The sequence below is a fragment of the Castellaniella sp. genome (assembly GCF_036379515.1).
In the GTDB taxonomy this organism is placed as follows: Bacteria; Pseudomonadota; Gammaproteobacteria; order Burkholderiales; family Burkholderiaceae_B; genus Castellaniella.
This window is the reverse complement of sequence record NZ_DASVGN010000038.1, coordinates 111,655-168,495: the sequence shown is the minus strand read 5'-3', so window position 1 is coordinate 168,495 and position 56,841 is coordinate 111,655. Positions and strand designations below refer to the sequence as shown.

Below are 56,841 nucleotides of genomic sequence, written 5' to 3'. Positions count from 1 at the left end.
ATGCACCAGTCGTTGACGCTCACCGCGACGTCGAATAGCCAGGTATCCCAGCCCGCGAAGTAAAAGTCGATGAAGCCGCCCATGTGGGGGGATTCGAAGGTTCCGTCGAACAGCACGTTGTCACGAAACAGGTCGCAGTGAGACGGTCCGATGGGTAGGTGCGCCAGCGCGCCGCTTTCTACCAGTGCCACTTGTTCGTCCAGGCTGGAGGCGAGCAATTTTTTCTGGTCGGTACTCAGGAAGGGTTGCAACGCTGGAGCGGTTTCACGCCACCATGAGAGCCCGCGCAGATTGGCCTGGGTGATCCCGAAGTCTTGCGCAGCGACATGCGCTTGCGCCAATGTGCGTCCGGTCAGCGCGCAGTGATCAGGTCCCGGCTCTGGCTCGTAGCCGCCCGACAGCCGCGTCACGATGGCAGTCGGCTTGCCACACAGGGTGGTCAGGCGCGTGCCGTCTTTCAACGTCTGGGGCTCTGGCACGGGGACTCCGTGCGTCGCGAGGTGGTGCATGAGCTCGATGTAGAACGGCAACTGTGCGGCTGTCAGCACCTCGAACAGCGTCAGCACGTATTGGCCACGTGTGGTGTCCAGAAAGTAATTGGTGTTCTCGATACCTGCCGTAATGCCGCGCAGGGTGATGAGTTCGCCCAGATCGTAGCGCTGGAGCAGGGCACGAGCGTCGTCATCCGAGACAGAGGTAAATACAGCCATGGAACACAGAAGACAGTGGGGTCAAGGCCGCATTTTAGACGAAACGACTCGCCTCCCTCGCCCGTGCAGTTCCGCCCCCCAGCCGGCCTCGTTAAAATGACCAATTGTCGTGGAACTTCTGTATGTCTGTGTTTTCTTCCTGGCGACTGTGCGTGGCTCCCATGATCGACGTCACGGACCGTCATTGCCGCTATTTTCATCGCCTTCTGGCGCCGTCTGCGCGTTTGTATACCGAGATGGTCACGACTGGTGCGCTGCTGCATGGCGATGCACCGCGCCACCTGGACTTTGATCCAGCAGAGCATCCTGTGGCCTTGCAACTGGGCGGGTGCGAGCCGGAAGCGCTGGCGCGTTGTGCACGCCTTGGCGAACAGTGGGGTTACGACGAGATCAATCTCAATTGCGGCTGTCCGTCTGAAAGAGTGCAGAAAGGGGCCTTTGGAGCCTGCCTGATGGCTGAACCGCGTCTGGTGGCTGACTGTATCAAGGCCATGCAAGACGTCGTTGATATTCCGGTCACGGTCAAGCATCGCCTCGGGCTCGATGCAGACACTTCTTACGGCTTTGTGCGGGATTTCGTGGGTACCTTGTACGAAGCCGGTTGTCGCGTGTTCATCGCGCACGCACGAAACGCGGTCCTGAAGGGGCTTTCGCCCAAAGACAATCGGCAGATTCCGCCGTTGCGCTACGACGACGTGCTTAAGCTCAAGCAGGATTTTCCTGATGCTGGCGTGATCCTGAACGGCGGCCTGACCGACGTGCAGGATTGCCAGCACTGGATGCGGGCGCTCGATGGCGTGATGCTGGGGCGTGCTGCATGGCACCACCCTGAAACTTTATCGGCGCTTGGGGCCCTGGTCGCTCCTGATGGTGCACGCAAGAGCCCCGATGAAGTCTTCGAAGCGTTTTTCAGCTACGTTCAGGCGCAGCATGGGAATGGAGTCCCGTTGAATATCCTGTTCAGGGGCATCCTGGGATGGCGCGCAGGTCAGCCCGGTGCGCGACAATGGCGCCGCCTGCTGTCAGACCCCAAGGCCTTGAAAGCCCAAGGCCCTCAGGTGCTCAGGCACGCCTGGGAGCAGGGGCTGGGTGCGCTGGCAACCTGAGTCAATTTCCCCTGCGTGGCAGGAACGGTCAGTTCTTGCGAGCCGGCTCTGAGGTATCGGCAGGCCAGTCGCGGATATAAGCCTTGAGCATGTCGTTTTCGAATTGCTGAGCTTCGACGATGGCGCGGGCCATATCGTAGAACGAGATCACGCCCATGAGCGTGGGGCCGTCCATGACCGGGATATAGCGCGCGTGCTTGTCGAGCATGAGGCGTTGGACTTCGTCGGCATCGGTATTGGGTGTGACGCTGACGGGGGCGTCATCCATGATGCTGCGCACTGTGAAGGTGCCGGACTCGCCGTTGTGCTCGTTGAGATGGTTGATGATCTCGCGAAACGTCAGCATCCCCACCAATTGCCCGTGTTCCATGATGACGAGCGACCCTATGTCAAGTTGGCTCATGGAGGTGATGGCATCGCGCACCAGCATGTCAGGGGTTCCTGTGTAGAGAGTGTGGCCCTTGACGCGCAGGATTTCGTTGACTTTCAGCATTGTGAGTACCTCGGACGCAACAATGCGCCTACGTTTTGCTATTGTGCATCATCCTCAAAAGGGGCGGAAGCTTCTTGCTGAAATAGGTCTTGCAAGGTGTCTGGTTTCAGGAGCAATGCGTTGGCCAACGCTTGCAGCAAAGTGGGGGTGAGCGCTGGCTGGCTGCGCTCGATCAGCAGGGAATCTACCAGAGGTCCTGCGGTAGTTTCCAATGGGTCGCAGGCCAGGATCCACCGGTCGCTGTCTGCGACCGGTGCGATGTAGCCCAAGGTGCCTAGCTGATCGAGCAATTCGCGTAACGAATCAGGGTGTGTCCTCAGATGTCGACCCATGTAACTTGCGCTGCGTCCTGGCGGGTGGTCGCTGCGTGAGCACCAGAGCAGGTTCAGAATGCGCAGGGCGTCAGTGGCTTGCTCCCCCGGGTGCCGCAGTCGCGTCCAGCGTCTGAGTCGTAGCGCGGGCATCAGTGAGGCGACCGTGGCCCCCATGAGCACCACGAGCCATGGCAGGTAGATCCAGAGCAGGAAAATCGGTAACGTCGCAAACGCGCCATAGATGACGGTATAAGACGGAAATCGTGTCAGGTACTCGGTGAAGGCGGTCTTCATGAGCGTGAGCACCAAGGCTGTGCCCAATCCCCCCAGCAGCGCATCACGCCAGAGCACGCGGCAGTTGGGGACGACAACGAACAGGGCCGTGAACCCCAGGACTGAAAGGGCAAACGGCATGATCGACAGCAACAGGCCTTGACCCACAGGGAGTATCGCAATGTAGCCAAGCGACTCGCGCGTCAGCACTGAGCTGGCCCAGAGGCTGGCGCCAGTCAGGATCGGTCCCAGCGAGATGATTGCCCAGTAGACCAGCAGGCGTTGTCGCAATGGCCTTTGACGGGTCACGCTCCAGATTTCGTTGAAGGCCTGGTCGATGGTCATGATGAGCAAGATGGAGGTCACGACCAGGAAGGCTCCACCCACGGCGGTCAGGCCGGAGGCCTGCGCGGCGAACTGGTTCAGGTAGCGCATGATCGTGTCGGACACCGAAGGCGGAAGCAGGCTCTCGGCCAGGAAGGCTTCCAGTGCCGTGCGAAATTCGGCGAAGAGCGGAAAGGCTGTGAACAGTGCCAATACGACGGCCAATAGCGGCACGATGGCGAGTACGGTCGTGAAGGTCACGCTGGAAGCCACTCGTGTCAGGCGCCGATGGCCGGCGAAATCCAGCGTAAAGCGCAAGATGTCGGCCGCGTGCGCACGACGAGTGCCGGTCGGGGGCTCGGGTACGGACGGATCGGAGGGCTGCATAGGCATGGGCCGTCGAGTTTTCAGGTCATAATATCAGTATGGAAGTCAAACTCAGTCGCGAGCTGCATGGGCTCGCCGTGGTCAGCTTGCTCGGCCTCATTGTTCTGTGCGTGGGGTGGGAATGGCGCTGGGCCCCTCTGCACCCCCATGGCAGCCTCATGGTGCTCAAAGCCGTCCCTCTGCTGTTTGCCGTGCGAGGCGTTCTCAAGGGCAGCCTCTACACCATGCAGTGGGTGTCCATGCTCAGTTTGCTCTACCTGATGGAAGGGGTGGTGCGCGCCTGGTCTGATCTTTCCCCTGTTTCAGCCGCTTTGGCCGGACTTGAAATCATTCTTTCGCTGGGCCTGTATCTGGGTGCGATCCTGTACGTGCGTCCGGCCAAGAAGGCCGCTCGCCATGGATGAACTGTTCAGCCAGGCGCGGCTGAGGTGTTCGTTTGCAACCTTGCCCGCGACCTTCTACAGCTGCGTCGAACCGAGACCGCTGACGGCGCCCCGCCTGCTGCATGTCGATGCCGAGCTTGCCTCCATGCTTGGCCTGACAGAGTCTGATTGTCACAGCGCCGCGTTTCTGGCGCTGTGCGCAGGTGGCCGCAGGCTGGCGGCGGATATTGCGCCGATTGCAACGGTCTATAGCGGCCATCAATTTGGCGTCTGGGCGGGCCAACTGGGCGATGGACGCGCGCACCTGCTGGGTGACATCACGCTGGGAGAAACCACCTGGGAGCTCCAGCTCAAGGGGTCTGGGCGGACTCCGTATTCGCGCATGGGCGATGGTTGGGCTGTCCTGCGTTCCAGTGTGCGCGAGTACCTGGCAAGCGAGGCCATGAACGGGCTGGGCATCCCTACAACGCGCGCGCTGGCACTCGTGGCTTCGGACGATCGCGTGGTGCGCGAATCCCTGGAGACCGCCGCCATCGTGGCGCGCCTTGCCCCTTCGTTCATTCGCTTTGGTCACTTCGAACACTGGGCATCCTCGCACCACGATCAGGCGGCGCTGCTGTGTTATGTAGTACAGCGTTTTTATCCCCACTGCTGGGTGGGAAGCGCCGAGTCTCCCGATGTTGCGCAAATGGCGCTGAACCTGCTCTCTGAAGTGGTTCAACGAACGGCGCGCTTGCTGGCCCGATGGCAGCTGGTCGGGTTTTGCCATGGGGTGATGAACACCGACAATATGTCCATCCTGGGCCTCACGCTGGACTACGGCCCTTACGGCTTCATGGATGGGTTTCAGATCGACCACGTGTGTAACCACAGCGATACTTCAGGTCGTTATGCCTGGAATGCGCAACCCGGTGTGGCGCGCTGGAATCTCTACCGCCTGGCCGAGAGCTTCCAGGTACTGGGGTGCGACGTGCCATCCCTGGACGCGTGCCTGCAGTCGTTCGAAAGCCTGTTCCTTCAAGCCTATCGTGAAGGGCTGGCGCGCAAGTGGGGGCTCTCTGCGTGGCGGTCGGAAGATCTTGCGTTGGAAAACGACTGGTGGGCCCTGCTGCATTCGCAGCACGCGGATTTCACACTGGCCTTTCGGCATCTCGCGCAAGTTTCGAGTGATGCGACACCCTGGCTGTCTTTGTTCGCCGATCCCGCGCCCGCGCAGGCGTGGCTGGATCGCTATGTCGCGCGTCTTGCACAGGAAGATCCTGGCACTTGGCCAGTACGCCGCACGCAGATGGACGCGAGCAATCCTTTGTATGTCTTGCGCAACCATTTGGCGCAGGAGGCCATCGTGGCAGTTCAACAAGGGGACGTTTCCAGGTTGGACCGACTGTTTACGGTCTTGCGCCGGCCGTATGAATTCCATCCGGGCTGCGAAGATCTGGCCCGCCCACCCCGAGATGATCTGCCCCAGGTCGCGGTGAGCTGCTCTTCCTGAGATGTCATAATGCGGTGAAATTCCGACCTCCTCTACGAATCGATCATGGCTGGCAACACTCTGGGTACCCTGTTTCGCGTGACCAATTTTGGCGAGTCCCATGGGCCGGCCATTGGGGCGGTAGTTGACGGTTGCCCTCCGGGCCTGCCGCTGTCCGAAGCCGACATTCAAGTACAGCTGGACCGGCGCCGCCCGGGCACCTCACGTCACGTGACGCAGCGGCGTGAACCGGATACAGTCGAAATCTTGTCCGGGGTCTTTGAAGGCCAGACCACCGGAACCCCCATCAGCCTCTTGATTCGCAATACCGATGCCCGCAGCCGCGATTACCAGAGCATTGCTGAAACCTTCCGTCCGGGGCATGCCGATTATGCGTACTGGAAGAAGTACGGTATTCGCGATCCGCGTGGGGGCGGGCGCTCATCGGCCCGATTGACGGCCCCGACCGTCGCCGCAGGGGCGATTGCACGCAAATGGCTCGAACAGGAACATGGCGTAGTCATTCGGGGCTACATGAGTCAGCTGGGCCCGATTCCCATTCCTTTCGATTCTTGGGATGCAGTCCCCGAAAATCCGTTCTATGCACCCAATGCGGCCATTGTGCCGCAGCTTGAATCCTTCATGGACCAGTTACGCCATGATGGTGACTCCATCGGTGCGCGTATCGAGGTCGTCGCCGAAGGGGTTCCTACGGGGTGGGGGGAGCCCATCTACGACCGCCTGGATGCCGACATCGCGCACGCCATGATGGGTTTGAACGCGGTCAAAGGCGTTTCCATTGGCTCGGGCTTTGACTGCATCACGATGCGGGGTTCCGAACAGGGGGATGAGCTGGGGCCAGACGGATTCTTCAGCAATCATGCAGGCGGGACGCTGGGCGGGATTTCTTCGGGGCAGCCCGTGACGGTGTCGCTGGCGGTCAAGCCTACATCCAGCATTCGGATCGAACGCCATTCGGTCAACAAGGCCAATGAGCCTGTCATGGTGCAGACGCTGGGACGCCATGACCCTTGCGTGGCGATTCGGGCTACGCCTATTGCCGAGGCCTTGCTGGCCATTGTGCTCATGGATCACGCGTTGCGTCAGCGGGCGCAGTGCGGCTAGGTCGTCGGGCAGGTCACTCAGGGTACCAGTTACCTGCAATACTAGGATAACGACTGGGCTTGTTGCGCAAGTCCAGGCTGTCATAATGGTTTTGACTCCAGGCAATCAGACGCCTGATTCGACCGTTTTCCATATTGCAGGACACAATCATGCCCCAAACTTTGTATGACAAGCTCTGGGATGCCCATGTGGTGCATCAGGGCCCGGACGGTACCTGTCTGCTGTACATAGACCGTCACCTCGTTCACGAGGTGACCAGCCCACAGGCATTCGAAGGCTTGCAGTTGGCAGGCCGCAAGCCGTGGCGTATTGCCGCGAACCTCGCGGTGTCCGATCACAACGTGCCGACGACCGATCGGGCTCAGGGCATCAAGGACCCGATTTCGCGGCTGCAGGTGGATACGCTGGACAAAAATTGCGATGCCTGGGGCATTACACAATTTCGCATGAACGACAGACGCCAGGGGATCGTGCACATCATCGGCCCCGAGCAGGGCGCCACCTTGCCCGGCATGACAGTGGTGTGTGGTGATTCGCACACAAGTACTCACGGCGCCATGGGCGCGCTGGCTTTTGGGATCGGCACGTCCGAAGTCGAGCATGTGTTGGCCACCCAGACGCTTCTCATGAAGAAGAGCCGCAATATGCTGGTTCGCGTCGAGGGCACGTTGCCATTTGGCTGTACCGCCAAGGATCTGATTCTGTACGTCATCGGCCAGATCGGTACGGCGGGTGGTACTGGTCATGCCATCGAGTTCGCAGGCAGTGCCGTGCGCGCGCTGTCCATGGAAGGGCGCCTGACAGTCTGCAACATGGCAATCGAAGCCGGCGCCCGTTCGGGTATGGTAGCCGTGGATCAGACCACGATCGACTACTTCAAAGGCCGACCCTATGCCCCCGAGGGAGCGCTCTGGGACCAGGCCGTGTCTTATTGGAAGACGCTGCATTCAGATCCGGATGCGCAATTTGACCGCGTGGTCGAAATCGACGCGGCCCAGATTGAACCGCAGGTGAGCTGGGGCACATCCCCCGAGATGGTCACGACGGTCAGTGGCCGTGTGCCCGACCCTGCTGCGCAGGCAGATGGGGTGCGTCGCAAAGGTATGGAGCGTGCCTTGAAGTACATGGACCTGAAGCCCGGCACGCCCATGGGCGAGATTCCCGTGGACAAGGTCTTCATTGGCTCGTGCACCAATGCGCGCATCGAGGATCTGCGTGCGGCAGCGGCTGTTGCCAAGGGGCACACCGTAGCGGCCAACGTAAAGTTGGCCATGGTGGTGCCGGGATCTGGGCTGGTGAAGTCCCAGGCAGAAAAAGAAGGACTCGACAAAATTTTCCTGGCGGCGGGTTTCGAGTGGCGGGAACCGGGGTGCTCCATGTGTCTGGCCATGAATGCCGACCGACTGGACCCGGGTGAACGCTGTGCGTCCACGTCGAATCGTAATTTTGAAGGGCGGCAGGGGCAGGGTGGGCGTACGCACCTTGTCAGCCCGGCCATGGCTGCTGCTGCGGCGGTTGCCGGCCATTTTGTGGATGTCCGTACTTTTCAATAGGAAGCCATCATGCAAGCCTTCACTACACATCGGGGCCTGGTGGCTCCCCTGGACCGTGAGAATGTGGACACGGATCTCATTATCCCCAAGCAGTTCCTGAAATCCATCAAGCGGTCAGGGTTCGGGCCCAATCTGTTCGACGAGCTGCGCTATCTGGATCATGGCGAGCCCGGCATGGACAACAGCACGCGGCCGCTCAATCCCGAATTCGTGCTCAATCAGCCGCGTTACAAGGGGGCGTCCATTTTGCTGGGGCGCAAAAACTTTGGCTGCGGCTCCAGTCGTGAGCATGCGCCTTGGGCGTTGCAGCAGTTTGGTTTTCGGGCGCTGATTGCGCCGTCGTTTGCCGACATTTTCTTCAATAACAGTTTCAAGAACGGCTTGCTGCCCATCGTGCTGCCGGAAGATGTGGTAGCCGGCCTGTTCCAGGCTGTTGCTGCAGCGCCCGGCTATGAGCTGACGGTCGATCTGTCTGCGCAGTGCGTCAAGGCCCCGGACGGCGCTGCATGGCCTTTTGACGTCGATGCATATCGAAAAGAATCCCTGCTCAAGGGGCTGGATGAAATCGGCCAGACGCTTTTGCACGCAGACGAAATTCGCGCCTTCGAGGCCCAGCGTCTCGAGCGGAACCCTTGGCTGGTCAAGGAGCATGCATGAGTTCGCGTATCGCCGTATTGCCGGGTGATGGCATTGGCCCGGAGATCATCGCGCAGGCTGTGCGCGTCCTGGAGGCGTTGGATCTTGGCTTGGAGTTCACGGAGGCTCCCGTGGGTGGGGCGGCCTACGCGGCACAGGGGCACCCTTTGCCGCCGAGCACGCTTGACCTGGCGCGCCATTCCGATGCGGTGCTGTTTGGTGCCGTGGGCGACTGGAAGTACGACCATCTGGAGCGATCCTTGCGCCCTGAGCAGGCTGTTCTGGGGTTACGCAAGGCGTTGGGGCTGTTTGCCAACCTGCGCCCGGCCATTTTGTATCCAGAGCTTGCCAATGCCTCGTCTCTCAAGCCCGAGGTGGTGTCAGGGCTGGACATCCTGATCGTGCGTGAACTTACAGGCGACATCTACTTTGGCCAGCCGCGTGGCGTACGTACGGTTTCTGACGGCCCGCTCGCGGGCGAACGTCAGGGCTTCGACACCATGCACTACGCCGAGTCTGAGGTTCGCCGCATTGCCCACGTGGCCTTCCAGGCAGCGGACAAGCGTAGTCGCAAGCTGTGCAGCGTGGATAAGGCCAACGTCCTGGAGACGTCCCAGTTCTGGCGCGACATCGTCATCGACGTGGCGCGTGAGTACCCGCAGGTTGAACTATCCCACATGTACGTCGACAACGCGGCCATGCAGTTGGTGCGGGAGCCCAAGGCGTTTGACGTGGTGGTCACTGGCAATCTCTTTGGCGACATTCTTTCTGACGAAGCCGCCATGCTGACGGGGTCCATCGGCATGCTGCCTTCGGCCTCACTCAATGCCAGCAAGCAGGGGCTCTATGAGCCCAGCCATGGTTCGGCTCCCGACATTGCAGGCAAGAACGTGGCGAATCCTCTGGCAACCATTTTGTCGGCCGCCATGATGCTGCGTTATTCGCTGAATCAGGCGCCTGCGGCCGACCGGATCGAGGCAGCGGTTCAGTCGGTGCTGGCGCGGGGTTTGCGTACAAGCGACATTTACGAGGCAGGAACCACCCAGGTTTCGACTTCCGAGATGGGCGACGCCGTGTTACAGGCATTAGAATAGAAACTTCCCGTTCATTTTTTGGTTTTGGTGGGTTTTATGGCTCAAGCAGTTGGTCTGGTCGGTTGGCGAGGGATGGTGGGGTCGGTGCTCATGCAACGCATGCGCGACGAGAAAGATTTCGCCTTCTTCGAACCTGTGTTCTTTTCGACCAGCAATGCGGGGGGCGCCGCCCCTGAGTGGGCCGCAGGGGCGGCGCCTTTGCAAGACGCCTACGACATCGATGCACTGAAAAAATTGCCGATTATCGTGACAACGCAAGGGGGCGACTACACCACCGAGGTCTATCCCAAGCTGCGTTCGGCTGGTTGGAATGGCCTCTGGATTGATGCTGCCAGTACGCTGCGCATGAAAGACGATGCGATCATCGTGCTCGATCCGGTCAATCGTCCGGTCATCGACCAGGCCATGAAGCGTGGCGTGAAGGACTACATCGGCGGCAATTGCACGGTCAGTTGCATGTTGATGGGCCTGGCTGGCTTGTTCAAGGCCGACATGATCGAGTGGATGACTTCCATGACCTACCAAGCGGCGTCAGGGGGCGGAGCGCGTCATATGCGCGAGCTTCTGACTCAGTTTGGTGTGCTCAATTCGGCTGTTGGAGACCTTCTTAAAGATCCAGCGTCGGCCATTCTGGACATCGATCGTGGCGTGCTCAAGGCGCAGCAAGATCCGACCTTGCCCCAGGACAACTTTGGCGTGCCGCTGGGCGGCAGCCTGATTCCCTGGATCGACAAGGATCTGAAGGACGGCATGTCGCGCGAGGAATGGAAAGGCAGCGCAGAGACCAACAAGATTCTGGGTCGTGGCCCGGGGTTTTCAGACCCGGCTATTCCGGTCGACGGCTTGTGCGTGCGCATCGGTGCCATGCGTTGCCACAGCCAGGCCCTCACCATCAAATTGCGTCGAGACATTCCGCTTGAAGACATTCATGCGGCCATCCGTTCGGGTACCGAATGGGCACGGCTCATTCCCAACGAAAAAGAAGCAACGGTTCAAGCGTTGACGCCCGTGGCAGTCACTGGCACGCTCGATATTCCCGTTGGGCGCCTGCGCAAGATGTCCATGGGACCAGAATATCTCAGTGCCTTCACTGTGGGCGATCAGCTCCTTTGGGGGGCAGCAGAGCCCGTGCGCCGCATGTTGCGGATCGCCTTGGGCGAGTTGTAATGGGTATGTCCGGCCACCTTCGACGGTTTCCCGGTAGCCTTGGCATGCGCCACGCCTGGTTGACGTTCGCATTGGCCGCCCTCATGGCTGCTCCGGCAGCCGCCCAGGCGGCAGATTTCGGCCACGCGCGACTGGCGTCCTCGGCAGGTCAGCCTCTTCGCATCATCGTTCCCCTCACGCATCTTACGGTAGCCGACCTGCACGCGTTGTCGGCGAAGCCTGCGCCTGCAACGGCCTGGGCACAGGCGGGCCTGACTCCGCCGGTTGCACTCGATACTTTGTCGGTGTTGGTCGCTCCGGGGCCTGGCGCGGATTCGGCCCGGGTGTTGCGCGTGCAGTCGCCCGAGCCGTTTTCGGGCACGCTGGCTGATTTGTTGCTCGATGTGCGCACGGCGACGGGATCTGAGCGCTATCAGGTTTCGTTGGTGGCACCAGGGCCGACTCTGGCAAGTGGAGCGGGCGCAGCGTCAGGTGCTGCGGGGGTGCCCGGCGGGGCTGCCGTGGGCTCGGCTGCAGCAAAGCACACACGGCAGCAATCCAGAGAATCGATTCGCGTGCGGACCGGTGACACGATGTTCGCCGTGGCGCGACGTAATCCGGTGGCCGGTGTGTCGGTCTATCAGCTGATGCTCGCGTTGCAGCGCGCCAATCCCCAGGCCTTCATCCATCAGAATATTAATCTCGTCCGTGCAGGTGCGTCGCTTTCGGTACCGAGCGTGGCCGACATGCTCTCGATTTCCGATGCAGAGGCGCGGCGGCAGTTCGTGGCCCAGACAGCGGCGTTCGATCGCTTGCGCGGCCGCGCTGCCGCACGGACCTCAATCGTACAAGAAGGGAAGGCGCGAGCCGGGACAGTCTCGAAGCCCGGCTCCAAAGCAGCAGCGGGTGCCAAGTCGTCGTCTCATGATCAGGTTCGGCTCTCAGAAGGCCGCAGTGATCATGCAGACGCGCGGACGTCGCGTGGTCATGCCCTGAAGGACGCAGAATCGCGAGTAGACCAGTTGCAGGACAATGTTCAGAATCTGAATCAGGCGCTGCAGTCGCAGGGCCAAGCCGCCGGCAATGTGGTCACCACTGGTGCGACGGCCATTGGCAGTTCGATCCAGAAGATTGCAGGCGCGATCAGCCAGGCAAGTCATGAAGCGGCTGCGCAAGCAGCAGATCGAGTGGCTGCCGGCGGCCCAGATGGCAAGGGTGCGGCTGCAGGCACGACAGGGGCAGGCGATGCCTCGCCTGGAGCTGCTGCGGGTGCCGGGGACGGTGTGACTGCAGCTGGTCTGGCTGCGACGGCTGGTCCAACGTCCAATGCCAGCAGTACTGGCCCTGCCAGTGTCAAAAGTCCTTCGTCCGCAGGGGGGAGCGATCCACTCTTCAACGCGGCGGGTGACACTGCAGCCAGCCAGGCCAAGGCACATGCCAATGCCGAAAAGGCCGAACGGCATGCCACAGAACAGACTCAACACAGGGTGAATTGGTTGCAGGACCATCTTCTTGGCGTCATGACGGGGCTGCTTGCCCTGATTGTGTTCATCATTGCCTGGCTGTTGCGCCGAGCGAATGCGGCTCGAGACGAGGCCGATGCAGATCCCCACGTGACAGAAGCCATGGTGCAGGAAAAACTTCAGGGCATTGACCTTGATCTGCCGCCCTCAGACGCTCGAACCTCGTCGGATACTTGATGCGGGTGCAGCCTGATCGACACGCCTGGGTATGAGACTCGCGCTGGGTTTGTGTTACGACGGGCAGGCCTGGCAGGGCTGGCAAACCCAGCCGAGTGGCCGTACGGTGCAAGATGCCCTCGAGGCAGCGCTGGCACAGTTTCTGGCAGAGCCCACTGCAACGATCTGTGCAGGGCGCACCGACACAGGCGTGCATGCGCTGCAGCAGGTCGTGCACCTCGATACGGATTCCGTTCGTCGTGATCAATCCTGGGTGCGCGGGCTCAATGCTTTGTTGCCCAAGACAGTGTCCGTCCAGTGGGCGCACCCGGTTGGCGCTGATTTCCATGCCCGTTTCGACGCTCGCGCGCGAACTTATCTCTACGTGCTGCGTTGTGCTTCCGTCCGTTCGCCCATCTTGCAGGGGCGGGTAGGCTGGGTGCACGATGTTCTGGACGTGGTCGCCATGCGTCGTGCGGCGGCACTTTTGCTGGGCGAGCACGATTTCAGCGCGTTCAGGGCAGCTCAATGCCAGGCGGCGAGCCCCGTCAGAACCCTGCAGGCCCTCGAAGTCGAAGAGCGCGGCTGCTTTTTGGTGTTCGAGTTCCGCGCCAATGCGTTCCTGCACCATATGGTGCGCAATCTCATGGGGGCGCTGGTCATGGTCGGTCGCGGTCGGCGTGATCCAGGCTGGGTGGCCGATCTGCTGCGCCAGAAAGACAGACGCCTTGCAGCACCGACCTTCATGCCCGACGGCCTGTATCTGGCCCATGTGTTCTACCCTCAGGCGCCAGACCTTCCTCTGGTGACGCCGCAGCGGGCCCTGGCGCGACACTTGGGGTTGTAGGTTCGATCTTGTTTCCATCCGTCGTAAAAAAATCTTCAGATAGAATGAAACCGCACGTCTCCAAGCCGAGATCGAGGCCTTGGGGATCGTGTTTGGTTCGGAGCCTCGTCAACCATGAACATGCAGACGTCTTTCGTACACCCGCCTGTTGGCTTCGCGCCGTTTCATTTGCGTGCAGAGGCGTTTCAATGAATTCACGAACTCGTATCAAGGTCTGCGGGCTCACGCGCGCACAAGACGTGGACGCTGCGGTGGCCGCAGGTGTGGATGCGATCGGCCTGGTGTTCTACCCCAGGAGCCGCAGGCTGGTTTCAATCGAGCAGGCGCGAGCGCTGCGTCAGCGTGTACCTGCCTTCGTGTGCGTCACGGCACTGTTCGTCGATGCAGCGGCGAATGACGTGCAGGCAGTCCTCAACGAAGTCGGCCCTGATCTGCTGCAGTTCCATGGCGCGGAATCGGCCGCGTTCTGCAACCAATTCGGCGTGCGCTATCTGAAGGCCTTTAGAGTCGGCGCCCCAGGCCAGGACACCGCGCCGACGCTGGCCGCGCGTTGTCTCGAATACCCTCAGGCGGCGGGTTGGCTCTTTGACAGTTACAGTTCCGGGTATGGCGGCAGCGGTCAGCGTTTCGACCTCTCGCTGCTGACGCAAGTGCCCAGAGAACCGGATCGGCCCGCGGTCGTTCTTTCGGGGGGGTTGACCGCCGAGTCCGTGGGGTCGGCCGTTGCTGTGTGCCGTCCTTTTGGCGTGGATGTGAGCAGCGGCGTGGAATCAGGCCCTGGTTTGAAGGACGGCGCGCGTATTTTCGCCTTCGTTCACGCCGTCGCCCTGGCCGACGACCGGCGCACGCTAAAATGATCGACTTCCAGGGATATCCCCTGCAGTCAATTTTGCATTTCGACAGTAGACTGTGCAGCTGATCGCCAGGGCCACAAGCCTTGGCTGCTGCGCCTCAAGGAGCTATTTCATGAATTTGCATCCCGTCTTACGAAACCTGGCTGGCGTGGTAGCGGCTGCCAGCCTGCTGGCGATGACGCCTGCGCATGCGCAGTCTGTCGCTGTGGCATCCATCGTCGAGCACCCTGCGCTCGATGCAGTCAAGGATGGGGTACGGGATGCGCTGAAGGCTGCTGGCTACACCGAGGCAAAGGGGTTGAAGTGGCAGTTTCAGACGGCACAGGGCAATAATGCAATTGCAGCCCAGATTGCGCGCAAATACGTAGGCGACAAGCCCGACGTCATCGTCGCCATTGCCACGCCCATGGCTCAGGCGGTGGTGGCTTCCACCAAAAGCATTCCGGTCGTCTTTTCGGCGGTGACCGACCCCGTGGCCGCTCAATTGGTGCCAGGTGTAGGGCCTTCGGGTACGAACGTCACGGGCTTGTCTGATGCCTTGCCCCTAGAAAAGCAGATCGATCTCATCAAAAAGATTGTGCCTAACGCCAAGAAAATCGGCATGGTCTACAACCCCGGTGAGGCCAACTCCGTCGTCGTGGTCAAGCAGATGCGCGAGCTGCTGCCCAAGGCGGGCATGACATTGGTCGAGGCAACGGCACCGCGCACGGTCGACGTGGGTGCGGCGGCGCGCAGCCTGGTCGGGAAGGTCGACGCCATTTACACCAACACCGACAACAACGTGGTTTCGGCTTATGAGGCGTTGGTCAAGGTGGGTGAAGCCGCCAAGATTCCGCTCATCGCCGCCGACACCGACAGCGTCAAGCGTGGGGCTGTTGCCGCGTTGGGCGTCAACTATCACGATCTCGGCTTGCAGACCGGCGCCTTGGTCGTCAAGATTCTGAAAGGCGCCAAGCCGGGTGATCTTGCCTGGGAGACCAGCTCCAAGCTTGAGCTCTACGTGAACCCTGGCGCCGCTGCCAAACAAGGGGTCACGCTGCCTGAATCGCTCATCAAATCGGCGACCAAGGTCGTCAAGTAACCACAGCGGCAGTGGCCAGTTTCGGACCGCTTGATCGCGGTCCGAATTTTATGGTCTGGCCTTGGCTGAGATGGCGCGTGGTGAATCCGTCGTGCCAAGTGCTACCAGACCTGCTTTCTGAGATTTTTATGTCCATTTATTCCTTGTGGGGCTCCCTGGAAATCGGGCTCATTTTCGGCCTGGTGGCTCTTGGAGTCCTGATTTCGTTTCGGGTCCTGAATTTTCCGGACCTGACCGTGGACGGCAGTTTTCCGCTCGGGGGAGCGACGGCCGCGATCCTGATCCATCATGGGATGGACCCCTTCCTGGCAACAGCGGCCGGTACGCTCGCCGCCGGTTTTGCGGGCGTGGTGACGGGCTGGCTTAACGTGCGGTTGAAGATCATGGATCTGCTCGCCAGCATTCTCATCATGATCGCGCTCTATTCCGTCAATCTTCGTGTCATGGGAGCGCCGAACATCCCGCTCATTACAGAGTCCACGGTGTTTACCGTGCTGCAGCCCCCAGGGCTGGAAGACTACGTGGCGCGCCCTCTGATCCTGTTGGTGCTTGTGGTGGTGGTCAAGCTGCTGCTCGACTGGTTCTTCGGCACTCAGGTGGGACTGGCGATGCGTTCGACCGGGTCAAACCCGCGGATGGCGCGCGCCCAGGGCATTCGCACGGGCAATATGGTGTTGTTGGGAATGGGCATTTCCAATGCGCTGTGTGGCCTGGCAGGTGCGCTGTTTGCACAGTCGCAGGGTGGAGCCGATATTTCCATGGGGATAGGCACCATCGTCATCGGCTTGGCCGCCGTCATTATTGGCGAGTCCATCATGCCCAGCCGCAGGCTGGTGGTCACGACCCTGGCGGTTGTGATTGGCGCAGTGCTCTACCGCATTTTCGTGGCGCTGGCCCTGAATGCCGACTTTATTGGCCTCAAGGCCCAGGACTTGAATCTGGTGACTGCCGTACTGGTCACGGTGGCTCTGGTCATTCCGCTCATCAAGCAGCGTTTGCATCGCAGAAGGGCGTGAACCATGTTAAGTGCAAAAGATCTTCATCTGACCTTCAACCCAGGGACGCCGATTGAAACGCAGGCGTTGTGTGGCCTGTCGCTTGAGATCCCGCCAGGGCAGTTCGTGACGGTGATCGGGTCCAATGGGGCAGGAAAGTCCACTTTTCTCAATGCTGTTTCAGGCGAACAATCCGTCGACAGTGGGTCGATTCTCATTGACGGTGAGGACGTGACACGGCAGCCCGTGTGGGATCGCGCCCGCAAGGTCGCTCGTGTGTTTCAGGACCCCATGGCCGGCACCTGCGAGAACCTGACGATTGAAGAAAACATGTCGCTGGCTCTGGGGAGGGGCCAGTTCCGCAGTCTCAGACGAGCGGTTCGGGAAGAAATGAGGGTCTTGTTCCGCGAACGCCTGTCCATGCTGGGGCTGGGCCTGGAGCGGCGTCTTGCCGATCGTATCGGCCTGCTGTCCGGCGGGCAGCGTCAGGCGGTCAGCCTGCTCATGGCTTCGTTACGGCCCTCACGGATTCTGTTGCTGGATGAACACACTGCAGCGCTGGATCCCAGAACCGCAAAATTCGTGTTGGACCTGACGGTGCGCGTGGTGGCGGAGCAAGGCCTCACTACCATGATGGTCACACACAGCATGCGCCAGGCCCTCGATGTGGGTGACCGCACGGTGATGCTGCACCAGGGGAAGGTCGTGCTCGATGTCTCCGGTGACGCGCGTCGAGGTCTGGATGTTCCGGACTTGCTGGCGATGTTTGAGAAAGTGCGGGGAGAAGAGCTGGCAGACGACACACTGCTTTTGGGGTGAGTGGTGGCGCAAAATTATGTTTTGACAAAAATTGCATTTTTTGTCAGAATGCGCGGATGTCTCAGAAACTCACGGCAGCCATGGTGGAGGCCCGACGCGTTCGTATCCTGGATGCGGCCCGATGGTGCTTTCTTAATTTTGGCTTTTCCCGCACTTCGCTGGAAGAAGTCGCGCGGCGCGCATCCATTTCCAGAACCTCGCTCTATCAGGTCTGCCGCGACAAGGAAGATTTATTCATCCAAGTGTTCGATGACTGGCTGCTGTCGCGTTTGCCGGTGGCGCACGAGGCCGCCCTGGCGACCGCCGCGCCACGCAGCCGCCTTTACGATATTTGTCAGATCGTGCTCCTGGACCTTTGGTCAGAGATGGAAGTCGCCCCTATGGCGACCGAATTTCACGACGTGTGCGAGCGACTGAGGCCGCAGGTGGCTGAGCGCCAGCGTGAAGGGGTGCGTCAATGTGTGGCCCAGGTTCTGGGAGACCCGGTTGTGTCGCTGGTATTTCTGCTGGCGCTGGAAGGGCTTCTGACCGACAGGCCGTCACTGGACGTGCTGAGCGTTCGCGTGAAAATTCTGGTAGACCGCTTCGCGGGAACAGCATGACTTCAGGCACAATCAAGTATTCAGCCAAAATCCAATCAAAATTCAAAATTTCGGGAGTTCTTCGCATGGACCATTCTGGACCGACAGCAGGGGGTGCCTGCCGGGCTCTGGCCCTGGTCTCATTGTTGGCGCTGGCTGCATGCGGGCAGAAGGCGCCTCAGAATCCCGGCGCCATGAAGGTTCCGGTCAGTGTGGTCAAGGTCGAACCGCAGGCCACAGTGGTGCATACGGAGCTTCCTGGACGTGTCCAGGCGATTGAAGACGCCGATGTCCGTGCACGGGTCAATGGCATCGTTCAGTCCATCGACTTCGAGCAGGGCGGCGAGGTCAAGGCGGGCCAGCTCCTTTATACGATCGATCCTGCGCCCTACAAAGCCGCTCGCGATCAAGCGGCCGCGCAATTGAAAAATGCCGAGGCCGCCGCGCTGACGGCACAACTGCAGGCCAAGCGGTTTGCCGTGCTGGTCAAACAGCATGCGGTGGCGCAGCAGGATTACGACAATGCCGTGGCTCAGGCACGTCAGACAGCCGCAGGCGTGGCCGCCGCCAAGGCAGCGCTCGAGTCTGCCAGCATCGATCTCGCCTATACCCGGGTCACGTCTCCGATTGCCGGGAGGATTGGCAAGTCGCTGGTCACGGTGGGGGCACTGGTCAGCGCCAGCTCGGCGACCGCGCTGGCGACAGTGCAGCGCTTCAATCAGGTGTACGTCGACATTACACAACCTGTTGCGCAACTCTCCACGTTGCGCCGGCAGCTGGCCGATGGCATTCTGAAACCGGACGGCGAAGGCAATGCGCAGGCTGAAGTGTTCCTCGGTGACGGCAGTGCCTACCGCCATCCCGGAAAATTGCTGTTCTCCGGCATCTCGGTTGACCCCGGAACCGGTCAGGTGAGCTTGCGGGCCTTGTTCCCGAATCCGGAGCGGATCCTGTTGCCAGGGCTCTACGTCACGGTCCGGCTGGTTCAGGGGATTGATCAGAAAGCGCTCGTGGTCCCGGCGCAGGCAATTCAGCGAACGGCGGATGGAAAAAACACTTTGGTCAAGGTGGTCGATGGCAAGGCAGCCTACACGCCGGTGGAACTGGGCCCTCAGTCAGGGCAGGGGTATATCGTCTACCAGGGCCTGAAGGCGGGCGATCAGATCGTGGTCGAGGGATTCCAGAAGATTCGGCCCGGGGCGCCTGTTCAGCCCATGCCCTGGAAGCTTGCCGCTGAGTCGGCGGCTGCGCCGGCAGCCTCGCCCAAGTCGCATTGAGCGCCTTGCGTTCCTGACTCTCCCAGACATTCCTCTCGCGAGCATTCATGCCTCAGTTCTTCATAGACAGACCGATCTTTGCCTGGGTAGTGGCCCTGGCGATTGCCTTGGCGGGGATCCTGGCCATTCCCAATATGCCTGTGTCGCAGTATCCACAGGTCGCGCCGCCCACCGTCAACATTCAGGCGACGTATCCGGGTGCGTCAGCCACCGAAGTCGCCACCAGCGTCTCCAGCGTCATCGAGAATCAGCTCAACGGTGCCAAAGGGCTGCTGTATTACGAGTCGGTGAGCGACTCCAACGGCCAGGCGCAGCTGACGGTCACTTTTGCGCCCGGGACGGACCCCGACTTTGCGCAGGTCGATGTGCAGAACCGGCTGTCCAATGTGACTGCAAAATTACCGGCGGCGGTTGTGCAGCAAGGAATTCAGGTCACGCAGGCCAATTCCAATTTTTTGATGGTCGTGACAGTGTCGTCCAAAGACGGCTCCATGGATCAGACTGCGCTGGCTGATTACGTCACGCGCAACATCCAGAACCCGATCTCGCGCGTCAAGGGTGTAGGCACCTTCCAGTTATTTGCTGCGCAACGCGCCATGCGGGTGTGGCTCGATCCCCAGAAATTATTGGGTTATGGGTTGACGGCCACCGACGTCGACAACGCGGTCTCCAGCCAGAACATGGTGATCTCGGCCGGGCAGCTGGGTTCGCCCCCCAATCCCAGCTCGCAGCGGACGGTTGCGCCCTTGACGGTCAATGGTCAACTCAAGACGCCCGAAGAATTTGGCAACATCGTTCTGCGCTCCAACCCTGACGGGTCCACGGTGCGTATCCGGGATGTCGCACGGGTTGAACTCGGGGCCGACAACTATCAATTTGGCGCACGGCTGAATGGCAAGCCGACGGCTGCTTTTGCGGTGTCGTTGACGCCGACTGCGAATGCGTTGGAAACCGCGCAGCTGGTCAAGGCCAAAATGAAGGAGTTGTCACAGTTTTTCCCTGACAACATCACCTACGCGATTCCGTATGACACATCTCCGTACGTGAGCTTGTCGATTGAACAGGTGGTGCACACCTTGTTCGAGGCCATTTTGCTGGTGTTTGTGGTGATGTTCGTGTTTTTGCAGAACATTCGCTACACCTTGATTCCGGCGTTGGTCGTTCCCGTGGCAATCCTGGGGGCCTTCGCGGTGATGCTGGCGCTAGGCTTCTCCATCAATGTACTGACCATGTTCGCCATGGTGCTGGCGATCGGGATTCTCGTCGATGACGCGATTGTGGTCGTTGAGAATGTCGAGCGCATCATGGCCGAAGAGGGGCTTCCTCCCAAAGAGGCCACCAAAAAGGCCATGCCGCAGATTACGGGCGCAATCGTGGGGATTACGCTGGTGCTGACCACGGTCTTTTTGCCGCTGGCTTTCATGTCGGGCTCGGTCGGGGTGATTTACCGGCAATTTTCGGTGGCCATGGCAGTTTCCATTCTGTTCTCGGCTTTCCTGGCCTTGAGTTTCACGCCGGCCCTGTGCGCGACGATTCTCAAGCCTGTCACCAAAGGTCAACATGATTCAGGGCGCGGGTTTTTCGGCTGGTTCAATCGGGGCTTCAACCGCACGACGAATGGCTATACGCACTGGGTCAGCCGAAGCCTCAAGCGCACTCTTCGCCTGATGCTGGTGTTTGGTTTGCTGGTGGTGGTGATGGGATGGATGTACGTCCGTCTGCCGACTTCGTTCCTGCCCGATGAGGATCAGGGTTACGTGGTCGCCAACATTGAACTGCCCTCGGGGGCCAGTTCGAACAGGACGGTCGAGGTCATCAAAAAGGTCGAGAAGTACTTCATGAGCCTGCCGCAGGTGGCCAATATCATTGCGGTACAGGGCTTCAGTTTCAATGGTAATGGCCTGAATGCAGCCATTGCGTTTGTGCCGCTCAAGGACTTTTCACAACGAAAGGGTCCGGGGGATTCGGCTCAGGCCATTTCGAACACCGCCATGGGCAAGCTGCTTTTTGGCCTACCGGATTCCATGGTGATCTCGATTACCCCTCCGGCCATTTCTTCTTTGGGTAACGCCTCGGGCTTTGACATGCGTCTCGAAGATCGCAGCGGCGTGGGGCATGCGGCCCTCGAGGCGGCGGCGCAACAGTTGCTGGGGATGGCGGCCAAGAGCCCCATTCTGACGCAAACGCGTATCACAGGCCTCGGACCTGGGCCTCAGCTGCAGGTGCATATCGACCGCACCAAGGCCGCTGCACTAGGCGTGAATTTCTCGGAAGTCGCCAACGTGATTTCGACGGCCATCGGGTCCTCGTATGTGGGCAAATTCACGAATCAGGGCTGGGTGCAGAATGTCTGGGTGCAGGCCGACGAAAATGACCGCATGAGTCCGGACGACATCCTGAAGCTCAACGCACGAAACGCGAGTGGCGACATGGTGCCGCTATCTTCCTTCGTGACCTTGAAGTGGACCCAAGGCCCCGTGCAGGTCGTGCGTTACAACGGTTATGAATCCGTGCGTATCGGCGGGTCGGCTGCGCCTGGGTATTCCACGGGGCAGGCGATGGCCGAGATGCAACGTCTGGTTGCCCAGTTGCCCTCAGGCCTGAGCTATGAGTGGACCGGTCTTTCATATCAAGAGGTTCAGGCAGGCAGCCAGTCTGCAATCCTGCTGGGATTGTCCGTGCTGGTCGTGTTCATGGTGCTGGCGGCGCTCTATGAGAGCTGGGCCATTCCGCTTTCGGTCATGCTCGCCGTTCCCCTGGGGATGTTGGGTGCAGTCGTACTCAGCAGCCTGATGGGTAAAGACAATGATGTGTATTTTCAGGTCGGCATGGTGACGGTCATCGGATTGGCGGCCAAAAACGCCATCCTGATTGTGGAGTTCGCCAAGGACCTCTACGCCAGCGGTGCAGGCCTCAAAGAGGCTGCAATCGAAGCGGCCCGCTTGCGCTTCCGCCCCATCTTGATGACGTCTTTTGCCTTCATCCTGGGCGTAGTGCCTCTGGTGGTAGCCAGTGGCGCTGGTGCAGCAAGCCAGAATGCCGTGGGCCTGGGTGTCATGGGCGGCATGTTGGCTGCCACGCCTCTGGCGATCATCTTCGTCCCCACATTCTTTGTCGCTGTCCTGAGACTGTTCAAGACCAAGCCCAAGTTGCTGGGACATCACCAGGCGCCTCATATCCCATCAGCCGAAGTCACTCGCGAAGGAGAACAGTCGTGAGAACCCGCATGAAGTCCAAGCGCCTCTGGTTGGTGTCCAGCCTCTGCCTGGCACTGGGTGCCTGCTCGCTGGCACCCACGTACCATCGCCCGGCCTCGCCAGTGCCTGATCAGTACCCGGGCGCGGCGGCGCAGGACACCTCGGCAGCGTTGCCACCTTGGCGCGATTTTTTCCGTGACGAACGCCTGCAGGCGCTCGTGGAGTTGGCGCTCAGGAACAATCGTGACTTGCGTATCGCGGTACAGCGTGTGGAACAAGCTCGTGCGCAGTATGGTGTGGCACAAAGTGATCAGCTTCCGACCCTTGGCATCCAGGGAACGGAGCAGGCCACCCGACTGCCACCTAATATGCGCACGGCTGGGCCCGATTCTCCCGCTGTGAGCAAAAGCTATATCGCAGGGGTGGGAATGACGGCGTTTGAGCTGGACTTCTTTGGTCGTGTGCGCAACTTGAGCAAGGCAGCCTACGAGCAGTTCCTTTCCACGGAAGAGGCTCGTCGCACGGTACAACTGGCTCTGATTGCGCAGACGGCCGAGGCGTACTTCAATCTGCGGTCTGCGCAGTCCATGCTGGGTCTGACGAACAAGACATTGCAGGCTCGGCAGGGCACGCTGCAGCTTGTACAAGCGCGGTTCAATGCGGGTGTTGCCTCTGATCTTGATCTCGCGCAGGCGCAGGGGCAAGTGGATTCGGTTCAGGCCGATCAGATTTCTGTCGAGCGAAACCTGGCTCAGGCCAACAACGCGCTGCAGCTGCTCTTGGGCACTGCGGTGCCGGCCGATTTGCCCGCACCGGCTCCTTTTGGCAGTGCACAGCTGTTGAGCGCCTTACCTGCGGGTTTGCCATCCCAGCTGCTTGAGCGGCGCCCTGACATCATGGGGGCCGAGCACGATCTGATCGGGGCGGATGCTCAGATCGGTGCCGCGCGGGCGGCCTTCTTTCCGCGTATCACCCTGACGGGTCTCCTGGGGTTTGCAAGCCCGGAGTTGGGTGCACTGTTTGGGGGTAGCCACCGATATTGGCAATACAGCCCGCAGATTCAGATGCCGATCTTCTCCGGAGGGGTGAAGGGCAATCTGGATTACGCCAAGGCGTCGCAGCGGATTGCCGTGGCATCCTACGAGAAGGCGATCCAGACTGCATTTCGTGAAGTGGCTGACGGGCTGGCAGGCGAGGCCACCTATAGCCGGCAGCTGGATGCCCTGCGCAGTAACGAGGCAGCGGCTGTGCGTGCCCTGAAGTTGTCTCAGCTGCGCTATGAAACGGGTGTAGACAGCTTTTTGCAAATTCAAAGTGCTCAGGTCACGCTCTATGGCGTGCAGCAGCAGTTCATTTTGGTCGGTGCGAGTGCGCTGGCCAATCGGGTAGAGCTGTACAAGGCCTTGGGCGGAGGCTGGGACCCGAGCGATGTCAAAGAACCCGTCAGCGAGAGCTAAGATGGAACTGGGTGTCAATATTGACCATGTAGCGACGTTGCGGCAGCAACGCATGACAACGTATCCCGATCCTCTACAGGCAGCGTTACGCGCCGAAGAAGCGGGGGCCGACCTCATCACTTTGCACTTGCGTGAAGATCGGCGCCACATTCAGGACGCGGACGTGCGGGCCATTCGGCCTGCGCTGCGCACGCGGATGAACCTTGAATGCGCCATCACGCCCGAAATGCTCTCCATTGCGTGTGAGATTCGGCCGCAGGACGTGTGCCTGGTGCCCGAAAAGCGACGTGAGCTCACGACCGAAGGTGGGCTCGATGTCTTGGGGCAGAGCACTCAAGTGAGCGAGGCTGTGGCCCGCCTGCGCGAAGCAGGCATCAGAGTGTCGCTCTTCATTGATCCCGATTCAGCACAAATAGAAGCAGCAGCACGCACCGGTGCAGAAAACATTGAATTGCATACTGGGGCATTTGCCAATGCCACGAGCGTTGCGGCGCAAGGTGCGGAGCTGCGACGGATTCGCAGTGCCATTGCACAAGGAATCTCAGCGGGCTTTCGCGTCAACGCAGGCCATGGGCTGCATTATGGCAATGTGCAGGTCATCGCCGCCTTGCCTGGCATCACGGAGCTCAATATTGGTCATGCGATCGTGGCACAAGCCGTCTTTGATGGCTGGGAGGCCGCCATTCGCCGTATGAAGGCATTGATCATTCAGGCAGCGCACTGAGTGCTCGACAGGATGGATGTCATGTCAGATTTTTTGCAGGCTTTGTATACGCGTCGTTCGGTCAAGTATGTGCAGGCGCCGGGACCCAGTCAAGATGAGCTGTCCCTGATTCTGCAGGCGGCCGTATGTGCCCCTGATCATGGCGCTGTGCATCCGTGGCGCTTCAAGGTCGTCCGGGGGGCGGACATCCCGATGCTGATCGACCTCGGTATCGAGGCGGGGGTGCAGGCAGGTTCTCCGCTCCCCGAACCCAAGATTCAGAATGCAAGAAAGTGGTTGTCCAAAGTCCCTCTCATGATCGCGGTAGGGTGCGCACCAGATCCACGAGGCCGCATCCGTGAACAAGAGAGCCTGCTATCCGTGGGCGCCGCCGTCATGAACATGCTCAATGCAGCTCATGCGCTCGGGTATTGCGGCTTCTGGAGCACCGGGATGGGCACCTACCTCGACGGGGTGGGCGAGGCGCTGGGCTTTGATACTCTGGACATGCGTTTCATGGGGTATGTGTCTTTGGGGACCCCCATCGACCCTCTGCCCGAGAAGCAGAGACCCGATTACCGAGACTTCGTGTCTGAGTGGCACGCTGCGCCGATCGCCGATTGATCCGCAAGCCCGTCCAGAATGGGGCACTCGGGTCGAGCATCCCCATGACAGTGCTCCGCAAGGTCGCGCAGCGTGTTGGCCATCCGTTGCAAGGTAGCGGCCTTGGCTTCCAGGTCGGCGATGTGAGCGGTCGCCAGGCGCTTGACCTCCGCGCTGGCTCGCTGACGGTTGCGCCATAATTCAGTCAGTTCTGCCGTTTGCTGAAGTGAAAAGCCCAGATCTCGCGCACTACGGATGAAGCGCAGGGCATGCAAGTCGCGCTCGTCGTATTGTCGGTAGCCAGCGGCCGTGCGCGCGTGCGGGACAAACAGGCCCTGCTGCTCGTAGTAGCGAATCATCTTGGGGCTCAAGCCGGTGCGGCTTGCAGTCTCGCCGATATTAAGCATGAGGAACCTCCAGGGAGAGCCATTTCAGTCGCAGCGCATTGCTGACGACAAAAAGGCTGGACAACGCCATGGCGACGGCACCCAGCATGGGGGACAGCTGTAACCCGAAGACGGGGTACAGGGCGCCTGCGGCGATGGGGATGAGTGCCACGTTATACCCGAAGGCCCAGAAAAGATTTTGGGCGATGTTTCGCAGGGTCAGCCGTGAAAGCGTGATCGCGAGCGGAATGGCCTCCAGGTTGTCGCTCATCAGCACGAGGTCCGCCGAGGCGATCGCGATGTCCGTCCCCTGGCCGACTGTGATTCCCACGTTGGCAGTGGCGAGTGCGGGTGCGTCGTTGATTCCGTCCCCTGCGAATGCCAGCGCGCCAAAGCGATGTTGCAGGGACTTCAGTTGGCTGACTTTGTCTTGTGGCAGGTTTTGCGCGTGCACGATGTCGATGCCCAGTTCGGTGGCGACGGCGTGCGCAGCAGCGGGGTGATCTCCCGTGATCAGGGCCGCCTGGATGCCCATGGCGTGAAGCGCAGTGATGGCCGTTCGCGCGCTGGGACGTAGCGTATCGGCGACGGCAACCAGTGCGACCAGCCGGCCATCACGGGCAGCCAGAAATGCCGTCTTTCCTTGGCTGGCCAGTTCGTCCAAACGCCGCGTGATGGCGGCCGGGACTGCGATGCTTCGGGCGCGCATCAATCGGGGAGTTCCCATGAGCCACTGCTGACCCCGAACCGTGCCTTCGATACCGGCGCCCCCCAGCGCTGAAAAGGTTTCCACTGGCGCCGGCGTGAGCCCTTGGGCGTGCGCCGCCTGAACCAGGGCGTGCGCAATGGGGTGCTCGGAGGCTTGCTGCACGCTGGCCATGGCGCTGAGCAAGTCAGCCTCGGATTCTGATTCGACCAAGGCTTCCAGGTTGGCCAGCGTCGGCTTTCCGTGGGTGAGCGTCCCCGTCTTGTCGAACGCTACGACGCGCACGTTGCGCAGGCGCTCGAGCGCGTCTCCGTGCCGGAAGAGGATACCCGAGCGCGCTGCGCGGCCCGTCGCCACCATGATGGAGATAGGCGTGGCCAGCCCCATGGCACAGGGGCAGGCAATGATGAGAACTGCCACTCCCGCAATCAGGGCATGTGGCAGGGCAGGGATCGGCCCCCAGAACCACCAGCCTGCGAAGGACAGGAGCGCAAGCCCCATGACGACAGGGACGAACCAGCCTGTCACGCGATCGACCTGGTGCTGGATGGGAAGCTTGGCTGCCTGGGCTTCGCCGGTGAGGCGAATAATCTGCGCCAGGACAGTCTGTGCTCCGATGCGCCCAGTGCGAACGATGAGGCTTCCTTGCGTGTTGAGCGTAGCTCCGATGGTGGGGTCGCCCGGTTGACGGTGAACCGGCATGGATTCACCGGTGATCATCGCTTCGTCCACCCAGGAGTCTCCCTCGACGACAATGCCATCGACTGGAATTTTTTCTCCTGGACGTACCCGGACTTCGTCGCCTGTGACGAGCTGGTCGATTGGTAGCTCCTGCCATTGGTGATCGCGTCGAACCCAGGCGGTGCGCACCTGCAGATCCATCAGCTGGTGGATGGCTGAGTTTGCCCGCCCCCGAGCGCGGGCCTCCAGCCAGCGACCGAGAAGGATCAAGGTGGCGACGACCGCTGCAGCTTCGAAATACAGGTAACGGGATTCAGCTGGAAAGAGCGTGGGTGCCCAGGTGACGAGAGTCGAGTAGAGCCAGGCGCTGCCCGCGCCTAGGGCCACCAGCGTGTTCATGTCGGGACCGCCGTGCCACAAGGCTTTGAATCCACGTGTGAAGAATACGCGTCCCGGTCCCGCAAGAGTCATCGTGCAGAGGACGAATTCCAGAAATGCGAGGGCCTGGAAGCTCATGAGTGATCCTAGCCAGGCATGCCACCCCGGCATCAGGTGAGAACCCATTTCCAGCATGAACACGGGCATGGTCAGGATCGCCGCAGTGACAAAATGGCGCTGGACTATGGCCGCTTCTTCGTCGAGAGCCACTGCGGTCGGTTGCTCAGGTGCCAGAAGCTGTGCCTCGTAGCCTCGCTTGTTGACGGCCGTGATCAGCGCATCGGGCCCAGTCGAGGCGTCAGCGAGTACTACGCGAGCCTGGCGCGTTGCAAGATTCACGCTGGCGGTCTGCACGCCAGGAACCTTTGCCAACGCGGTCTCGACGCGGCGTACGCAGGATGCGCAAGTCATCCCTTCGATGCGCAGGTCGATGGTGAGAGGCGTTGCGGCGGGTGGCATGAGAGACCCTCTGAAAGACTGGAAACCTGATGACCTAATGACGGCCTGATGATGAACTCTAACCTTGTGTCAATGTCAAGGGGATTGGCAAGAATTGAAGAGATTTGAGCTTGTCACAGAGTCAAGGTTTAACATAGGCCACAGAATCGTACCGCTTGATGCGGCGAATGAAAGGAGCTTGTCCATGAAAACCGAATTCATCGTTTCCGACATGACCTGCAATCACTGCGTTCAGACCATCACGCGCGCTGTCAAGGCCATCGCGCCCACTGCGCATGTGGATGCCGACCTGGCCAGTCATCGTGTGACGATCGAGCCGGCAGAAAATCCAGCGGCTCTGGCGGCCGCCATCGTCGACGCCGGGTACGACGTGCAAACTGCCTGACCGGGGGTCGTCTACATGTCCACGATTGAGTGTGATGTCGCCGTGGTGGGTGCGGGCTCGGCTGGCCTGCCCGCCTGGCGTGCGGTACAGAAGGCAGGGCTCAGGCCACTGCTTGTCGAGGGTGGGCCACACGGAACGATGTGCGCGCGCGTGGGCTGCATGCCGTCCAAGTTGCTGATCGCGGCGGCCGATGCGGCGGAGCACGTGCGGACGGCCACACAGTTTGGCATCCACGCAGGGAGCCCTCAGGTTGATGGGCGTGCGGTCATGCAGCGCGTGCGCAGCGAACGTGATCGGTTCGTCGGTTTCGTGGTGGCTGACGTGCAGGCCATGCCGGCTGAGGCGCGCCTGGATTCGACTGTCGAATTCCTGGAGGATGGGGTCCTGCAAGCGGCCAGTGGGGCCGTGGTGCGGGCGAGCCGCATCGTATTGGCCACAGGAACGCGGCCTTTCGTGCCCGAGATCTACCATCCGCTGAAGGATCTTGCTGTCGTCAACGACGACGTCTTCGATTGGGAGGATCTGCCTTCCAGCGTGCTGGTGGTGGGGTCTGGCGTTATCGGCGTCGAACTGGGGCTGGCCTTGGCGCGTCTGGGGGTGCGGGTACGTGTCCTCAATCGCTCGGGCAGCTTTGCACAGCTTGACGACCCCATCGTTCGGGATGCTGCGGTGGCTGCTCTGGGGCCGGCTTTGTCGTTGGTGAGTCATGCCCAGGTTCAAACCGTAGCTCGAGAGGGTCATCAGGCGGTGGTGAGCTGGCGCGATGCCGACGGTCGATCCACGACAGAGCGCTTTGATCGTGTGCTGGTGACAGCAGGCAGACACCCGACGCTTGCCGATATGCATCTTGAGCGTACGAATATGCCTCTGGATGAACATGGCATGCCGCGTTTTGATCCATCTACCTTGCAGGTGGCGGGGCAGCCCGTGTTCCTGGCGGGTGACGTGACGGGTCGCCACGCGATTCAGCACGAAGCTTCGGACGATGGCCGGCTTGCCGGGTTCAACGCCGCGGTGTGGCCGAACGTCCAGGCGCTACCACGGCGGGCACCGATGGCGGTCGTCTTCAGCGATCCTCAGATCATGCGTGTCGGGCAGCCGTTTCGCACGCTGGACCCCGATGCGATTGTGGTGGGCGAGGTCGATTGGACTCGGCAGGGGCGCTCGCGCGTCATGCTGCGTAATCAGGGCGTTCTGCGAGTCTACATGCAGCGGGCAGGCGGGCTGTTCCTGGGGGCCGAGATGGTGGGGCCGGATGCCGAGCACGTCGCGCATTTGCTCGCCTGGGCGCTGCAAATGAAGCTTACCGTGCCCGATATGCTCAAGCTGCCCTTTTATCATCCAACCATTGAAGAAGGGATTCGGACCGCCTTGCGCGACGCCGATCGCCAAAGGATATAGATCAGTGCAGCAGCGGCTTGATGGCGGCAATCAGGTCGCTGCGTGACTCGCTGTCCGAGGCCAACCACACGGCGCGCCCCTTTTGGTCGAAACAGAAAATGCCCCGGCTGTGCGAGACCTCGTAAGGTGCGTTGGGGGCGCTGCTCGAGGGCTTTTCAATCTGGTAGGCAACGCGGTAGCGCCGTGCGAGTGAGGCAATGGCGCTTTCGCTGCCGGTGAGACCGATCGCGTGGGGATCGAATTGATCCACGTAGTGTTGCAGGATGTCAGGCGTGTCGCGATGCGGGTCCACGCTTACGAACAGAATTCGCACTTGATCGGCCTTGGAGCCCAGCGATTCAATCACTTGCGCAAGCTGCGCCATGGTCGTGGGACAGATGTCCGGACAGCTGGCATAGCCGAAGAACATCAGGACGACCTTGCCGGCAAAATCCTTTTGCGTCATGGTGACGTCACCGGCCCCCTGCAGGGAAAACTGCAGATCCGGCAGGAACCCTCGCACAGGGTGAACGGCAGCGCTTGCCATGGCGAGACAGCTCGTCCACAACAGCAATGCCACAATGCCGCGTCGTATCCAGGATGCTTGCGATGGAAACATGATCAGGCCTCTAGTAACCCGCTGTGGCGCAGAAGTGCGTCCATGCTGGGGTCTCGGCCTCGGAAGGCCTTGAAGGAATCTGCGGCGGGGCGAGATCCCCCCACGGCAATGACTTCGTCGAGATAACGGCGACACGTGGCGGCATCGAATACGTCCCGGGTGCCATCCGGAGTAGGATGCGCGTGTTCTTCAAAGGCTGCAAAGGCGTCTGCCGACAGCACCTCGGCCCATTTGTAGCTGTAGTAGCCCGCGCCATATCCGCCGCCGAACAGGTGCGAGAACGCGTGTGGAAAACGGTGCCACGCGGGTGGGACCAGCAGCGCCACTTCGCGGCGAACTTGGTCGAGCGTATCGAGCACCTCACTGATTGACAACCCGTTGGCCTGAGTGTGGATCAGCATGTCAAAGAGGGCGAACTCGACCTGACGCAGGGTTTGCAAGCCGCTTTGAAAGTTCTTTGCAGACACCATCTTGTCGTAGAGCTCACGAGGCAAGGGCTCGCCTGTATCCGTGTGATGGGTCAGGGACTTCAGGACACCCCATTCCCAGCAGAAATTTTCCATGAATTGCGAGGGCATTTCGATTGCATCCCATTCGACTGCTGCAAACGCGGCCGCTGCCGGCTCGTCGACACGGGAAAGCAACGCATGCATGGCGTGGCCACTCTCGTGAAACAGGGTGATCACTTCGTCGTGAGAGAGCAGTGCCTCTTGTGAACCTTGTGGCGCCGCAAAATTGCAGGTCAGCCAGGCCAGAGGGGTGTGCAGTTCCTGTCCGTGGCGCCGACGGCTGCGTTCGCTATCGACCCATGCGCCGCCCTGCTTGCCTGCGCGTGCGTAGAGGTCGATTCCCAGCCTCCCCAGTTCCTGGCCCTGGGCGGTCAAGACACGATAGATGCGGGCGTCGGCGTGCCAGGCGCGTGCATCGCAAGCTTCGAGGTGCACGCCGAACAGGGTATGGATGACCTGGAACAGGCCTTGCAACACGTGGGATTCGGTGAAATAGGGGCGCAGCTCTTCGTCGGAGTACGCATACCGAGATTCGCGCAGCCGTTCTGAGGCATAGGCCACGTCCCAAGGTTCCAGCGTTGAGAGGCCAAGCTGTTCAGCCGCAAACGCGCGAAGTTCGGCGAGATCGCGTTCGGCGCTGGGCCGCGCGCGAGCGGCCAGCTCACGCAGGAATGCGAGGATCTGAGGGGCGTCGTGCGCCATGCGGGTTTCAAGCTGCAGCGACGCAAAGTTGGCATAGCCTAGCAACGAAGCTTCTTCGGCGCGGAGCGCAAGCAGTGACTCGATGGGTTCAGAGTTGTCGAATGTGGTGTCGCCTTGATCCGAAGCCCGTGTGCCGTAGGCGCGATACAGCGTCTGGCGCAATTCACGGTCTTGCGCATGCTGCATGATGGGTAGATAACACGGCATGTGCAAGGTGAGCTTCCATCCCTCGGCATGATCCGCCGCGGCTGCTTGTTGGGCCGCAGTCACCACGTTGTCGGGGACGCCTGCGAGGCGGGATTTGTCAGTGATGAGCAATGTCCAGCCGTCAGTGGCGTCCATGACGTTTTCGGAAAATTTCTGGGCAACTTGCGCTTGGAGGTCTGAGTTGCGTGCGTAGGTGTCACGCGCCGCGCCTTCGAGCTCGACGCCGCTCAGGCGGAAATCCCGCAGGGCAAGGTCCACGATACGCTGTCGGGTAGGAGATAGCGTCGCGTACAGTGGGCTGATGGCCAGCGCGCAATAGCGCGCGTACAGGCCATGATGCAGCCCGACCCAGGTGGAGAACTCGCTCATGAGAGGCAGGCATGTGTTGTAAGCCGCGCGCAGCTCTGGCGTATTCACGACCGCATTGAGGTGGCCGGCGATGGCCCAGGCTCGGTGGAGGCGTTCGGACGGGTCTTCAATGACTTCGACCAGATTGTCCCAGGTGGGGTCCTCGGCGCAGGCAGCAGCAGCTTCGACCGTACTTCGAGTGCTCGCGATCAGTTCGCGGATGGCTGCTTCGATGTGCTCGGGTCGCACGGCCGAGTAATCGACGAATGCCTCGGCCGGAACGAGGAGGGGATTGCCGGTAGGAAGGGTAGAGGTCATGGATCTTGAATGGGGGCGAACCTCATGGATTTCAATGCCGGGCAGTCCGTTCGGCTGCCTCAAGTGTATTCATAAGCAACATGGCGATTGTCATGGGGCCCACGCCGCCCGGGACCGGCGTGATGGCGGATGCAATGGGCACCGCGGATTCAAAGTCGACGTCGCCCACCAGCTTGCCATTGGCCAAGCGGTTGATGCCTACGTCGATGACGACCGCGCCGCGCTTGATCATATCGCCGGTGACGATTCCGGGCTTTCCGGTGGCGACGACCAGCACGTCGGCGCGCCGCGTCTGTGACGCGAGATCGCGCGTCTTGGAGTTGCATAGGGTGACCGTGGCACCCGCCGCGAGCAGCAGCATGGCCATGGGCTTGCCTACGATGTTGCTTGCCCCCACGATGACCGCCTCGGCGCCACGCAAGGGGGTCGCCTCGGATTCGAGCATCTTCATGATGCCGTACGGTGTGCAGGGCCGAAACAGCGGGCGTCCCGTCATGAGCAGGCCGGCGTTGCTGACGTGAAATCCGTCCACGTCTTTGAGGGGTGAAATGGATTCGATCACGGAACCGGCGTTGATGTGCCCCGGCAGGGGCAGCTGCACCAAAATGCCATGGATGGCCGGGTCGCGATTAAGTGAATCGATGACGTCCAGCAGTTCGTCTTCTGTCGTGTCGGCACCCAGTTGAATTGCTCGAGACAGCATGCCGGCGGCTTCGCAGGCTGCAGCCTTGTTGCGCACGTAGATTTGTGACGCTGCGTCTTCGCCGACCAGCACGACGGCCAGACCCGGTGTGGTGCCACGCTTGACGAGTTCGCCAACGCGCAGGGCGATTTCCGCTCGTACCTGTGCAGACAAGGCTTTGCCGTCGATGATGCGTGCGCTCATGTCAGGCTTCCTCGGTGCGGGTCAGGGCGATCTTCATGAGATCGGCGACCGTGGTGACCTCGAGCTTTTCCATGATGTTGGCACGGTGAGCTTCGACGGTCTTGATACTGATGTTGAGGTCACCTGCAATCTGCTTGTTGAGCCTGCCGGCGACGATACGTTCCAGCACTTGCTGCTCGCGCGCCGTCAGGCGACCGAGCACGGCCTGCTGATCGCGTTGAACTTGCGCGTCGTGCACCCGCTCGTAAGCCTGATTCAGCATGGTGGCCACGATATTGCGCAAGTCGGCCTCGTTGAAGGGCTTTTCAAGGAAGTCGACCGCGCCCTTTTTCATGGTGGACACGGCCATGGGAACGTCGCCGTGACCGGTGATGAATACGATAGGCAGCGGCGCCTTGCGTGCAATGAGGGCTTCTTGCAGTTCCAGACCGCTCATGCCGGGCATCCGTACGTCGGCGATCAGGACCCCCACCTGCTCGGGTTCATAGGCAGCCAGAAATTCTTCGGCGCCCGCATAACTGCGCACGACATAGCCGTTGGCTTCGAGCAGCCAGCGCAGGGAGTCGCGCACGGCCTCGTCGTCATCGACAATGTAGATCGTGCTGGATACTTGATGATCGGTCATGCGGTGTGTTCCTCCGTGAGTTCTTGTGACTGCAAGGCGGGCGTGGCCTTTGGCAAGGTGAATCTGAAGATCGTACCGCCTTCGGGGTTGGCAGTCGCCCAAAGGCGGCCATGGTGCGATTCTATGATGGTGCGGCAAATGTTCAGGCCCATGCCCAGGCCTTCAGATTTGGTACTGTAGAACGGTTCGAAAAGCCGCTCGGGGTTGCGCAGGCCGTGTCCGCGGTCGATCACGGCGATTTCCACTTGCGGGTCCTGGTCGGTAATCTTGACGTGCAAAGTACGGTATTCGCTGTTTTCCATGGCTTCCGCACCGTTCTTCAAGAGATTGAGCAGTACCTGCTCGATCAAGATGGGATCGGCCATCACGGTGGGCACCGGGTCGGGCATGTCCAGCGCAATCTCGATGCGGCGTTTGCGCGCGTCGATGTCGGCAAAGCCGACGGCGTTCTCGACGATACGGGTCAGCCCCACTGCCTGGCGGCGCGGTTCACTGCGTTTGACGAATTCGCGGATGCGGCTGATGATTTTCCCGGCGCGCTCGGCCTGCCGTGAGGCCTTTTCCAAGGCCTGTAGCAGGGATTCCATGGGGGCTTTTCCTGACTTCAGCATGGCGACGGCTGCCATGTTGTAGTTGCTGATGGCCGTCAGTGGCTGGTTCAGCTCGTGTGCCAGAGATGAAGCCATTTCACCCATAGTGGTCAGGCGGCTGGTGAGCTGCGCCTTTTCTTGTTGGACGCGCGATTCTTCTTCGTGTCGCCGGCGCTCGGTAATGTCGCGCGCCACCTGCAGGCGTACCCGTCGTGAGTCCGTCCAGGCCAGCATGCGGTGGTGTACTTCGAACCAGCGCTGCGCCGACGACGAAAAGAGCTCCATCGTTTCATCGGTGAAGCGTCCGAGGCGGCCTCCCAGGAGTTCGGCGTGGCCGCCCGTCTGTGCGCCAAACAGCCGCCGATATGTACGGTTGGCGAACAGAAGCTCCAGGCCTTCGGGCGTGTCGGCCACGACCGAGATGGCGTCGTCCAGCCCTTCGAGCACCGTCATGAAGCGCTCGTGCGCGGCCGTCAGCGCTTCACGGATGCGCTTGGGTTCCGTGATGTCGGTCATGGAGGTCATCCAGCCGATCTGTTCACCGTTCGGGTCGCGTAGCGGCGAGACATACATGCGGGCCGTAAAACGCGAACCATCCCGACGTTGTGCCTCGATTTCGAGCCCACTGCTGGGGGTCCGGCCCGATAACAGCTGCGCCAGCGTTTCGCGATGGTGGTCGTGGCGCCCGGGCAGCCAGTAGGGAAAGGGGGCGGTGCGGCCGATGAGATCGGCTTCGTTCCAGCCTATCATGCGGCAGAACGCAGGGTTGACGTAGGCGATGCGGCCCTGCATGTCGAAGACCCGCATGCCGGTAGACATCGAGTTTTCCATGGCTCGGCGAAAGCCGGTTTCGGCCAGCAAGGCGGCCTCGGCCTGAGTACGAAAACGGGTATAGCGCCAGAGTGCCAACAGGCTGAATACAATGACCAGCGAGAGCGCGAACACTACCATCATCAGGCGCTGTTGTCGCGTTTCCTGGTCGATCGTCACGAACATGACGCTATCGCTTTGCAGGCGTTGCAGCCAAATGAAAGCGCCCATCACGCAAAGATAAAGCACCAGCACGATGGCAGGCGTGAGCCAATACAGTCCCCGGCGACTATGGCGGGCATGCTCATAGAAGGTCGTCGGAATCAGGGACTTGCGAGTGGGGTTTGCCATGGCAGGAGATGGGTCTCGACCGGCCCATTTTAGACGCGAATGGCACATTCGACTTTTCACATAATAAAAATACACTTCACAGAATGAAATTTTGCTTGTGCTGACTTGCGCTCTTTCCTAGAATGACGGCAGTTGCCGGAACTTGGCTGGCTGCAGCTGTTTCTGACAGTCCGGCGCGGTTACAGTCCGATGCGGTGCGGGCGCCGCATCCCAAAATCACCTCACAGGAGACACGCTCCATGTCCTCTCTTGAACTTAGCAACGTTGTGCCTACCGATGTCGATCAGCAGGAAACCCAAGAGTGGATGGACGCTCTTGAGGCCGTTCTGGATCGCGAGGGTGCCGAGCGCGCGCATTTCCTGATCGAAAGCCTCATCGACGAGGCCCGGCGCAACGGGGCGCACATTCCGTACTCTCCGAATACGGCTTACATCAACACGATTCCGCCTGGCCTGGAGCCTGCATATCCGGGCAATCTCGTGCTCGAAGAACGCATCCGCTCCTACATCCGCTGGAACGCCATGGCCATGGTGGTGCGTGCCAACAAGCACACGCCCGCCGATGGCGGTAGCCTGGGCGGGCACATTGCTTCTTTCGCGTCACAGGCCACGATGGTCGAGTGCGGCCAGAACCACTTCTGGCACGCTGAGACGCCGGATCACGGCGGCGACCTGATTTTCTTCCAGGGGCACTCGTCGCCTGGCATGTACTCGCGAGCCTATCTCGAAGGCCGCCTGACTGAAGAAAATCTGAATTACTTCCGTCAGGATGTCGGGGGCAAGGGCAAGGGGCTCACTTCCTACCCTCACTCGAAGATCATGCCGAATTTTTGGCAGTTTTCGACCGTTTCAATGGGCCTTGGGCCTCTGATGGCGATCTATCAGGCCCGCTTCCTGAAATACCTGCACGCGCGTGGCATCGCTGATACGAGTCAGCGCAAGGTATGGGTATTCTTGGGCGACGGCGAGATCGATGAACCAGAATCCCTGGGTGCCATCGGCATGGCTTCGCGCGAGAAGCTCGACAATCTCATTTTCATCGTCAACTGCAACCTGCAACGTCTGGACGGACCGGTGCGTGGCAATGGCAAGATCATCCAGGAACTGGAAGGCAGCTTCCGGGGGGCGGGTTGGAATGTCGTCAAGCTGATTTGGGGCGGATATTGGGATCCGCTCTTCGCCCGTGACAAAGAAGGCATCTTGCGTCGCGTCATGGAAGAAACCGTCGACGGTGAATATCAGGCCTACAAGGCCAACGACGGCAAGTTCGTTCGTGAAAAGTTCTTTGGCAAGCACCCCAAGCTTCTCGAGATGGTCAGCCGCATGAGCGACGAAGACGTTTGGCGCCTGAACCGTGGTGGTCATGATCCTCATAAGGTATATGCTGCTTTCGCCTCGGCGGTGAACCATACGGGTCAGCCTTCGGTGATTCTGGCCAAGACTATCAAGGGTTATGGGATGGGGCATGTGGGTCAGGCCAAGAACCCGACGCACCAGCAAAAGAAACTCGACACTGAGTCGGTGCGCGAATTCCGCGATCGCTTCAATATTCCCATCCCCGACGACAAGGTCGACGAGATTCCGTTCTTCAAGCCCTCGGAAGATTCGCCCGAGATGAAATACATGCATGAGCGACGCAAGGCGCTCGGGGGCTATCTGCCGCATCGCCGACAGAAGGCGGATGAGAGCCTTCCGGCTCCGGCGCTCGATGCATTCAAGGCAGTGCTTGAACCCACGATCGAAGGCCGCGAGATCTCCACGACTCAGGCTTTCGTTCGCGTCTTGAACCAGTTGTTGCGTGACAAGGCCTTGGCCCCACGGGTGGTGCCGATTCTGGTCGATGAATCGCGTACGTTCGGGATGGAAGGGCTCTTCCGCCAGATCGGGATCTATGCGCCTGAGGGCCAGAAGTACGTGCCGGTCGACAAGGGCCAGGTCATGTATTACCGCGAAGCGCGCGATGGCCAGCTGTTGCAGGAAGGCATCAACGAGGCGGGTGGCATGAGCTCCTGGATTGCGGCAGCGACGTCGTACTCCACCAGCAACCGCATCATGATTCCGTTCTTCATCTATTACTCGATGTTCGGATTCCAGCGCTTTGGAGGCCTGTCCTGGGCGGCCGGCGACATGCTCGCGCGCGGGTTCCTGCTGGGCGGTACGGCTGGTCGCACTACGCTCAATGGCGAGGGCCTGCAGCACGAGGACGGCGACAGTCTGGTGCATGCCTCGTTGATTCCGAACTGCGTGGCCTACGATCCCACGTTTGCGCACGAAGTTGCCGTCATCATCCAGAGCGGCCTCAAGCGCATGATGCAGGATCAGGAAGACGTGTTCTTCTACATGACGGTCATGAACGAGAACTATGCTCAGCCTGGCTTGAACCCGGGTGACGAAGACGGCATTCGTCGCGGCATGTACAAGCTTCGTTCGGTGGGCAAGGCCCGCAGCAAGGCGCACGTGCAGTTGATGGGCTCTGGCACCATTTTGCGCGAAGTCATGGAAGCCCAGGAACTGCTCGAGAAAGATTGGGGCGTCTCGTCCGATATCTGGAGCATGACGAGCTTCAGTGAACTGTGCCGCGACGGCATGGATGTGGCGCGCTGGAACCTTCTGCACCCCAGCGAGCCTCAGCGTGAGGCGTACGTTACCAAGATGCTCAAGGACACTCGGGGTCCCCTGATCGCTTCGACCGACTACGTGAAATCCTGGGCCGAACAGATCCGTCCTTACCTGCCCAAGGGGCGGGAATACCGCGTGTTGGGTACCGACGGTTTTGGCCGTTCGGACTACCGCTCGCAATTGCGTGAGTTCTTCGAAATCGATCGCCACTTCGTCGTGCTTTCCGCGCTGCGCGCGTTGGCCGATGAAGGCGTCATCGACATCAAGAAATGTGCGCAGGCCATAGCCAAGTACGGGATCGACCCGGAAAAGGCCAACCCCCATCACGATTGAGGAGCGCGACCGACATGAGCAATATCGTGGAAATCAAAGTTCCGGACATTGGTGATTTCGACGCCGTGGAAGTCATTGAAGTCTTGGTGAAGACTGGTGACACCATTGCGGCCGAACAAAGTCTGATCACGGTGGAGTCCGACAAGGCCTCCATGGAAATTCCTGCTTCCGAAGGGGGGGTGGTGAAATCCTTGAAGGTCAAGGTGGGAGACAAGGTCAGCCAGGGCTCGGTGATTCTCGAGATCGAAGCAGAAGGTGCCGCACCGGCCGCATCAGCACCCGTGGCTGAGGCTGCCGTGGCGGCCCCTGCAGCTGCACCTGTGACCGTTGCGTCGGCGCCAACCGCGCCGGCCGTTTCGGGAGGGACGCAGAGCGTCGTGGTGCCCGATATCGGCGACTTCGATGCTGTCGAAGTCATCGAGGTGCTGGTGAAGGTCGGTGATACCATCGCCGCCGAGCAAAGCCTCATTACTGTGGAATCGGACAAGGCCTCCATGGAAATCCCCGCCTCAGTCGGTGGGGTCGTGAAGGCATTGAAAGTCAAGGTGGGTGACAAGGTCTCTCAGGGGACCGAGATTCTGGTGGTTGAAACCTCGGGTGCTGCACCTGCAGTTGCTTCGGCAGCCCCGGCGGCGGTAGCACCGGCTGCACCTGCGCCGGCACCTGTCCCCGTCGTGGCGCCTCACCCCGAAGCAGGGGCTCCGGTGTCCGTCGCCGCCACCCGTACTTCGCCAACGGCGGCGTATGCGGAGTCTGCAGTCCCGTTGCGCGATCTGCCACACGCCTCGCCCTCCGTGCGCAAGTTTGCGCGTGAGCTTGGAGTCAACCTGACCCGCGTCACAGGTAGCGGGCCCAAAAGTCGGATCACGTCCGATGACGTTCGCGCCTTCGTCAAACAATCCCTGGCAACGGGTGCCGCCGGCACAGCGGGGACCGTCAGCGCCGGTGAAGGTTTCAGCGTTCTGGGTTGGCCCAAGATCGATTTTGCGAAATTTGGCGAGATCGAAGCCAGGCCGCTTTCACGCATCAAGAAAATTTCGGGCGCAAATCTGCATCGCAACTGGGTGATGATCCCGCACGTCACCAACAATGAAGTCGCAGACATTACCGAGCTCGAGGCCTTGCGCCAGCAGCTCAATGCCGAGAATAAGAAATCAGGCGGACCTAAGGTCACGATGTTGGCCTTCCTCATCAAGGCCGTGGTGGCGGCACTGAAGAAGTTCCCGGAGTTCAACGCCTCGCTGGATGGCGACAACCTGGTCTACAAGCATTACTACCATGTCGGCTTTGCCGCTGACACGCCCAACGGCCTGGTCGTCCCGGTGATTCGCAATGCCGATCAGAAAGGGGTTCTTGAGCTGGCAGCCGAGACCTCGGCTCTGGCAGGAGTGGCCCGTGAGGGCAAGCTCTCACCCTCGCAGATGCAGGGCGGCTGCTTCTCGATCTCGTCATTGGGCGGGATCGGTGGCACAGATTTCACGCCTATCATCAATGCGCCCGAAGTCGCCATTCTCGGGGTATCCCGCTCGGCCATGCAGCCAGTGTGGGATGGCAAGGCCTTCCAGCCTCGGCTGATGTTGCCATTGTCCCTGTCCTACGATCACCGGGTCATTGATGGCGCCTCGGCTGCGCGTTTCAACGCCTATCTGGCTGGCCTACTGGCGGATTTCCGCCGCATCATCCTGTAAGGGGGGACGCATGGCTACCATTGAACTCAAGGTTCCGGACATTGGCGATTTCGATCAAGTCGAGGTGATCGAGGTCCTTGTCAAGGTGGGCGATACCATTGCCGCTGAGCAAAGCCTGATTACGGTCGAGTCCGATAAGGCCTCGATGGAAATTCCCGCCGAGCAGGGGGGCGTCGTCAAGGCCTTGCAGGTGAAACTGGGTGACAAAGTGTCTCAGGGCTCCGTCATTCTCACCGTCGAGTCTGAAGGCGCGACGGCGGCACCGCAGCCTGAGGCCTTGGTGGCCCCAGCGGCGCCAGCGGTCGCTGCCGCACCGGCTGCGGCACCGGCGCAGTTTTCGGGTACGGCGCAGGCTGAATGCGACGTGCTGGTGCTCGGAGCAGGCCCTGGGGGCTATTCGGCTGCATTCCGTGCGGCTGATCTGGGCCTGAGCGTGGTGCTGGTTGAGCGCTATGCCACCCTGGGCGGCGTATGCCTGAATGTCGGTTGCATTCCGTCCAAAGCGTTGCTGCATTCGGTGGGGGTGCTCGAAGAAGCAAAATCACTGGCGGCGCACGGCATCAGCTTTGGCGACCCGACCATCGATCTGGACAAGCTGCGAGGTTTCAAAGAGTCGGTGGTTGGCAAGTTGACGGGCGGGTTGGCAGGGATGGCCAAAGCCCGCAAGGTGAGCGTGATTCGTGGAGTAGGGAATTTCGACGATCCCCATCACCTGACGGTGACCTTGACCGACGGAGGCCAGACGACTGTGAAGTTCGCGTCAGCCATCATTGCGGCGGGCAGCCAGTCGGTCAAACTGCCATTTCTGCCTGACGATCCTCGCATTGTGGATTCCACGGGCGCGCTGGCACTGACGTCCATCCCCGAGCGTATGCTCATCGTTGGCGGTGGCATCATTGGCCTGGAAATGGGCACGGTGTATTCGGCGTTGGGCACACGGTTGGACGTGGTCGAAATGCTGCCCACGCTCATGACCGGCGCAGATCGAGACCTGGTCAAGGTCTGGGACAAGATGAATGCACACCGCTTCGACCATGTGATGCTCAATACCAAGACGGTGGCGGCCGAGGCGCGCACCGATGGCATCTGGGTCACGTTCGAGGGCGAGTCGGCACCTAAAGAACCTCAACGGTACGATCTGGTGTTGCAGGCAGTGGGTCGCTCTCCCAACGGCAAGAAGCTTGGCGCCGACAAGGCTGGAGTGGTGGTCGGTGACCGGGGTTTCATTGCGGTCGACAAGCAGATGCGTACCAACGTGCCGCACATCTTCGCGATTGGCGACATCGTGGGGCAGCCCATGCTCGCCCACAAGGCGGTACACGAGGCGCACGTGGCGGCTGAGGTAATTGCAGGCGAAAAATCGTTCTTCGATGTCCGCGTGATTCCATCCGTTGCTTATACCGATCCCGAAGTCGCCTGGGTAGGCCTCACGGAAGACGCGGCAAAGAAGCAGGATGTGGCCGTCAAGAAGGGGCTGTTCCCTTGGCAGGCCTCCGGCAGGGCGATTGCCAACGGGCGTGACGAGGGCTTCACAAAGTTGCTCTTCGATGCCGAGACCGGGCGTATTCTGGGGGGCGGCATTGTGGGAACGCACGCAGGCGACCTCATCAGCGAAGTGGCGCTTGCCATTGAGATGGGCGCCGACTCCGTAGATATCGGGAAGACCATCCATCCGCACCCCACACTGGGCGAGTCCGTCGGCATGGCGGCCGAGATCGCGGACGGGGTCTGCACGGATGTCCCTCCCGCGCGTCGCAAGTAAGTCAGTACCGGTACGCGGGGCAGGGATGCCCGCGTGACCGCCCATGGCGGGTGCTACTATCGGCACCTGCCATTTTCATTTCTGGAGCCTCGCTCTTCCATGTCTCACACTGCTCCCGCCTCTGACGCCACTTTGGCGGACTGGCTGCACTATCTGGAAACCCTGCACCCCAAGGCCATCGATCTGGGCTTGGAGCGTGTTCGGGCGGTGGCCGAGCGGCTCGCCATTTCGCTGGACTGTGTGAAGATCGTGGTCGCTGGTACCAATGGCAAGGGCTCGACCTGTGCCATGCTGGATTCGATTCTGCGCACTGCGGGTTACCGGGTGGGGATGTACACCTCACCTCATCTCCTGCGCTTCAACGAACGCATCCGGATCAACGGCGAAGAGGCCAGCGACCAGGCCATCATCGAGCAGCTTGAACGCGTCGAGGCGGCGCGCGGGGATATCTCGCTGACCTATTTCGAGATGACGACGCTGGCCGCTTTCCTGCTGTTCCAGGCCGCGCGGCTGGATGCTGCTGTGCTGGAAATCGGGATGGGCGGGCGCCTGGATGCGGTGAACATCATGGACGCGGATTGCTCCATTCTCACGAGCGTGGACCTGGACCACATGCAGTGGCTGGGAGACACCCGCGAGGCCATCGGGTTTGAAAAGGCGCACGTATTCCGACCCGGCTGCCCCGCCATTTGTGCGGATCCCCTGCCGCCTCAGACGGTACTGGATTACGCGCAGAAGATCGGTGCCGATCTCTGGCGCTTTGGCGTGGATTTCAATTATTCGGGGGATCGCCAGCAGTGGGCCTATGGCGGGCGCTCTCAGCGTCGCGCTGCGCTGGGCTACCCGGCACTCCGGGGAGCCAACCAGCTCATCAATGCGTCGGCGGCACTGGCGGCATTGGAAGCCCTGGGCAATAAGCTGGTGGTGAGCCAGCAAGAAGTGCGAGAAGGACTGATCAACGTCAATCTTCCGGGGCGTGTGCAGATTCTGCCAGGCCTGCCGCACATTATTCTGGACGTGGCGCATAATCCGCACGCGGCGGCAGCCCTGGGGCAAAGCCTGGATGCCATGGGCCATTATCCCCACACCTACGCGGTGGTCGGCATGTTGCATGACAAAGACATCGAGCATACGCTTGAAAAAATGTCCAGGCGCATCGACCGGTGGATGTGCACTTCGCTGGGCGGACCTCGGGGGACGAAGGCCGAGGATCTGGCACAGATCGTGCATCGCCTCAGCGGAGATGAGGCGCCGGTGGATACGTTCATCGAGCACACAGCCGAACTCACTCGTTCTCGCAAGCCGGGGGTGCGTTCGGCCCCTCGTCCGGCTGTTGCGCATCGTGACGTGCAGGTTTCAACATTTGACACTCCGCAGCAAGCCTTTGCTGAAGCACGAAAGCAGGCGACCGACAATGATAGAATTCTGGTCTTCGGGTCGTTTGCAACGGTGGGTCCGATCCTCGAAGTTTTGCACGCCGAGGGCAGGGACGTTGCAGCGTACGTCGGGCGGGGTCGCTGACCCGCTTTTTTAGGGGGTTACAGGCACGATGTTCTTTCGCCACGCAGCCGGTTCAGAAAAACGTGCGCCCGCACGCGCGCGAGGGTCTAACGATGCTCAGTTGAAAGAGCTGCGCGCCAAGGCACGTCGGCGCCTCATTGGGGCGCTGGTGCTGGTGCTGGCCGCCGTCATCATCGTCCCTTGGTTCTTCCAGGAGCCCGTCACCGACGACACCCACGCGCCGGTTGTCGTACCAGCCGCTCCGACAGGGATTCTGGCGGCCGCTGGAACGCCTGCAACAGGCGGTGCTCCCGCTGCTGGTACCCCTTCCAGTGCCGCGGGCTCCGGGGCTTCTGCGGCTGGCAGCACGCAAGGGACGGTGCAATCTGGTGATGCGACCCCGGCTGCTTCAGGCTCGGTTGCCGGCACGGTAGCTTCTGAGACACCCGATGCGCGAGGCCTTTCACATGAACAGGAACCAGCAAGCAATCACGAGCTCGATGCGGCTGTGGCCTCGGTCACCAGAAGCCCTGAAAAGCCGCCTCAGACCAGGCCCGCCGAGCTTCCCAAGCGCGCTGAGCCTGCCAAACCGGCACGCAAGCCGGTAGAGCGCACCGACGATGGCTCTGTGGCGCTTGCCCTTTTGTCAGGAAAATCCCCTGAATACGCAGCGCCTTCGAAGGCAGCGCCCCAAGGCAAGTATTTTCTTCAGTTGGTCTCTTATAACGCCGAACAGGATGCTCAAGCGCGGCGAGACAGCTTGCGCCAGGCGGGCGTCACGGATGCCTATGTCGAGCGTGGGCAGGCGTCGGGGCGTACCGTCTATCGCTTGCGGGTGGGGCCTTTCGGTTCTCACGAAGCGGCGCAGGCCGCGCAGGCGCGCTTGCGGGCATTGGGCTACCAGAACAGTTTGATTTCAGCCAACTGACCCGCGTCTGAGGGACCCTATGACCAGTTTCGATTACATCATGCTGGCGGTTGTTGCGGTCTCGGCCCTGATCGGGCTGCTGCGGGGGTTCCTGCGCGAGGTGCTCTCACTGGTCGCTTACGTCGTCGCGTTCGTTGCGGCCGTCTGGTGGGGACCCGTGGTTTCCGGCTGGCTTGTAAGTCTGATCGACAATGGCCTGTTGCGAGCGCTGGCCGCCTATGGCGCGGTCTTCGTGGTGGCGCTCATGGGGGTGGGGCTTTTGAACATGGCCCTGGGGGCGCTGGTTGACCGTACGGGTCTGACCCCCGCAGACCATGGTTTGGGCGCCGTGTTCGGGGCCGTGCGTGGATTCCTGCTGGTGCTGGTGCTGGTCGGCATGGCCGGCTACACGCAACTTCCTGAAGAACCCTGGTGGCAGCAGGCCAAGACGGCCGATGCCTTCGTCAAGGGCTTCCAGCACATCAAGGCCTTGTTGCCGGCAAGTGTCGCAGAATTGCTTCCTTATTGAGTGGAATCGAATTATGTGTGGCGTAGTAGGTGTGATGGGGCGCAGCCCCGTCAATCAGCTGATTTACGACAGCCTGTTGCTGCTGCAGCATCGGGGGCAGGATGCTGCCGGAATTGCGACTGCACACGACCAATTCTTCAGCATGCACAAGGCTCATGGTCTAGTGCGCGATGTGTTCCGCACGCGCAATATGCGTGCTCTTCCGGGTAATAGCGGCATTGGCCAGGTGCGCTATCCTACGGCAGGCTCCAGCGCCAGTGTGGACGAGGCTCAGCCGTTTTACGTCAATGCACCCTTTGGCATTACCTTCGTGCATAACGGCAATCTGACCAATTGGCGTGAGCTGCGCGAGTCGCTCTTCAAGCATGATCGCCGCCACATCAACACCAATTCAGATTCCGAAGTGCTGCTGAATGTGTTTGCGCATGAGTTGCAGCAAGCCTCGGATGGCGGAACCCTGGATTCCGAGGCCGTCTTTCAGGCAGTGCGCGCCGTTCACCGGCGGGCTAAAGGGGGATATGCCGTCATTGCCAATATCAGCAGTTTCGGTTTGGTTGGATTTCGGGACCCCTACGGGATTCGACCCCTGTGCCTGGGCCGTCGCGATACCGAGGCTGGCGTTGAATGGATGCTGGCGTCTGAATCTGTCGCGTTGACCGGTACCGGGTTTTCGCTGGTGCGTGACGTCGCACCAGGCGAGGCCGTGGTCGTCACGGAAGAAGGCGAACTCAGCCACGCGCTGTGTGCGGCGCCCGGGCTCGAGCACACGCCCTGCGTATTCGAGTACGTTTACTTTGCGCGCCCGGATTCCATCATGGACGGCGTCTCCATCTATGATGCGCGTCTGCACATGGGGGAATGCCTGGCAGATCGAGTGGCCAAGACTCTGCGTCTGGGCGATGTCGACGTCGTCATGCCGATTCCTGACTCTTCGCGTCCCTCGGCGATGCAGCTCGCTTCGCATCTTGGCCTGAACTACCGCGAAGGCTTCATCAAGAACCGTTATGTGGGGCGCACCTTCATCATGCCGGGGCAGGCAGTGCGCAAAAAGTCCGTGCAACAGAAGCTGAGCGCGATTGCCCGGGAATTCCAGGGCAAGAACGTGCTGTTGGTGGATGACTCCATCGTACGAGGAACTACCAGTCGCGAGATTGTCGATATGGCGCGCGCTGCGGGCGCAAACAAGGTGTTCTTTGCCTCCGCTGCACCGGCTGTCCGCTATCCGAACGTATATGGAATCGACATGCCGACGCAGGCCGAGTTGATTGCTACTGGGCGGGATACCGATCAGATCGCGCATGAGATTGGCGCAGATGACCTGGTCTATCAGGATCTGGGCGATCTTGAGCAGTCCTTGCGGGATCTGAATCCTGCGCTGCGTGCGTTCGAATCGTCTTGTTTCAGCGGCCGGTACGTCACGGGAGACATCGATGCGGCGTATCTCGAACGGCTGAGTCGCACGCGAGGCGAATCAGTGCGCTCAGGCGCCATGGTAGCCTCCGCCGAAGAGGCCTGAACGGCCTCTCGGTCGAGTGATCAGTCGCGGGGATTGCGCACCAGTGACCAAAGCGCCAGCAGGCCACACAGCACGAACAGCATCAGTCCCCATAGGCTGTACTCGATGCCGAACAGGCTGACGCGGGCGTCCATGCAGCTTGCGTAAATACCGAAGAGCCAGGGCATGTAGGCATCCAGTCCGGTGCCTGAGATGAATCTGTCGGCGAAGGTCTGTGCGCATGAAAATGAGTGGGCGGCCACACTGTACTGGTACCAGGCTGCGATCACGCCACAGGCCGACAACAGGAGCGTCACGAGCGCGCCCAGAGCGCGTACCCCTCTGGAACCCCAGCCTGCAGCCGTCACGAAACAGATGATGGCAATGGCAATCAAAATCAGCCGTTGCAAGACGCACCAGGCGCACGGTTCCATGCCAAAAATATGTTGCGAAATCAGAGCAACGAGAACGGCTGCCAGGCACAGGAATGCCGTGGTGCGCAAGATGCGGTCAGTTTTTGTAGTTTTCATGGCTGGAACTGTCTGTGTGGTTGAGGGGATGAGACGGAGTTTGCAAGTGAGGGCGCCAGCGCGTCCAGTACATGACGTTCGAATTGAAGTTGGTTGCGCGGATGATTGAGAGCTTCGCCATCCAGGATGAAAATATCTTCCACCCGGTCCCCCAGCGTCATGATTTTCGCCATCTTGAGGTCGACCTCATGGTGTACGAAAACCTGCGCCAGGTCGTGCAGGAGCCCCACGCGATCTGCAGTGGTCACCGACAGGCGCCAATTCCCGCCTTGTTCATCTGCCTGGAGGGCGACGGAAGGCAGGATGGGAAAGGCCCGGGCTCGCCGTGAACCCTGAAGCGCTGCGGAGCGTGGGCGCTCGAAAGGCACAGGGGCCTCGAGTGCCTGGAGCAGCTCGTGCTCAATGACGGTGGCGTGGGCGCGCAGGTCATGGTCATGGGCGGGCAGCAGGACCACGAAACTGTCCAGGGCCCAGTGTTGGCGCGTGGTGTGCACCCGGGCATCCTGGATGCTTAGGCCATGGTGATCGAAATAGCCACAGATAGACATGAACAAGTCGGGTCTGTCCGGTGCGTAGGCCAGCACCTGTAGCGCTTCGCTACGAGTGAGTACCCTGACTCGAACGACGAGAGCTGGGCCCTGGAACCTCGAATACAGTACACGGGTGTGCCAGGCGATCTCGCCTGCGTCGTGGCGCAGGAAATAGGCAACATCCAGTTGCGCCCAGAAGGCTTCGCGGCTTTCGTCCCGCAGGCCCATGCGTCGGGTTTCAGCGGCAGCTGCCTCCTTGCGCAAGGCAAGGATAGTCCCAGTGTCGGGCTGGGTGCCACCCAAGGCTGCCAGTGTCAGGTGGTAAAGATCCTTCAGGAGCTCACCCTTCCAGGCATTCCACACCTTGGGGCTGGTCCCGCGGATGTCGGCTACTGTAAGCAGATAGAGGGCCGCCAGTTGCCGCTGGGACCCGACTTTCGTGGCAAAGTCGTGGATGACCCGAGGATCGCTCAGGTCTTTCTTTTGCGCCACTTGCGACATGGTCAGGTGTTCGCGCACGAGAAATTCCACAAAGCGGACCTCGTCTCGAGGGAGGCCATGGCGCACCGCGAAGCGGCGTACTTCGCGGGCTCCCAATTGGGAGTGGTCGCCCCCGCGGCCCTTTGCAATATCGTGAAACAGGGCGGCGACGTAGAGTAGCCAGTGCTTGTCCAGCCCCGCGATGAGCTGGCTTGCCAGTGGATATTCCTGGGCGTGTTCCGGCATGGTGAACCGGCGGATGTTTCGGATCACCATGAGGATGTGCTGGTCCACGGTGTAGGCGTGAAACAGGTCGTGCTGCATCTGCCCGACGATACGTCGGAACACGGGCAGATAGCGGGGCAGGATGTTCCACATTGTCATGTCACGCAGCGCGTGAACGATACCCCTGGGCTGCTGCAGGATAGCCAGAAATTGTGCGCAGTTCGCGGCGTCGCTGCGAAAGGCACGGTCGATGCGTCTGCGGGCATGCCAGAGGGCTCGCAACGTACTGGCCGCCATGGCCTGCAGCTCCGGATGCTGCTCCTTGACGAGAAAAACGCGCAACAACAACGCCGGGTTACGTTCGAAGCCGTCGTCGTGCACCAGGGCAAGTCGATCACGCCGCACGCAGAAATCCAGGTCGATGGGTGTGGCAGCTTCGTCCGGCCGCGGAAACAATCGCTCTTCGAGACTCTGCATGAGCAGATGATTCACCTGACAGACGACGCGTGCAGCCCAGTAGTAGCGCTGCATGAGCAGTTCACTCGCACGTCGATGCGGCAGGTCTTCGAAGCCGTAGATGCGGGCCAGGCGTGGTTGCAGGTCGAAGAGCAGACGGTCCTCGCGGCGACCGGCCAACAGGTGCAGCTCGACGCGCAGGCGCTTGAACGCAAGTTCGGCGCGCCTGAGCGATCTGAACTCTGCCGTCGTCAGAAGGTCAGTGTGTGCGACTGCGCGCCAGTCGTCGCCCAGGCCTGACGCACGCGCGAGCCACAGCAGTACTTGCAGGTCGCGCAGGCCTCCAGGCGCCTCTTTGCAGTTGGGTTCGAGTGCGTAAGGGGTGTCCTGGTGACGCGCATGGCGCTGCTGCATCTCGGTGCGCTTGGCAAGGAAGAACTCCTGAGGGTTCAAGTCCGTTTGCATCGCCAGGCAGAACGCGTCGAACAGAGCCTTGTTGCCCGACAGCCAGCGGGCTTCCAGTAAAGAGGTCTGGACGGTAATATCTGCACCCGCTTCTTGGTGGCATTGTTCCAACGTGCGTACGCTATGGCCTGGTTCCAGCCCGATGTCCCAGAGCGCTGCAATGAAGGGCTCGATACGTTCCTTGTCCTGGCGAGTCGGGACGCGCTCCAACAGAATGAGGATGTCCAGGTCTGAACATGGGTAGAGCTCGCCGCGCCCGTAGCCTCCGACAGCCGCCATGCAGGCACCGTCGGGCAAGGGGTGGAGTTTCAGCAGGCTGCGAAGCGACTCGTCAGCGATCCGACGCAAGGTGCCGAGGAGAGTTTCGGCGCGCAGGTGCCTGCGATATGCCTGGATGGCCTGGGCGCGTTGCTGCTGCAAATGCGCCCGCAGCGCCGCGGTGCCACCCAGGGGGTTCTCAGTCATACAGAGGCAAGAGTCACCGTAGAAAAGGCCGGAGGGGCCGGCATGGCCGGCGAAACCGTGAGCACTTCACACCCGGTTTCGGTCACCACCATGCTGTGCTCCCATTGGGCGGAGAGGCTGTGATCGCGGGTGACCACGGTCCACTGATCTGCCAGCGTACGGATCTCACGGCGTCCTGCGTTGATCATGGGTTCGATGGTAAAGAGCATCCCTGGCTCGAGCAGGACTCCGGTGCCGGGACGGCCGTAATGCAGCACTTGGGGGTCGTCGTGAAACTTGCGCCCTACACCATGGCCGCAGTATTCGCGAACGACAGAGAAGCCGGCTGCTTCGGCATGCTTTTGAATGACGTGACCTACGTCGCCCAAGGTTGCACCGGGGCGCACCTGCTCGATGCCCAGCCACATGCATTCGTAGGTGGTGTCGATGAGGCGACGCGCCAGGATGGAGGGTTCGCCCACGCAATACATGCGGCTGGTGTCACCGAACCAGCCATCCTTGATGATGGTCACGTCCATGTTGAGTGTGTCGCCGTTCTTCAGCACCTTGTCGCCCGGGATGCCGTGGCAAATGACGTGGTTGACCGAAGTGCAGATCGATGCCGGGTAGGGGGGGTAGCCCGGGGGAGCATAGCCCACGGTGGCGGACTTGACGTGCAGCTCGTCAGTCAGGTATTCCATGCAGAGGCGGTCGAGCTCGCCTGTGGTGACGCCGGGTTGCACGAATGGAGTGAGGTAGTCCAGGATGCTGGCTGCATCGCGACAGGCCGCGCGCATTTTTTCCAGGTCCTGTGGGTTGGTGACGATTTGGCTCATGGGTGGCGCTTGATGTACTGATAGAAAGAATAGTAGAATTATAGGCTTACTTTTATTTTGTAAGCCCCATGCCGAATGCGTGGAACAGCCCGAAAACGGTCAGCAGAAAAACGGCCTGACGGATGTTTTTTGCATTGTGGCAAATAGCGTACTTGGCTACTTAGGGTGTCTTGGATGAAACCGAAAGTGGGTTCATGTTAGTCCCGGATACTGGCCCTGTACAAGATCGAACCCTTTGGAGAATCTCATGTCGCTTATGCGCGAAATGCTTGAAGCCGGTGTCCATTTTGGTCACCAGACCCGTTACTGGAACCCGAAGATGGCCGAATACATCTTCGGTCAGCGCAACAAGATCCACATCATCAATCTTGAACGCACGGTCGAAAAATACCTGGAAGCCACCCAGTATGTGCGCCAGGTTGCCGCTCGTCGAGGTACGGTGCTGTTTGTGGGCACCAAGCGCTCGGCACGCGAACTCCTCGCCGTCGAGGCGCAGCGCTGCGGCATGCCTTATGTCGACACCCGCTGGCTGGGTGGCATGATGACCAACTTCAAGACGGTCAAGACCTCGATCAAGCGCCTGAAAGACATGGAAGCGCAGCAGGCCGAAGGTGCCACTGAACACATGACCAAAAAAGAAGGTCTGATGTTCGAACGCGAGATGGCCAAGCTCAATAAGTCCATCGGTGGCATCAAAGAGATGACCACACTGCCGGATGCACTGTTCGTCATCGATGTGGGCTATCACAAGATTGCGATCGCCGAGGCACGCACCTTGGGCATCCCCGTGGTGGGTGTTGTGGATACCAACCACTCGCCGGAAGGCATCGATTACGTCATCCCGGGTAACGACGATTCGTCCAAGGCGATTGCGCTGTATGCACGCGGTATGGCTGATGCCGTTTTGGCAGGCCGTGAGCAGGCCCTGAATGGCCTGACCGAAGAACTCGCCGAAAACGAAGAGTTCATCGAGGTCGAGCAGGATCAGGAACAGGAATAATCTGTTTCTGATTTCCCTCGTCCCGACTCGGGCGGCTGCGGCCGCCCGCCGCATACTGGCTCTTGCCAGTGTGCGCACTGATTGAACAGGAGAATCTGATGGCACAAATTACCGCTTCCATGGTCAAGGAATTGCGCGAGAAAACCGACGCGCCCATGATGGAGTGCAAGAAGGCGTTGACCGAGGCCGATGGCGACATGGCTCACGCCGAAGAATTGCTGCGCGTAAAACTGGGCAGCAAGGCATCCAAGGCCGCGAGCCGTGTCACGGCCGAAGGCCTGGTTGGCGTTTATATCGCTGATGACGGCAAGTTGGGCGCGTTGGTCGAAGTCAACTGCGAAACTGACTTCGTCGCAAAAAACCAGGATTTCATTGGTTTCGTGAATGCGGTAGCCCGTCTGGTGGCAGAGCATAATCCGGCCGACGTGGCTGTATTGGGCTCGTTGGCCATGGGCGAGGGCACGGTTGAAACCACGCGAGCAGCTCTGGTGGGCAAGATTGGCGAGAACATGGCGGTTCGCCGCTTTCAGCGCTTCGAAACGGCTGACACGCTCAATAGCTACGTGCATGGCGGACGCATTGGCGCGTTGGTCGACTACGCAGGCAACGACGAAACTGGCAAGGATCTGGCGATGCAGATTGCAGCAGCCAAGCCCAAGGCGCTGGATGCAAGCGGCGTGGACCCCGCGCTGATTGCGACTGAGCGCTCCGTTGCCGAACAAAAAGCAGCCGAGTCCGGCAAGCCTGCCGAAATCGTCACCAAGATGATCGAAGGTTCGGTCCAGAAGTTTCTCAAAGAAGTCACCTTGCTGTCTCAGCCCTTCATCAAGGACGACAAGCACTCCGTCGCTCAGATGCTGAAAGAGCGCGGTGCTCGCGTGAACCGCTACGCCCTGTTCGTGGTGGGGGAAGGCGTCGAGAAAAAGTCTGAAGACTTCGCCGCCGAAGTTGCTGCGGCCGCTAGCGGCTCGTAATCTTGTCGTTTCATCCTGGCTGCATCGAGTGGCCAGGATGAAACGAGGCAATTCGTATACGATGACAGCGCGCAGCATGCGGGCTCCGTTACGCGGCAGTTGCGTGTTGCTTGGCCATTTTTCAGTGTCAACCTTCCAGGAATCCGGTGCATGTCTACTCCCGCTTATAAGCGCGTTCTCCTGAAACTCTCGGGCGAAGCCCTGATGGGAGGAGATTCTTTCGGTATCAATCGTGCGACTATCCTGCGCATGACCGAAGAGATTCACGGGGTGGTGTCACTGGGCGTACAGCTGGCCGTCGTCATCGGTGGTGGCAATATTTTTCGGGGTGTTGCGCCTGGGGCTCAGGGCATGGACCGCGCGACGGCCGACTACATGGGGATGCTCGCCACCGTCATGAACGGCCTGGCGCTGCAGGACGCTCTCAAGAACCATGGCGTGGATGCGCGAGTGCAATCCGCGCTCAACATCGATCAGGTGGTCGAGCGCTACATTCGGCCAAAGGCGCTGCGCTACCTTGAAGAAGGCAAGGTCGTCATCTTTGCGGCAGGGACAGGCAATCCGTTCTTTACCACCGACACGGCTGCTGCATTGCGGGGTGCCGAGGTGGGAGCCGAGATGGTCCTGAAAGCCACCAAGGTGGATGGGATCTACAGTGCGGACCCCAATAAGGATCCCAATGCGACGCGCTATTCTCACATCAGCTTCGACGAGGCCATCGTGCGTCGCCTCGAGGTCATGGACGCGACCGCGTTCGCGTTGTGCCGTGATCAGAAGCTGCCCATCAAGGTATTTTCAATCAATAAGCCAGGGGCTCTTCGGCGCGTGATTTGCGGCGAGGACGAAGGTACCCTGGTGCAGGTATAAGACATAGGAGTCCGAATGAGTCTCTCCGACATCCGCCAATCCGCCGACGATCGCATGGGCAAGTCCATCGAATCGTTGAAAGCCAATCTTGGCAAGATTCGTACGGGCCGCGCGCACGCGGGCATACTTGATCATGTATTGGTCGAGTATTACGGTTCGCCAGTCCCTGTCAGTCAGGTGGCGAGCGTATCCGTGATCGATGCGCGCACCCTCAGCGTTCAGGTCTGGGAAAAAACCATGGCGCAAGCGGTGGATAGAGCCATTCGGGAATCCGATCTGGGTCTGAATCCCATTTCCATGGGAGACAATATCCGCGTGCCCATGCCTGCGCTCACTGAAGAGCGCCGTCGCGACCTCACCAAGGTGGTTCGTGGTGAGGGCGAGGACTCCAAGATCGCGATTCGCAACCTTCGCCGTGAAGCCAACGAAACCTTGAAGAAGCTCCTGAAAGACAAGGAGCTCTCGGAAGACGATGAGCGTCGCGGTCAGGATGAGATCCAGAAGCTCACAGATCGCTATGTGGCTGACATCGAGAAGCTTGTCACGCAGAAAGAAGCCGAGATCATGACGGTCTGACCCCGTTTCATGGTACAGATGGCATGAGCCAGAGCAGTTCCACCCTTGCGGTTCCAACGACCGGTCCGACACCTCGCCATGTCGCCATCATCATGGACGGCAATGGGCGTTGGGCCACGCAACGGCACCTGCCACGTACGGCGGGCCATATCCGGGGTGTACAGGCCGTCCGGCGGGTGGTCGAGGCATGCGGTCGAAGGGGTGTCGAATACCTGACACTCTTCGCCTTCAGCTCCGAAAACTGGCGCCGACCTGCCCAAGAGGTCTCGCTGCTCATGCGCCTGTTCGTACGCACGCTCGAAAAAGAAGTGGGCCGTCTGGTGGAACAGGGCGTGCGCCTGCGCGTCGTGGGAGATCTCAGCGCGTTCGACGAAAAATTGCGGCGCCTCATTCTTGCCGCAGAAGAGCGCACAGCGGATCAGTCGGCTCTTACGCTGACGATTGCCGCCAATTATGGTGGGCGCTGGGACATTCTTCAGGCGATCAGGGCCTTGTGGGCGGCACATCCGGAACTGATCTCACAGCCCGATAAAATGGATGAGGCCATGCTCGAGCCTTGGCTTGCCATGGCGTATGCTCCTGAGCCGGATCTGTTCATCCGTACGGGGGGAGAACAGCGGATCTCCAATTTTCTCATTTGGCAGCTTGCGTACACCGAGTTGTACTTCACGGACTGCTACTGGCCCGACTTCAAGGCCCAAGACATAGACGCTGCATTCGCGTGGTATCGTGGCCGTGAGCGTCGCTTTGGGCGCACCAGCGCGCAGCTGGCTGCACGTTCCTGACCATCTTCCATCGAGGGCATTTTTATGCTGCGTGTGCGCATTTTCACGGCCGCCGTATTGTTGTTCGTGATTGCGCTGGCGGTCATGGCGCCGACGCCGTGGCCCATGATGGTCTTGCTGGCATTGATGTGCGGCTGTGCATGGTGGGAATGGTTGCGTCTGGTGCTTCCTCATGCACCTCATGCTGCCCAGGCGGGGGCTCTTGCCGTTCTGCTGCTCGTGGCAGCCGCAATTCCCCTGCAGCAGATCCCCATCGAGGCTTTGGGAGCGTGGCGCGTCGTCATCCTGGTGGGCGCCGTCCTTTTTTGGCTTCTGCTTGCGCCGGCTTCGGTGCTGTGCGCTCGTCTCCCTTCGTTCCTGAGCCCGTGGATTCTGTCGGTGCTGGGAGCTTGGGTGTTGGGTGCAACCTGGCTCGCGCTGGGATCGATTTTTCTGTATCAGGGCGCGGCCGCGCTCATCAGTCTCTGGGCCCTGATCTGGTGCGCCGATATCGCGGCTTATTTTGTGGGTCGTGCAGTGGGGCGCCACAAGCTTGCGCCGCGCGTGAGTCCGGGCAAGAGTTGGGAAGGTGCCCTGGGCGGGGTGTTGGCCGCCGTTCTGTGGCTTCTGGGCACGGCGTTGTGGTGGCCAGGCAGTTTCGGTGCGCTCCTGGCTTCCCATCTGGCCGGAGTCTGGCTGGTCGTCGTCGGTGCCGTGCTTGGAGCGTGGTCCATTTTCGGCGACTTGTTTGAATCACTGCTCAAGCGCCGCGCAGGCGTGAAGGATTCAAGCCAGCTGCTCCCTGGCCATGGCGGGGTGTACGATCGCATCGATGCAGTGCTGCCAGTGGCTCCGGCGGCCCTTCTCCTTCTTCTGTTCCTTTGATGTTTTTTTGACGCTGCGTCATGTCCGTCCTTCATCGTCTTTGTATTCTGGGTTCTACAGGTTCCATCGGAGTGAGTACCTTGGATGTCGTGGGTCGACATCCAGACCGGCTGTCCGTCTATGCGCTGACTGCTCACACCCGCATCGAGGCCCTGGCAGCCCAGGCGGCCACTCATCATGCTCGTGTCGTGGTGGTTCCGGATGACGCAGCGCGCGCCCGATTCATGGCTGCATGGCCTTCAGGGCAGGTTTTGCCCGAAATTCGTCAGGGTGCACAGGCGCTTGCCGACACAGCCGCCGATCCGGAAGTCACGGCGGTCATGGCCGCCATTGTCGGGGCGGCCGGCCTTCCCGGCGCGCTCGCAGCGGCGCGCGCGGGCAAACGGGTGCTTCTGGCGAATAAAGAAGCGTTGGTGGCGGCCGGCGCTTTGTTCATGGGGGCCGTGCGCACGCACGGTGCGCAGCTCCTGCCCATCGACAGCGAGCACAACGCCATTTTTCAGTGCCTGCCACAAACGCCTGATCGGTCCTTTGCGCCGGCTGAGCCGGCACCGGGTGTGCGGCGTTTGCTGCTCACCGCTTCGGGCGGGCCTTTTCGGTGCACCGCCTTGTCGCAGCTGGAACACGTCACTCCCGACGAGGCCTGTGCCCACCCCAATTGGCGCATGGGTCGCAAAATCTCCGTGGATTCTGCCACGATGCTGAACAAGGGACTCGAAGTGATCGAGGCGCATTGGCTGTTCTCCATGCCCGTGGACCGAATCCAGGTGGTGGTGCATCCACAGAGTGTGGTGCATTCCATGGTGGAGTACGACGACGGGTCTGTGCTTGCGCAACTTGGCCAACCCGACATGCGCACGCCTATTGCCTTTGGCCTGGGCTTTCCCGATCGTATCCACAGCGGGGTGGGGCTGCTCGAGCTCACACGTCTGGGGCATCTCGACTTCGAGGCTCCCGATCTGGTGCGTTTCCCTTGCCTGCGCCTTTCATTGAATGCGCTGAAACAGGGGCAGGGGGCCTGTATTACGCTCAATGCCGCCAACGAGGTGGCTGTCGAGGGCTTTCTGAATGGGCGCCTGCGGTATACGCAAATCCCGGCCATTATCGAGCAGTGCCTTGAGGATTCTGCTGCAGGTGCCTCCACCACGCCGGAGTCCCTCGATGAAGTCCTCGAGATCGACTCCCGGACCCGCCGTATGGCGGCTCAGTTGTGCCGGCAGGCCGCCTGACGTGGGGCGCTCATGTTGCTGACCTTGTTGGCTTTCGCCGTTGCGCTCGGGGTGCTTGTCGTCTTCCACGAGTGGGGGCACTACCTCGTGGCACGATGGTGTGGCGTGCCCGTCCTGCGGTTTTCCGTTGGTTTTGGCCCCGTCTTGCTGCGTCGTGTGGACAGGCGCGGAACCGAGTGGGTGTTGTCGGCTCTGCCGTTGGGCGGATATGTCAAGATGCTCGACGATGCGCCGATTGGC

At 60.6% G+C, this 56,841-nt stretch carries 50 protein-coding genes (2 of these 50 cut by a window edge); 37 read left to right on the top strand and 13 right to left on the bottom strand.

Annotated elements, in window-relative coordinates:
- On the bottom strand, window positions 1-710 hold the 5' portion of the coding sequence (locus VF285_RS13895) for a homoserine kinase (RefSeq protein ID WP_346953228.1). The gene continues 262 nt to the left of window position 1, outside the view; only the first 710 of its 972 coding nucleotides appear in the window; its start codon is at window positions 708-710; its stop codon lies off the left edge, out of view.
- 122 nt (window positions 711-832) lie between these two features.
- Between VF285_RS13895 and dusA the strand changes: the two genes are divergently transcribed.
- Window positions 833-1,816 carry a tRNA dihydrouridine(20/20a) synthase DusA gene (gene dusA / locus VF285_RS13890; protein WP_346953227.1) on the top strand — a complete coding sequence of 328 codons (984 nt, stop codon included), beginning with the start codon at window positions 833-835 and terminating at the stop codon, window positions 1,814-1,816.
- A 28-nt stretch (window positions 1,817-1,844) separates the two neighbouring features.
- On the opposite strand, the gene VF285_RS13885 is transcribed toward dusA, so the two are convergent.
- The gene (locus VF285_RS13885; RefSeq protein ID WP_346953226.1) at window positions 1,845-2,309 is read right to left on the bottom strand and encodes a CBS domain-containing protein; all 465 of its coding nucleotides are present in this window, start codon (window positions 2,307-2,309) and stop codon (window positions 1,845-1,847) included.
- Between the two features lie 38 nt (window positions 2,310-2,347).
- Window positions 2,348-3,613, bottom strand: a complete 1,266-nt coding sequence (locus VF285_RS13880; RefSeq protein ID WP_346953225.1) for a YihY family inner membrane protein — start codon at window positions 3,611-3,613, stop codon at window positions 2,348-2,350.
- A 32-nt stretch (window positions 3,614-3,645) separates the two neighbouring features.
- Between VF285_RS13880 and VF285_RS13875 the strand changes: the two genes are divergently transcribed.
- From VF285_RS13875 to VF285_RS13785, 19 genes are all read left to right on the top strand, one after another.
- A complete protein-coding gene (locus VF285_RS13875) occupies window positions 3,646-4,011 on the top strand; it encodes a DUF2069 domain-containing protein (RefSeq protein ID WP_346953224.1) in 366 nt (121 codons plus the stop codon).
- Complete coding sequence (locus VF285_RS13870) at window positions 4,004-5,482, top strand: protein adenylyltransferase SelO (protein ID WP_346953223.1); 1,479 nt, start codon at window positions 4,004-4,006, stop codon at window positions 5,480-5,482. The genes VF285_RS13875 and VF285_RS13870 overlap by 8 nt, the downstream gene beginning before the upstream one ends.
- 45 nt (window positions 5,483-5,527) lie before the next feature.
- On the top strand, window positions 5,528-6,586 hold the full coding sequence (gene aroC, locus VF285_RS13865) for a chorismate synthase (protein ID WP_346953222.1): 1,059 nt from the start codon (window positions 5,528-5,530) through the stop codon (window positions 6,584-6,586).
- 149 nt (window positions 6,587-6,735) lie between these two features.
- Window positions 6,736-8,139: a 3-isopropylmalate dehydratase large subunit gene (gene leuC / locus VF285_RS13860; RefSeq protein ID WP_346953221.1), complete on the top strand. Its 1,404-nt coding sequence runs from the start codon at window positions 6,736-6,738 to the stop codon at window positions 8,137-8,139.
- Between the two features lie 9 nt (window positions 8,140-8,148).
- Window positions 8,149-8,796: a 3-isopropylmalate dehydratase small subunit gene (leuD, locus tag VF285_RS13855; RefSeq protein ID WP_346953220.1), complete on the top strand. Its 648-nt coding sequence runs from the start codon at window positions 8,149-8,151 to the stop codon at window positions 8,794-8,796.
- Window positions 8,793-9,869, top strand: coding sequence for a 3-isopropylmalate dehydrogenase (leuB, locus tag VF285_RS13850; RefSeq protein ID WP_346953219.1), 1,077 nt, complete (start codon window positions 8,793-8,795; stop codon window positions 9,867-9,869). Before leuD ends, leuB begins: the two co-directional genes overlap by 4 nt.
- Window positions 9,870-9,905: 36 nt before the next feature.
- The gene (gene asd, locus VF285_RS13845; RefSeq protein WP_346953218.1) at window positions 9,906-11,036 is read left to right on the top strand and encodes an aspartate-semialdehyde dehydrogenase; all 1,131 of its coding nucleotides are present in this window, start codon (window positions 9,906-9,908) and stop codon (window positions 11,034-11,036) included.
- A 44-nt stretch (window positions 11,037-11,080) separates the two neighbouring features.
- Window positions 11,081-12,715: a FimV/HubP family polar landmark protein gene (locus VF285_RS13840; protein WP_346953217.1), complete on the top strand. Its 1,635-nt coding sequence runs from the start codon at window positions 11,081-11,083 to the stop codon at window positions 12,713-12,715.
- Window positions 12,716-12,746: 31 nt separating this feature from the next.
- A complete protein-coding gene (gene truA / locus VF285_RS13835) occupies window positions 12,747-13,541 on the top strand; it encodes a tRNA pseudouridine(38-40) synthase TruA (protein WP_346953216.1) in 795 nt (264 codons plus the stop codon).
- A gap of 188 nt (window positions 13,542-13,729) precedes the next feature.
- Window positions 13,730-14,398: a phosphoribosylanthranilate isomerase gene (locus tag VF285_RS13830; protein ID WP_346953215.1), complete on the top strand. Its 669-nt coding sequence runs from the start codon at window positions 13,730-13,732 to the stop codon at window positions 14,396-14,398.
- 172 nt (window positions 14,399-14,570) lie between these two features.
- Window positions 14,571-15,476, top strand: coding sequence for an ABC transporter substrate-binding protein (locus VF285_RS13825; protein ID WP_346953311.1), 906 nt, complete (start codon window positions 14,571-14,573; stop codon window positions 15,474-15,476).
- Window positions 15,477-15,604: 128 nt separating this feature from the next.
- Window positions 15,605-16,492 carry an ABC transporter permease gene (locus VF285_RS13820; protein WP_346953214.1) on the top strand — a complete coding sequence of 296 codons (888 nt, stop codon included), beginning with the start codon at window positions 15,605-15,607 and terminating at the stop codon, window positions 16,490-16,492.
- Between the two features lie 3 nt (window positions 16,493-16,495).
- Entirely contained in the window at window positions 16,496-17,290 is a 795-nt protein-coding gene (locus VF285_RS13815) for an ABC transporter ATP-binding protein (protein WP_346953213.1), read from the top strand.
- A gap of 56 nt (window positions 17,291-17,346) precedes the next feature.
- The gene (locus VF285_RS13810) at window positions 17,347-17,892 is read left to right on the top strand and encodes a TetR/AcrR family transcriptional regulator (protein ID WP_346953212.1); all 546 of its coding nucleotides are present in this window, start codon (window positions 17,347-17,349) and stop codon (window positions 17,890-17,892) included.
- A gap of 65 nt (window positions 17,893-17,957) precedes the next feature.
- Window positions 17,958-19,148 (top strand): efflux RND transporter periplasmic adaptor subunit, encoded by a 1,191-nt coding sequence (locus VF285_RS13805; RefSeq protein ID WP_346953211.1) that lies wholly within the window; start codon window positions 17,958-17,960, stop codon window positions 19,146-19,148.
- Window positions 19,149-19,195: 47 nt separating this feature from the next.
- Window positions 19,196-22,366 (top strand): efflux RND transporter permease subunit, encoded by a 3,171-nt coding sequence (locus VF285_RS13800; protein WP_346953210.1) that lies wholly within the window; start codon window positions 19,196-19,198, stop codon window positions 22,364-22,366.
- A gap of 8 nt (window positions 22,367-22,374) precedes the next feature.
- On the top strand, window positions 22,375-23,802 hold the full coding sequence (locus tag VF285_RS13795) for an efflux transporter outer membrane subunit (protein ID WP_346953310.1): 1,428 nt from the start codon (window positions 22,375-22,377) through the stop codon (window positions 23,800-23,802).
- A 1-nt stretch (window position 23,803) separates the two neighbouring features.
- Window positions 23,804-24,526, top strand: coding sequence for a pyridoxine 5'-phosphate synthase (pdxJ, locus tag VF285_RS13790; protein ID WP_346953209.1), 723 nt, complete (start codon window positions 23,804-23,806; stop codon window positions 24,524-24,526).
- Between the two features lie 21 nt (window positions 24,527-24,547).
- Window positions 24,548-25,129, top strand: a complete 582-nt coding sequence (locus tag VF285_RS13785; RefSeq protein WP_346953208.1) for a nitroreductase — start codon at window positions 24,548-24,550, stop codon at window positions 25,127-25,129.
- Here the strand turns inward: VF285_RS13785 and cueR are convergent.
- Window positions 25,081-25,515: a Cu(I)-responsive transcriptional regulator gene (cueR, locus tag VF285_RS13780; protein ID WP_346953207.1), complete on the bottom strand. Its 435-nt coding sequence runs from the start codon at window positions 25,513-25,515 to the stop codon at window positions 25,081-25,083. The genes VF285_RS13785 and cueR overlap by 49 nt on opposite strands.
- Window positions 25,508-27,778: a heavy metal translocating P-type ATPase gene (locus VF285_RS13775; protein ID WP_346953206.1), complete on the bottom strand. Its 2,271-nt coding sequence runs from the start codon at window positions 27,776-27,778 to the stop codon at window positions 25,508-25,510. The genes cueR and VF285_RS13775 overlap by 8 nt, the downstream gene beginning before the upstream one ends.
- Before the next feature lie 184 nt (window positions 27,779-27,962).
- Between VF285_RS13775 and VF285_RS13770 the strand changes: the two genes are divergently transcribed.
- Window positions 27,963-28,163, top strand: a complete 201-nt coding sequence (locus VF285_RS13770) for a heavy-metal-associated domain-containing protein (RefSeq protein ID WP_346953205.1) — start codon at window positions 27,963-27,965, stop codon at window positions 28,161-28,163.
- A gap of 15 nt (window positions 28,164-28,178) precedes the next feature.
- On the top strand, window positions 28,179-29,564 hold the full coding sequence (locus VF285_RS13765; RefSeq protein WP_346953204.1) for a dihydrolipoyl dehydrogenase: 1,386 nt from the start codon (window positions 28,179-28,181) through the stop codon (window positions 29,562-29,564).
- A 1-nt stretch (window position 29,565) separates the two neighbouring features.
- Here VF285_RS13765 and VF285_RS13760 read toward each other — a convergent pair whose 3' ends face one another.
- Genes VF285_RS13760 through VF285_RS13740 form a run of 5 tightly spaced genes read right to left on the bottom strand, consistent with a single transcriptional unit; the run spans window position 29,566 to window position 35,508 of the window.
- Entirely contained in the window at window positions 29,566-30,162 is a 597-nt protein-coding gene (locus VF285_RS13760; protein WP_346953203.1) for an SCO family protein, read from the bottom strand.
- Window positions 30,163-30,164: 2 nt separating this feature from the next.
- A complete protein-coding gene (locus VF285_RS13755) occupies window positions 30,165-32,246 on the bottom strand; it encodes a M3 family metallopeptidase (protein ID WP_346953202.1) in 2,082 nt (693 codons plus the stop codon).
- A gap of 31 nt (window positions 32,247-32,277) precedes the next feature.
- Window positions 32,278-33,132, bottom strand: coding sequence for a bifunctional methylenetetrahydrofolate dehydrogenase/methenyltetrahydrofolate cyclohydrolase FolD (gene folD / locus VF285_RS13750; RefSeq protein WP_346953201.1), 855 nt, complete (start codon window positions 33,130-33,132; stop codon window positions 32,278-32,280).
- A 1-nt stretch (window position 33,133) separates the two neighbouring features.
- Window positions 33,134-33,757, bottom strand: coding sequence for a response regulator transcription factor (locus tag VF285_RS13745; RefSeq protein WP_346953200.1), 624 nt, complete (start codon window positions 33,755-33,757; stop codon window positions 33,134-33,136).
- A complete protein-coding gene (locus tag VF285_RS13740; RefSeq protein ID WP_346953199.1) occupies window positions 33,754-35,508 on the bottom strand; it encodes a PAS domain S-box protein in 1,755 nt (584 codons plus the stop codon). The genes VF285_RS13745 and VF285_RS13740 overlap by 4 nt, the downstream gene beginning before the upstream one ends.
- 239 nt (window positions 35,509-35,747) lie before the next feature.
- Between VF285_RS13740 and aceE the strand changes: the two genes are divergently transcribed.
- From aceE to purF, 7 genes are all read left to right on the top strand, one after another.
- Window positions 35,748-38,459 (top strand): pyruvate dehydrogenase (acetyl-transferring), homodimeric type, encoded by a 2,712-nt coding sequence (gene aceE / locus VF285_RS13735; protein WP_346953198.1) that lies wholly within the window; start codon window positions 35,748-35,750, stop codon window positions 38,457-38,459.
- 14 nt (window positions 38,460-38,473) lie between these two features.
- Window positions 38,474-40,147, top strand: coding sequence for a dihydrolipoyllysine-residue acetyltransferase (gene aceF / locus VF285_RS13730; protein WP_346953197.1), 1,674 nt, complete (start codon window positions 38,474-38,476; stop codon window positions 40,145-40,147).
- Window positions 40,148-40,157: 10 nt separating this feature from the next.
- Window positions 40,158-41,909 (top strand): dihydrolipoyl dehydrogenase, encoded by a 1,752-nt coding sequence (gene lpdA / locus VF285_RS13725; protein WP_346953196.1) that lies wholly within the window; start codon window positions 40,158-40,160, stop codon window positions 41,907-41,909.
- Window positions 41,910-42,008: 99 nt separating this feature from the next.
- Window positions 42,009-43,430 (top strand): bifunctional tetrahydrofolate synthase/dihydrofolate synthase, encoded by a 1,422-nt coding sequence (gene folC, locus VF285_RS13720; protein ID WP_346953195.1) that lies wholly within the window; start codon window positions 42,009-42,011, stop codon window positions 43,428-43,430.
- Window positions 43,431-43,530: 100 nt separating this feature from the next.
- Complete coding sequence (locus VF285_RS13715) at window positions 43,531-44,337, top strand: SPOR domain-containing protein (RefSeq protein WP_346953194.1); 807 nt, start codon at window positions 43,531-43,533, stop codon at window positions 44,335-44,337.
- A gap of 19 nt (window positions 44,338-44,356) precedes the next feature.
- On the top strand, window positions 44,357-44,845 hold the full coding sequence (locus VF285_RS13710) for a CvpA family protein (protein WP_346953193.1): 489 nt from the start codon (window positions 44,357-44,359) through the stop codon (window positions 44,843-44,845).
- A gap of 13 nt (window positions 44,846-44,858) precedes the next feature.
- Entirely contained in the window at window positions 44,859-46,361 is a 1,503-nt protein-coding gene (gene purF / locus VF285_RS13705; RefSeq protein WP_346953192.1) for an amidophosphoribosyltransferase, read from the top strand.
- Window positions 46,362-46,381: 20 nt separating this feature from the next.
- Here the strand turns inward: purF and VF285_RS13700 are convergent, their stop codons facing one another.
- The 3 genes from VF285_RS13700 to map are packed head-to-tail and all read right to left on the bottom strand — an operon-like array spanning window position 46,382 to window position 50,306.
- Window positions 46,382-46,870 (bottom strand): disulfide bond formation protein B, encoded by a 489-nt coding sequence (locus VF285_RS13700; protein ID WP_346953191.1) that lies wholly within the window; start codon window positions 46,868-46,870, stop codon window positions 46,382-46,384.
- Window positions 46,867-49,491 carry a [protein-PII] uridylyltransferase gene (locus tag VF285_RS13695; protein WP_346953190.1) on the bottom strand — a complete coding sequence of 875 codons (2,625 nt, stop codon included), beginning with the start codon at window positions 49,489-49,491 and terminating at the stop codon, window positions 46,867-46,869. Before VF285_RS13695 ends, VF285_RS13700 begins: the two co-directional genes overlap by 4 nt.
- Window positions 49,488-50,306: a type I methionyl aminopeptidase gene (map, locus tag VF285_RS13690; protein WP_346953189.1), complete on the bottom strand. Its 819-nt coding sequence runs from the start codon at window positions 50,304-50,306 to the stop codon at window positions 49,488-49,490. Before map ends, VF285_RS13695 begins: the two co-directional genes overlap by 4 nt.
- Before the next feature lie 247 nt (window positions 50,307-50,553).
- Here map and rpsB point away from each other — a divergent pair, with 247 nt between their 5' ends.
- The 8 genes from rpsB to rseP form a co-directional block, all read left to right on the top strand.
- Window positions 50,554-51,306 carry a 30S ribosomal protein S2 gene (gene rpsB, locus VF285_RS13685; protein WP_346953188.1) on the top strand — a complete coding sequence of 251 codons (753 nt, stop codon included), beginning with the start codon at window positions 50,554-50,556 and terminating at the stop codon, window positions 51,304-51,306.
- A 98-nt stretch (window positions 51,307-51,404) separates the two neighbouring features.
- Window positions 51,405-52,280: a translation elongation factor Ts gene (gene tsf / locus VF285_RS13680; RefSeq protein ID WP_346953187.1), complete on the top strand. Its 876-nt coding sequence runs from the start codon at window positions 51,405-51,407 to the stop codon at window positions 52,278-52,280.
- A gap of 150 nt (window positions 52,281-52,430) precedes the next feature.
- Complete coding sequence (pyrH, locus tag VF285_RS13675) at window positions 52,431-53,147, top strand: UMP kinase (protein ID WP_346953186.1); 717 nt, start codon at window positions 52,431-52,433, stop codon at window positions 53,145-53,147.
- Window positions 53,148-53,162: 15 nt separating this feature from the next.
- The gene (frr, locus tag VF285_RS13670) at window positions 53,163-53,723 is read left to right on the top strand and encodes a ribosome recycling factor (RefSeq protein ID WP_346953185.1); all 561 of its coding nucleotides are present in this window, start codon (window positions 53,163-53,165) and stop codon (window positions 53,721-53,723) included.
- 23 nt (window positions 53,724-53,746) lie between these two features.
- Window positions 53,747-54,508, top strand: a complete 762-nt coding sequence (gene uppS, locus VF285_RS13665; protein WP_346953184.1) for a polyprenyl diphosphate synthase — start codon at window positions 53,747-53,749, stop codon at window positions 54,506-54,508.
- Between the two features lie 24 nt (window positions 54,509-54,532).
- Window positions 54,533-55,372: a phosphatidate cytidylyltransferase gene (locus tag VF285_RS13660; protein ID WP_346953183.1), complete on the top strand. Its 840-nt coding sequence runs from the start codon at window positions 54,533-54,535 to the stop codon at window positions 55,370-55,372.
- A 20-nt stretch (window positions 55,373-55,392) separates the two neighbouring features.
- Window positions 55,393-56,601, top strand: a complete 1,209-nt coding sequence (ispC, locus tag VF285_RS13655) for a 1-deoxy-D-xylulose-5-phosphate reductoisomerase (RefSeq protein ID WP_346953182.1) — start codon at window positions 55,393-55,395, stop codon at window positions 56,599-56,601.
- A 12-nt stretch (window positions 56,602-56,613) separates the two neighbouring features.
- A protein-coding gene (gene rseP / locus VF285_RS13650; RefSeq protein ID WP_346953181.1) for an RIP metalloprotease RseP crosses the window boundary here: on the top strand, window positions 56,614-56,841 show its start. Its footprint extends 1,113 nt past the window's final position; only the first 228 of its 1,341 coding nucleotides appear in the window; the start codon lies at window positions 56,614-56,616; its stop codon lies off the right edge, out of view.

Excerpts from the sequence above, each read along its gene's own strand:
- dusA (WP_346953227.1), top strand. The coding sequence starts at position 833 with ATGTCTGTGTTTTCTTCCTGGCGACTGTGCGTGGCTCCCATGATCGAC.
- VF285_RS13885 (WP_346953226.1), bottom strand. The coding sequence starts at position 2,309 with ATGCTGAAAGTCAACGAAATCCTGCGCGTCAAGGGCCACACTCTCTAC.
- VF285_RS13880 (WP_346953225.1), bottom strand. The coding sequence starts at position 3,613 with ATGCCTATGCAGCCCTCCGATCCGTCCGTACCCGAGCCCCCGACCGGC.
- VF285_RS13875 (WP_346953224.1), top strand. The coding sequence starts at position 3,646 with ATGGAAGTCAAACTCAGTCGCGAGCTGCATGGGCTCGCCGTGGTCAGC.
- VF285_RS13870 (WP_346953223.1), top strand. The coding sequence starts at position 4,004 with ATGGATGAACTGTTCAGCCAGGCGCGGCTGAGGTGTTCGTTTGCAACC.
- aroC (WP_346953222.1), top strand. The coding sequence starts at position 5,528 with ATGGCTGGCAACACTCTGGGTACCCTGTTTCGCGTGACCAATTTTGGC.
- leuC (WP_346953221.1), top strand. The coding sequence starts at position 6,736 with ATGCCCCAAACTTTGTATGACAAGCTCTGGGATGCCCATGTGGTGCAT.
- leuD (WP_346953220.1), top strand. The coding sequence starts at position 8,149 with ATGCAAGCCTTCACTACACATCGGGGCCTGGTGGCTCCCCTGGACCGT.
- leuB (WP_346953219.1), top strand. The coding sequence starts at position 8,793 with ATGAGTTCGCGTATCGCCGTATTGCCGGGTGATGGCATTGGCCCGGAG.
- asd (WP_346953218.1), top strand. The coding sequence starts at position 9,906 with ATGGCTCAAGCAGTTGGTCTGGTCGGTTGGCGAGGGATGGTGGGGTCG.
- VF285_RS13840 (WP_346953217.1), top strand. The coding sequence starts at position 11,081 with ATGCGCCACGCCTGGTTGACGTTCGCATTGGCCGCCCTCATGGCTGCT.
- truA (WP_346953216.1), top strand. The coding sequence starts at position 12,747 with ATGAGACTCGCGCTGGGTTTGTGTTACGACGGGCAGGCCTGGCAGGGC.
- VF285_RS13830 (WP_346953215.1), top strand. The coding sequence starts at position 13,730 with ATGAATTCACGAACTCGTATCAAGGTCTGCGGGCTCACGCGCGCACAA.
- VF285_RS13825 (WP_346953311.1), top strand. The coding sequence starts at position 14,571 with ATGACGCCTGCGCATGCGCAGTCTGTCGCTGTGGCATCCATCGTCGAG.
- VF285_RS13820 (WP_346953214.1), top strand. The coding sequence starts at position 15,605 with ATGTCCATTTATTCCTTGTGGGGCTCCCTGGAAATCGGGCTCATTTTC.
- VF285_RS13815 (WP_346953213.1), top strand. The coding sequence starts at position 16,496 with ATGTTAAGTGCAAAAGATCTTCATCTGACCTTCAACCCAGGGACGCCG.
- VF285_RS13810 (WP_346953212.1), top strand. The coding sequence starts at position 17,347 with ATGTCTCAGAAACTCACGGCAGCCATGGTGGAGGCCCGACGCGTTCGT.
- VF285_RS13805 (WP_346953211.1), top strand. The coding sequence starts at position 17,958 with ATGGACCATTCTGGACCGACAGCAGGGGGTGCCTGCCGGGCTCTGGCC.
- VF285_RS13800 (WP_346953210.1), top strand. The coding sequence starts at position 19,196 with ATGCCTCAGTTCTTCATAGACAGACCGATCTTTGCCTGGGTAGTGGCC.
- VF285_RS13795 (WP_346953310.1), top strand. The coding sequence starts at position 22,375 with ATGAAGTCCAAGCGCCTCTGGTTGGTGTCCAGCCTCTGCCTGGCACTG.
- pdxJ (WP_346953209.1), top strand. The coding sequence starts at position 23,804 with ATGGAACTGGGTGTCAATATTGACCATGTAGCGACGTTGCGGCAGCAA.
- VF285_RS13785 (WP_346953208.1), top strand. The coding sequence starts at position 24,548 with ATGTCAGATTTTTTGCAGGCTTTGTATACGCGTCGTTCGGTCAAGTAT.
- cueR (WP_346953207.1), bottom strand. The coding sequence starts at position 25,515 with ATGCTTAATATCGGCGAGACTGCAAGCCGCACCGGCTTGAGCCCCAAG.
- VF285_RS13775 (WP_346953206.1), bottom strand. The coding sequence starts at position 27,778 with ATGCCACCCGCCGCAACGCCTCTCACCATCGACCTGCGCATCGAAGGG.
- VF285_RS13770 (WP_346953205.1), top strand. The coding sequence starts at position 27,963 with ATGAAAACCGAATTCATCGTTTCCGACATGACCTGCAATCACTGCGTT.
- VF285_RS13765 (WP_346953204.1), top strand. The coding sequence starts at position 28,179 with ATGTCCACGATTGAGTGTGATGTCGCCGTGGTGGGTGCGGGCTCGGCT.
- VF285_RS13760 (WP_346953203.1), bottom strand. The coding sequence starts at position 30,162 with ATGTTTCCATCGCAAGCATCCTGGATACGACGCGGCATTGTGGCATTG.
- VF285_RS13755 (WP_346953202.1), bottom strand. The coding sequence starts at position 32,246 with ATGACCTCTACCCTTCCTACCGGCAATCCCCTCCTCGTTCCGGCCGAG.
- folD (WP_346953201.1), bottom strand. The coding sequence starts at position 33,132 with ATGAGCGCACGCATCATCGACGGCAAAGCCTTGTCTGCACAGGTACGA.
- VF285_RS13745 (WP_346953200.1), bottom strand. The coding sequence starts at position 33,757 with ATGACCGATCATCAAGTATCCAGCACGATCTACATTGTCGATGACGAC.
- VF285_RS13740 (WP_346953199.1), bottom strand. The coding sequence starts at position 35,508 with ATGGCAAACCCCACTCGCAAGTCCCTGATTCCGACGACCTTCTATGAG.
- aceE (WP_346953198.1), top strand. The coding sequence starts at position 35,748 with ATGTCCTCTCTTGAACTTAGCAACGTTGTGCCTACCGATGTCGATCAG.
- aceF (WP_346953197.1), top strand. The coding sequence starts at position 38,474 with ATGAGCAATATCGTGGAAATCAAAGTTCCGGACATTGGTGATTTCGAC.
- lpdA (WP_346953196.1), top strand. The coding sequence starts at position 40,158 with ATGGCTACCATTGAACTCAAGGTTCCGGACATTGGCGATTTCGATCAA.
- folC (WP_346953195.1), top strand. The coding sequence starts at position 42,009 with ATGTCTCACACTGCTCCCGCCTCTGACGCCACTTTGGCGGACTGGCTG.
- VF285_RS13710 (WP_346953193.1), top strand. The coding sequence starts at position 44,357 with ATGACCAGTTTCGATTACATCATGCTGGCGGTTGTTGCGGTCTCGGCC.
- purF (WP_346953192.1), top strand. The coding sequence starts at position 44,859 with ATGTGTGGCGTAGTAGGTGTGATGGGGCGCAGCCCCGTCAATCAGCTG.
- VF285_RS13700 (WP_346953191.1), bottom strand. The coding sequence starts at position 46,870 with ATGAAAACTACAAAAACTGACCGCATCTTGCGCACCACGGCATTCCTG.
- VF285_RS13695 (WP_346953190.1), bottom strand. The coding sequence starts at position 49,491 with ATGACTGAGAACCCCCTGGGTGGCACCGCGGCGCTGCGGGCGCATTTG.
- map (WP_346953189.1), bottom strand. The coding sequence starts at position 50,306 with ATGAGCCAAATCGTCACCAACCCACAGGACCTGGAAAAAATGCGCGCG.
- rpsB (WP_346953188.1), top strand. The coding sequence starts at position 50,554 with ATGTCGCTTATGCGCGAAATGCTTGAAGCCGGTGTCCATTTTGGTCAC.
- tsf (WP_346953187.1), top strand. The coding sequence starts at position 51,405 with ATGGCACAAATTACCGCTTCCATGGTCAAGGAATTGCGCGAGAAAACC.
- pyrH (WP_346953186.1), top strand. The coding sequence starts at position 52,431 with ATGTCTACTCCCGCTTATAAGCGCGTTCTCCTGAAACTCTCGGGCGAA.
- frr (WP_346953185.1), top strand. The coding sequence starts at position 53,163 with ATGAGTCTCTCCGACATCCGCCAATCCGCCGACGATCGCATGGGCAAG.
- uppS (WP_346953184.1), top strand. The coding sequence starts at position 53,747 with ATGAGCCAGAGCAGTTCCACCCTTGCGGTTCCAACGACCGGTCCGACA.
- VF285_RS13660 (WP_346953183.1), top strand. The coding sequence starts at position 54,533 with ATGCTGCGTGTGCGCATTTTCACGGCCGCCGTATTGTTGTTCGTGATT.
- ispC (WP_346953182.1), top strand. The coding sequence starts at position 55,393 with ATGTCCGTCCTTCATCGTCTTTGTATTCTGGGTTCTACAGGTTCCATC.